The sequence below is a fragment of the Geofilum rubicundum JCM 15548 genome (genome assembly GCF_000974365.1).
GTDB classification, from domain to species: domain Bacteria; phylum Bacteroidota; class Bacteroidia; order Bacteroidales; family Marinilabiliaceae; genus Geofilum; species Geofilum rubicundum.
On sequence record NZ_BAZW01000037.1, the window covers coordinates 1 to 41,535 of the forward strand.

Here is a 41,535-nt window from a genome sequence, read left to right on the forward strand (position 1 = left end):
GGGAGATAGGGTAGGAAGGGGAGATAGGGTATGAGGGGAATGAAGAGTATGAAGGGTAGGAGGGGGAGATAGGGTTAAGAGGTCAATAGGTCGTTAGGTCAATAGGTCGATAGGTCGTTAGGTCAATAGGTCGATAGGTCAATAGGGAATATAAGCACCCGGGTTTTGCCCCGGGTGTTTTTAAAAGAAAAACCTTTTGGGTTTTTAGATGATTTGCTTCAGGTTGTTGAAGCTGGTTTCGATGGCTTGCATGGCCTGACCGTCTCGGGTGGCGTCCTGCTCGACAAAGAAATATTTCATGCCGGCCAATTCTTTGAACTTCCAAATTTCTTTGTAGTTGATGATGCCTTCGCCTACCGGTGCGAAAAACTGATCTTCACTGGCTTCCATATCCTTGATGTGCCATAGTTCGAAACGTCCGGGGAACTGCTTCATGACTTCAATGGGATCGAAGCCGGCACGTTTTACCCAATAATTATCAAGTTCGAAGGTGAGCAAGGAGGGATCGCTTTCCGGCAAAAAGATGTCGGTGAACGGTGTCAGTCCTTCTACCTTATGAAATTCAAAGTCGTGGTTGTGGTAGGCAAAGCGAATGCCGTAGCTTTTCATTACTTCGCCAATGGTATTCAATTCAGCCACAAACTGGCGATAGCTGTCGGCCGATACCCGCCGTTCTTCAACCAGCCAGGGCTGAACGCAGTACTCTACGCCCAGTTCGGCATGGGCCTCTGCCATGGCTTCTACATTGCTGGTGTCCACTCCCTTTACTTCAACGCCGCTGTGACTGCTGATGATTTTCATGCCCAGGTCGCTGACCATGCTTTTAAATTCCGAAGGAGAATGCCCGTAGAATTGGCCGTTGTCATAGCCCGCCAATTCCAGATGCTGGTACCCAATATCGGCTACTTTTTGGAGGGTCCCTGCCACATCTTTATTCATGGCATCGCGAATGGTGTAAAGTTGCAATCCGATGCCCGCTTTGGTGGCTGCACCTGTCTGCGCGCAGGCTGTCATGCCATATCGGCCAAGCAGCGCTATTCCCAGCGCACCCATGGCCGATGATTTGAGAAATTCTCTTCGGTTTTTTGGACTCATGATTTTCGTTTTTTAGGTGTGTTTTTCAATAATCCTTAAATGTTTCGGTGTAATATTGAAAAGTACTAAATGTAAAGGATTTTTCCAAACACAACGAGAGATCAAAAAAGGTTGTCCGCTAATCGAAGATCGACGTAGTCAATTACGCGCGCTCGGCTATGCTGCTTTGCTTGTAAAGAATTACACCAATTACACGAATAAAAATTAGTGTAATTGGTGTAATTCGTGGACCATCGTTTTTTTATAATTAGAGGACCGTCTTCAAAGCCTCACGACCCGCCTGCAGCATGGGCTGAATGTCCATGTTGCTGCCAACGGCCTGTTGCATCCAGTGATTGGGCGTCAGGCGCCCCAACTGGTAGATACGGTCTGTTTCATGGGCAAAGTTGCGACTGCTTAAATGGTCTTCCAGTTGAAATTCAATGATGTTACCGTAGGCATAGGCCGACAAGTACAGCGGATAACTGATCATGTGACTGTAAACGGCCAAAATGGCTGGTCGTTTGAGCCATAAACGGGTGCATAGTAATCGTTCCAGATTTCGTTGGCCAGACGAACAGTGGTTTCTTTTAATTGTGTGGCATTGGCATCCGGGTTTTCGTAAAGCCATTTCCATACCCGCATATCCAGAAGCGACACACCCATAATTTCGTAGGTGGACCAGATGAGGTCGAGGGTGCGGAGGGCTTCTTCCTGTGGATTGGTAGAGGGCATGCCCAATACATCCAGATCACGTTTCTGATAGATGAAGGCGAGGGCCTCGGTGAAGGCCGTGTTAGGTACGCCATTCAACAGGTAATGGTCCACGTCATACAGCGAAATAGTTTGTTCCACATTATGGCCCAGTTCATGCATGGCAATGTTGTAGCCCTTGTAGTCCATGCCATTGTCGGGCACCCGTGTGCGGAGGTAGGACTGCATGCCACGCATGGCCGCGCCCCAGGCGTGGCCGGAGCCACGTGCGGGTTCCACACTGATCTTTTCAGCGAGGTAGCCGGCCCTTTCTTTCTCATAACCCAACTTCACCAGGACATTGGTAATGTCTTTTCCAAAGGCTTCGGCATCGGGATACAGCGCACGGGTCTTTTCGCTCAACACTTCTTCATTGATACTGCTGCGTGCTTTAAAGCCATCGTACCAGATGTCGAAAGGCTCCAGTGGACGGCCCATACGCTGGGAAATTAGTCCACCCACCTCTTTCAGCAGATCGGAACTCAAAAATTCGACAAATAAGGCTTCAACTTCAGGTTGGGCTATTTCCATGCTGCCTTCAAAATTGCGGCGGATGTAGGTGTCGAGGGGGGAATAGGCGTCCATCTGACGCAGGGCCTGAAAATTGTCGATGATTTGCTGGTAGCGGGTGTCGGGTTCCGGCTGCCAGTCGATGCTCTCCCCATTTTGGGTGACGGTGTTGGCATCAGGTGCCCATTGGTATTCGGGATTGTTGATGACAACTTCAGGGATGGTCTGGTGAATGATGTGTTGCATCACCTTGTAAATCATTTGTTGCTTTTCGAGGCCTGCTTCACCCAGCGGATAGTTGGCTTTGAGCTCGTCGCGCAGGTTCCAGTGGGAGAGGAGCGACATATCTTCAGGAAACAGGGTGCGACCGTCACTGGTCAGTAAATGGCCGGCCTGAATGTTATAGGAACTGATGTAGAGCTCGGATTGGGCGCTGACTCGGGCGTAGGCTTGCTGCAAACGGGCCGGAACACGGGCGGTAAATACATCACCCAGTCGGGCATAGGCCCACTGGTCGCGACTCCAGTCCTGTCCCATGGCGACCTTCTCTTCCAGCGAGAAGTAAGGGAAATTGAGTGCCACATAAAAGGCGACTTTATTGTTGTAGAGATCGTCCTGCAGGTGAGCACCTGCATCAAATCCGGCAAATTGCGCATCAATGGGCAATACTTCACCATATTTAAGGTGCATGGGCGCTTGCAGGTGCAGGGATATTTTATTGAAGTGTCCCCACAGCGTTTCAAAATGGCGGCTTAATTTTTCAAAGACCAGCTGGCGCTCGGCGGCATCCGCTATATAGTTCTCCGAGCAGTAAGTGCGGAAGGCTTCCTGATCACCATCCTCAGGCCACCAGATGGAAGCTGCGTGTCGCACCCCTCTTTCAATAGTTGAGGCATCGGCTGCCGGGTGCAACTCTTTCAGGGCATCAATGGTCCCGGTGATGGTGGTCTCCGTTATCTGTGATTGCTGTTTGGGCGCATCCGGCGCGGGGTTGGTACAATTGGTCAATGTCATGACGATCAAAATTGTTGTTAGTAATTGCTTCATCTCTTTTTTGTTGATAGAATTTATAGTCCGGGCAGTTTAAAGGAAAAGATTAATTGAAGGTGCTCCATTGAGCAGCATCAAATTTAATTAATTATATTGATTTTTTTAATGAGAGACGTGCTAATCCATAAATGACAAAACACCCCCGGCATAACCGGGGGTGTTTATTTGCAACGAAACGCCGTTATTTTCTGAATATTCAATTAATTATCAGTGCTCAGTCGTTCAATAAACTCATCGTCATACCGGATGACCAGCGCCCTTGAGTTGCTTGAGCCAAAGATGCCTAAGCCACCATTGACATTGGTATAAACGGAGACTTTTTCGGCAAAGGGATCATCTTCCACCTCCCGTTTTTGGGCCAATGAGTACATGAATTTGAAAAGTACTTCGTCAAAGCTATCTGTCCATATGGTTATTTCGTTGTCGATGTTATCGAACAAGTAGTAATAATCTATGCGTAAGGCCAATGATAATTGGCTGCTGTTATAGTTCTGGCTGCTGAAATAAAGTTTCTCGGCAGAGATCTCATCATCAAAGCTCGAAGTTTGATAATCTCCCCAGCTTTTTCTGAATTTTATCAGACTGCTGTTCGAATAAATGGATATCGGTTCTGTACGGGTAGCCAGGGAATCTCCTTCAATCAGGTAGCAAGAGTCCATTCTGTAATAGTATCCGTCAAACCAGGGCGTTTCCAGTTCCTCACAAACATATTCCTGAAGTGTTCCTTGTTTCTGACTTGAAATGGACACGCTGTAAAAGACCGCTTGTGATTGCGGTACGTCGTAAGTGAGTTGATACGCCATCCTGGTGGCGGTATACCCATATTCATAAGTGGTGGTTTGCAGGCCCTCTTCCACTTCCGGATTTTTTATTTGGCCCGGGATGGTTGTCTCAGCCCATGCGGATGCATAGCCATCTGCGGTAACAACGACCTTGTAGGTGGCGTTTTCTTGCGGATAAGTGCCATGCAGTATGTAATACCCATTGCCCGTGCTGCGGAGTTGCCCCAGAAGGTTATTGTTTTCATACAGTTCTACAACAGCGTTTTCTATGAGTTTTAAAGCGCCCGGAGGATTGTAGGTTGTGCTGCTGCTAATGTGGATGTTGATAACGCTGTCCGGGCTGAGGATGGCGTTAACGACCAGTTTGGATGATTTTTTTTCATATTCAAAATCATCTACCATGGATTCACAAGAACCTAAGCCCAGAAGGACTAAAGAGGCGATAATTAGCGTCAGTGGATTATATTTTGTGTGGTTCATCATTGTTATTGTTTGGGAGTAGGAATTAGAATTTAATGCCCCATCTGACATAGGGAATCAGATTGAAAATGCTTAACTGTCTCAGTTGCGTGGTGGAAGTGTTGTTTTGTTCGTCCCACACATTGTCTTTGTAAATCATAAAGGGGTTGTTGCGGGCATAAGCGTTATAAACGCCCACACTCCAGGTGCGGTAAACGCGCTTTTTCTGCTTGTGAAAATTGAAACCCAAATCCAGGCGATGGTAATCGGGCATGCGATAGTTGTTGCGATTTTCAAAATGCTCAATGGTTCCCGAATTGTCGGAAAGGCTGTTGGGTTCTTTGAAAAAAGTAAAAGGAGATTGAAACTCTTCATCTTCCATGGTAAAAGGATAGCCCGTTCTATACACCCAGGCAGCACCAAAATCGGTTTTTTCTGTCAGTTTGATGGTGGTGACAATGGATATATCGTGGCGGGAATCGTATCGGTAAGGATATTTCTCTCCGGAGCCAATCTCATCGAATTGGCGGTTGGCCCACGACAGTGTATATCCTATCCAACCGGAAAAGCGTCCCTGGTGTTTTTGAGCCAGAAATTCAACACCATAACTTTCACCTTCTCCGCTGGTGACCAGATCTTCCCAATTGCCCTGGTCCAGCTCAAAGAAACTGGCGCCTTCGGCATAGTCAATCAGATTCTCCATGTATTTGTAGTAGCCCTCAACAGATAGTTCATAGATGGTATTGGGTGCATAAGCAAAGCCCAGAGCGGCTTGCTGCGACTTTTGAGGTTTTATTTTTTTGGTGGCAGGCACCCATAAATCGGTGGGCAAGCCCATGGATGAATTGGCCAAAAGATGCAGGTACTGTTGCATGGTGGTATAGGAGGCTTTGGCCGAAATACGGCTGGAGAGCATGAAGCGCGCCGAAAGGCGGGGTTCCAGTGAATGATAGGTGGTTCCCTGCACATGAAAGTTGGAGTAATGTAATCCGGCATTCAACCGGATGGCCTGAGAAAGGGTGATGTCATCTTCCACATATACCATCATTTCATTGGCCGGAATGTTTTTGTTGCCATAAATGGTATCGATGGGGGTGCTGCCACTATCGTAATAGTCTTTGTTGACCGTTACGCCCGGTGAAAAATAGTGCAAGGTATTGTGCATACCAAAGCGCAGGTAGTGGTTGGGCGAGGGCACAAAGTCGAAGTCTGCTTTCAGGCCATAATCACGAATTTGCGAATAGTATTCATAGAAGTAGCTGGACTTTTCTGTGGTGTTTTCAATCAGGTCAATGCGTTCTTCTTCATAGTCCTCAAAAATTCTGAATTTGTAATCGCTGACAGTGGCTGTGAGGTTCGCAAACAATTGATTGTTAATGATGTTGTTCCACCTTAGCGCACCGGTGGTGTTGCCCCATTGGAGTCTGGCCTTGTCTTTCGATTTATATTGAATGGAGACCTGATGGCCTTCTTCGCCATCCTGTCCATAATAGGAGGAGTAGGTGTTGGTGTATTCGTACTTATCATTCATGAAAAACTTGTCCTTTCCCGTATAAACACTCAGGTACAGGCGGTGCTGGTTGTTGAAGATATGATTGATTTTGGCATTGAAATCCTGAAGAAAATAGCCCACCCAGAGGTTTTCGCTCTCTCCATATTTTTTGTTGGCTGCCATTTGAAAGGGGTATGAAAGCAGATCGACGTAGGATCTGCGCCCCGAAAACATAAATGAAGTTTTATCACTTTTGATGGGGCCTTCCAGTGTCAATTTTGAAGAGATGAGTCCAATGGAGGCATTCCCCTTAAATTCCTGATTGTTACCTTCTTTCATGCGTATGTCCAGCACAGAGGACAGGCGGCCACCATAACGTGCCGGAAAGCCCCCTTTGATTAAGGTGACATTGCGGATGGCATCGGAATTGAATACCGACATGAAGCCAAAGAGGTGGTTGACATTGTATACCGGCACCCCGTCTAAAAGAATCAGGTTTTGGTCGGGACCGCCACCCCTGACATAGAAGCCACTGGTCCCTTCAGTGCCCCCTGAACACCGGGCATCAACTGAAAGGTTTTGATGATGTCTGTCTCTCCCAGCAGGCAGGCAGGATCTCGGTTTTGGCGGGCGACAGCTGTATGGTGCCCATTTGGGTGCTGCGTATGTTTTGCAGGGGACTTTGTCCCGAAACCACCACCTCGTCCAGTTCAATGACCGGTTCAAGGGCAATGTTGATGACCGTGTCGCGTGTTAAGTTAAAGGAAGCTGTGAAACTTTGATAGCCCGTAAAGGTGGCTGAAACAGCTGTTTGGCCCTGCGGCTGCCTGAGACTGTAAAAGCCGTAAGTGTTACTGGCTGTTCCTGATAGTGTCTCAGAATTGTAAATGTTGGCGGAGAGCAGCGGTTCGCCCGTTCGGGCATCCGAAATGGTTCCGCTAATGGTGGCGTTTTGAGTCTGAGCAACCAGGGTGGTGGTCGACAGAAGGACAAAACACAGAAGGTGTAATTTCATTTGCTTGGGGGTAAAGTTAAGTTAATTGTTTAAGTTTGATCTTTGTAGGGTTTTGGTGCTTGAGAAAAGCAAAAGTAGCGCCAATTAATGACAGGAATCATGTCTTCAGTGTTAATACGTGTTAAATTCCGGTGCCGGCAGTTAAGGAAAAGTATTTGGTCAAACAATTGAGGCGAAGTGGGTGTTTAGGAGTAGAGTTTGGGTTGAATGATACTATAAAAATATAAAAATGAGATTTACTTCACTTTGTCCCATGTCGGACAAGCGCGTTAATAAATGGGTGGCCCGCATAAATGCGGCCCTGACTTTTGTTTTGTTGCTGGTGTTTTTTTACACGCAGAACATGTATGTGATGCTGTTTTTGGCCTTTGACTTTATGTTACGGGGAAACGATTATGCGCAATTTAGCCCTCTGGCGATTGTTTCGAAGCAAATTTTAAAGGCCTTGCCTTTAAAACCTCAGGCCATCAATGCAGGTCCCAAGTTTTTTGCGGCCCGAATAGGCTACTTCTTTTCCTTGTTGACCCTCCTGTTTTGGGTGTTCAAATGGCCTGTTACGGCCAATGTAGTAGCCGGTGTTTTTGCACTTTTTGCTTTTTTAGAGGCTGTCATCGGGTTCTGCATGGCCTGTTATGTGTATCCCTATGTGTATAAGGCCACCTATCACCAGGAGTTTAGTGAGTAAGGTGGGCGCTTGCTGATTGCACAGCCCTTGCTTTCCCGTTATTGATAATGACTGTGGTTTTATTGGCCACATGGTATTGCTGTTGTCCGAATTTTCCAAGGGTAAACTGACAGAATAACGGTTGCCCTGTCCTTTTGTCACAATAATTCCTTTGGCACAGGCTTTGAATAAAAGGCAAACGGAAATATACAATGCAATTATTATAATATTTTAAATAACGAGTTATGCAAAAAGGCAATATTGGTGTTAGTACCGAGAACATTTTTCCCATAATCAAGAAATATCTGTATTCGGACCACGAGATTTTTCTTCGTGAGTTGATATCGAATGCGGTGGATGCCAGTCAGAAGCTTAAAACACTGGCCAGTGTAGGTGAGTTCAAGGGTGAGTTGGGCGACATGACCATCCGGGTGAGTCTGGATGAAAAAAAGAAGACCATTACCATTAGCGACCGGGGTGTTGGTATGACGGCCGAAGAGATTGAGAAATACATTAATCAACTGGCCTTTTCAGGCGCCAATGAGTTTTTGGAAAAGTATAAGAAGGATGCGCACGCCATTATTGGTCATTTTGGTTTGGGTTTTTACAGTTCTTTTATGGTGTCCAAAAAGGTGGATATTATCACCCGTTCCTTCCGTGAAGATGCGCAGGCTGTTAAATGGAGCTGCGATGGCAACACGGAATACACCATTGAAGAGATTAAGAAAGAGGACCGGGGAACCGATATCGTTCTGCATATAGATGATGAGAATCAAAGCTTTGTTGATAAGAATGAAATTTCCCGTTTGCTGAAGAAGTATTGTCGCTTCCTGCCGGTTGAAATCGCTTTTGGAAAAGAAACAGAGTGGAAGGACGGCAAAGAGGTGGAAACGGATAAGGACAATGTGGTTAACGAAGTTAATCCGCTTTGGACGCAGAAACCGGCCGACCTGAAGGACGAGGATTATAAGAACTTCTATCGGGAGTTATATCCCATGGCAGAGGATCCCTTGTTCAACATTCATTTGAATGTGGATTATCCCTTTAACTTGACCGGGGTGCTTTATTTCCCAAAAATTAAAAACAACATTGAAATTCAGAAGAACAAGATTCAGTTGTACTGCAACCAGGTTTATGTGACCGATTCGGTGGAAGGTATTGTTCCTGAATTTTTAACGCTTCTGCATGGTGTTCTGGATTCACCGGATATTCCATTGAACGTATCCCGTTCTTATTTGCAGAGTGATTCCAATGTGAAGAAAATTTCGAGTCACATTACCAAAAAGGTGGCCGACCGTCTGGAAGAGATTTTTAAGTCGGACCGCAAAACCTTTGAAGAAAAATGGGATGATCTTAAGCTGTTCATCGAGTATGGTATGCTGACGGATGAGAAGTTCTACGACCGGGCGGCTAAATTTGCTTTGCTGAAAAATACGGAGGGCAAGTGCTTTACTTTTGAGGAGTACAAAGATATTATCAAAACCAACCAGACCGATAAGGATGACAATCTGGTTTATTTGTACAGCACCAACAAGGACGATCAGTTCACCTTTATTGAGGCTGCCAAAAATAAGGGCTACGATGTATTGTTGATGGATGGCCATTTTGATTCCCACTTTATCAACCATCTGGAGCAGAAGTTTGAGAAAGGTCGCTTTGTACGTGTGGACAGTGACGTGGTGGAGAAACTGGTTCCCAAAGAGGAGCAAAATGAGTTGAAACTGACTCCGGAACAACGTGAGAATCTGACTACTGTATTTTCTTCACAAATACCACAGGTGGGCAAGACCCATTTCCTGGTTACTTTTGAGGCCCTGGGGGAAAATGACACACCGGTGATGATTACCCAGCAGGAATTTATGCGCCGAATGAAGGAAATGAGTGCCCTGCAAGGCGGTGGTGGTATGTTCTATGGCGAAATGCCCGACAGCTACAACCTGGTGGTCAATGGAAATCACCCCTTGGTGAGCCGCATTTCTGAAACGGTTGAGAATGAGTTGGGTGGAAAATTGAAAACCATTAACGGTCGGATCTCTTCGCTGGACGCTCGCAAATCGGAACTGGAAGCCGCTAAAAAGGACAAGAAGGAAGAGGAAGTGCCACAGGCTGAAAAAGAAGAGTTGGAGGATGTGGATAAGAAAATCAGTGAGCAAAAAGGTAAAAAGGAGACCTTGCTGACCGACTATGCTTCTGGTAGCAAATTGGTATCGCAACTGATTGACCTGGCCTTGCTTTCGAACAATATGTTGAAGGGTGAGGCGCTTAACAAGTTTGTGAAGCGCAGCATCGATCTCATATAGCATAACAACGCCATATATATCAAAGCCGGTCAGCCAAGCTGACCGGCTTTTCACATTCAGAAGCTTCTGTTTTTGTTAAAAATATCCGATATTTGTTAGGGCCTGAACTCTTTTTCCCGACTAAAAATCGGTCGTATTCGAAACATTAAACCGTATCGGCTGTTACCATTCTGTTAACATTTAACTATTACCAAATTAATATAAATGGCTTTTATTACGCTTAATCGGACTAAACTAAAAGAAAATTACAATTATCTGGATGATCTTTTTAAGAAAAGCGATATTGAATGGGCAGTAGTCACCAAGTTATTGTGTGGTAATAAGACTTTTTTACAGGAGGTGATTGACTTGGGGATTAAACAGGTTTGTGATTCAAGGGTGACCAATCTGAAGACCATTAAAGGCATGGCGCCGGATATTGAGACCATCTACATAAAGCCTCCTGCCAAGCGTTCCATTAAAAATATTGTGCAATACGCCGACATCAGTTTCAATACGGAACTCTCTACCATTCGCGCTTTGTCGGAAGAAGCCGGTCGACAGAAAAAAACGCACAAGGTGATTATCATGATTGAGTTGGGCGAGCTTAGAGAAGGCGTGATGCGGGATGACCTCCTGCATTTCTACAGTCAGGTGTTTGAGTTGCCCAATATTGAGGTGGTGGGACTGGGCGCTAATCTGTCCTGTTTATATGGCGTGTTGCCCAATGAGGATAAACTGATTCAGTTGAGTCTCTATAAGCAGTTGATTGAGGCGAGGTTTAACCGAAAAATTCCTCTCGTTTCAGGTGGGTCCTCCGTGACCATTCCTGTGTTGCTTCAAAATCAATTGCCGACCGGTATCAACCACTTCCGGGTGGGGGATACGCTTTTTTTAGCTTCTGATGTATACAACAGTACCACTTTTCCTTTTTTAAACAGTGATGTGATTCGGCTTTACTCGGAGATTATTGAGTTGACAGAGAAGCCGATGGCGCCGTCTGGTGAAATGGGGCAAAATGTAGAGGGACATACTTTTGATTTTAGTGGTGTGGATCCGGATGCGACTTCTTTTCGCGGATTGATAGATATTGGTATCCTGGATGTAGAAGTTGAGCACATAAAGCCGGTAGATCCTAAAATGAAAATAGTCGGCGCCAGTTCCGACATGGTGGTGATTGACGTCGAGGAAAACCCGAGACATTATAAGGTGGGACAGTTGGTGGAGTTTGAACTGGATTACATGAGTGCCTTGCGTCTGCTTAACTCCAGATATATTGAAAAGAAGGTAATCGACTAAGCGTTGAAGGCTGTTTTAAGCCCTTCGCGAATGTCTAACACAAGTTAAAAACCTTGCGGGGCACCTGAATACCCGATTATTAGTTGTATCTTGCACGCAATTATTTTACATGGACGCTTTGTGCGTTTTAATTAACAACATATCAATAAGGACTATAGTGTGTTTTGATTGCAAGCCTGTTTATTAAGAACTTTCCTTAGAGTTGGTCCTCTTTCAACAATTTTACTATCTGATTAACGACTACCGTCCATTTGTTATCACCAAAATTTATTTATGACATTTGATTCTCTCAACCTTATAGAACCTATATCTAAAGCGATAAAGGAAGAAGGTTATGTAACACCAACACCCATCCAGGCGGAGGCTATTCCAGAAGTACTTATGGGAAAAGACCTGTTGGGTTGTGCCCAGACAGGTACAGGAAAAACCGCTGCTTTTTCAATTCCAATTCTTCAAATACTTACCAATAATCCCGGAATCACCGGTCGCCGGCGTCCTATCCGGTCGCTGATTGTTACGCCAACGCGTGAATTAGCGATTCAAATAGACGAAAGTATTCGTACCTATGGTCGCCATACCAAATTGACCAGTGCGGTTATTTTTGGAGGTGTTAACCAAAATTCTCAAGTCAATATATTGAGGAACGGGGTGGATATTCTGGTGGCGACACCGGGTCGTCTGCTCGACTTGATGAACCAAAAACTGGTATCCATTCGGGATATTGAAATTTTTGTTTTGGATGAGGCCGACCGAATGTTGGATATGGGCTTTATTCATGATATAAAAAAGCTTTTGGCTGTTTTGCCTTCGAATAAGCAGTCGCTGTTCTTTTCCGCCACAATGCCTCCGGCCATTGTTAAGTTGTCGGCAGGCATTTTACGAAATCCCGTAAAAGTTGAGGTAACCCCTGTTTCTTCTACAGCCGATACCATTAACCAGTCGATTTACTTCGTGGACAAACCCAACAAAATAACCTTGTTGATGGATATTTTGAAGGACAAGAAGATTAAAACAGCGCTGGTTTTTACCCGCACCAAGCATGGTGCGGATAAGGTGGTGCGTGTGCTACAGAAGAACAAAATCAAGGCAGAGGCCATTCATGGCAATAAATCACAGAATGCCCGTCAAAATGCCCTGAGTAACTTCAAGGACCAATCGACCAGGGTATTAGTGGCTACGGATATCGCGGCGCGTGGAATTGATGTGGACAATCTGCAGCATGTCATTAATTATGATTTGCCCAATATTCCTGAATCCTATGTCCACCGTATTGGCCGGACTGGCAGGGCAGGGCTGATGGTACCGCCTTTTCTTTTTGCGACGCAGAGGAAAAAGCCTATCTGAAGGACATTGAAAAACTCATCAATAAAAGAATTGATGTGGTGGATGATCATGCCTATCCATTGATGGATCACAACCCGGTTAAAGCGGCAGCTGTTCAGCGTCCACCGCGCAACAAAACGGCGAGTAACAGAAACGGTCAATCCAGATTCAAGAAGAAGGACAACAGCTCCTACTCCAGACGTGAAAGGTAATTGATCAGAAATGATATAAGAATAAAAAAGAGGCTGTCAGGTATGTTTGACAACCTCTTTTTTATTGGATCGAAAACCAATGGGGATACTGCGTAACGACATGCCCCATTTTTGAGACACGCGATTTTGCTTAAATTATTTCCAGATGCTCTTCATGCATCCATCCAATACTTCCATCCTGAAGTTCTACCTCCAGCCAGTTATTGATGCGCTGAAGGATTTTTACTTTGGTGCCTTCGTGCAATACGAATAGTTCGGTGCCACTGGCTTCAGGGGCACTACGGACCGTCACGGAGGGTGAAAAGACGATGGCGCGATCCCGATTAACCAAGCGTTGCTTTTGATGGTAGGAAAAGGCCATGGTGGTCAAGGATATCAAAACCGAAAACAGGGACAGGAAAAAGGCCATTTTGCGAAACAGGCTGGTCTTAACGAAGAAATAAAAAAGCAATCCGGTTAAAAACAAAACAAAGGTGATGATGGAGATGATGGCCCAGGTGTCTGAATCCGTACTGTTTCTGAAATTGGCAAACCAACGGGTAATGAAGAAGACGCCCACCGGCTCAATTTTATCCGTAATCTGTCCGTAGGCCAAATTTAGGTTATACCGGATGTCCTTATCCTGAGGGGCCAATAACAAAGCCCGCTCATAGTTGAGAATGGCTGCTGGAAGTAAACCCTTCCGATAGTAGGCATTGCCCAGGTTGTAATAAACCTGTGGCGCTTCCATGCCTGATTTTAGAACGTCCTCATAGACTTCAATGGCATTATCGAAGTCGCCATCGGCATAAAGCTGGTTGGCCTGGGTCAGTCGGTTGTCCTGCTGCGCCAGGGCATCGACCGTGATAAAAATCATCAGGGTGAACAGCCAATATATCGTTTTGCTTACACGGGTATGCATAGTATTTTAATGTGTATGGTTCGACAATGATCCGTTTATTTTTTCCTTTTTAATTGTCCCTCAAGCTTGCTGATCGTTTCCAGCGTTTTCTTGTAAAGCTCTTCTCTTTCGCTGTGATCGTTTTGAGGTGAATAGCGGGCGTATTCACAGGTGTCCAGAATACCCAGGAATTCCTCGGTCAGGTCTTCATTGGCTCCGTTCTCAAGTAAAATTGACCGGGCATTGTCTTTGGTCAAGGCCGACCGGGGAATGGAAAGTTTATCACTGGTATAGCCCCAAAGTGCTTTTGTCAGTTCTTCATAAAAGCCTTCCTGATTGCCTTTTTTAAGAAAATCGGCCGATTTTTTCAGGCGTTTCCGGGCCATCTTGTTGGCTTTTCGGTTTTTTACTCTCAGCACATCTGCATTTTCTTTGATACGCTTTTGGTTAAACAGAAATATCAATATAAACAATACGATGGGGATCAAATAGCTCAAAATATAGAGTGTTGACCCAAACAGAAAGGTATTCGCGGCTTTTAAACTGACCGGCTCTGTTTTAATGTAGCGGATGTCCTGCCCAAGAAAGCGAACACTTTCACGGGTGGTTGAACGGGCCGGACCTCCTGCGGGGCCAGCGGTTTCTTCACCAGGTGTGCGTTCAACATGGATGCTTATCGGTTTTCCTTCAAGTGTTTGGTAGCGGCCGGTTGACGGATTGAAAAAACTGTAGGCCACAGCCGGAATTTCAAAGGTGCCGGAGTGTCGCGGAATAATGAGCGTTTCAACAATTCTGTCACCCCTGCCGCCCTGTGCAGTTTGGTTGATGTTATTGGTCACCTGCGGATCAAATACATCAAAATCGGTAGGTATATCAAACTCCGGATTCCTGGCCAGCCGGTGGTTACCCGTTCCGGAAATGACGGCCTTAAGGGTAATACCATCGTTGACTTGAGCTTCCGTTTTAGAGGCGGTTACATTCATAGTCACATTACCAACGATGCCTGAAAAATTGGCGGGTCGGGGAGAGGGCAGTGCCTTAACCTTTATGTTTATGGGCTTGGAACTGACGTTCTTTTTGACGGTGCGGTAGCTGTCAAAAAAATCTCCGAAGATGCTGTTGGATTGTCTGGCCTGTCGCTGCCGAATTAAAAACTCAATGGACGTGGGCTCCACCGTGTGACGACCACTTGTTTGGGCATAGATGACCCGTTGACTAAAGGTGCCCACTCTGTAGGTCCGTCCGTTTACATTCTGAATTTCCCATTGAATGTTGTTGGATTGGGCCGGCAATTCTTCTACCACAAAATTACGTAATTCCGGCTGTTTGACGTTGGAAATGCCTTCGAGATTCACGCGGGTGTATATTCTGGTGGTGATGAGAACCGGTTCGTCCTGCCAGACTTCTGTTTTGTTGGCTGTGGAGGTAATGTATAAATCTTCATCCGAGAGGGCTCCGGCATCAGCAGGCGCCTGCTGTCCCTGTTGTTGCTGAGAAGAGGAAGCGGATTGGTCATCTCCTTCCACCACCTCAATGGTTACGGGGTTGCTCTCGACTTTTTTGCCATCTACTTCAATGGACGCAGGAGGAATGGTGAAACGCCCTGTTTGGTCGCCTCTCAGAATATAGGTGAATGAATAATTGATGCTGCGGGTGAAATTGTTGTTAATTATTTGAACCGATGAACTTTGGGAGGTGGATGGTCCCATCAATATCTGAAAATCGGCTATGTCGGGCACCCTTAAATTGGATGCTTCCTGATTAACGGAATATACCAACTGAAAACGGTTGCCCTGAACCACCGTTGATGGTGCAGAGGCAGAAAATTCTACATCCTGCGCCCAGGAAGGGGCAATGGTGATGAATAAAATAGAAAAATATAATAACAGATGCTTTCTCATCATGGCTTGGTTATTTGTCCTTGTGCTAAAGTTACCAGTTTTTGTCGGTTTGAACCGGTTGTTGTTCTTCATGACGGTTCATTTTTTCCATCATTTCTTTCTCGTCCTGTTCAATGGCTTCCAGCAATCTTTCGGCGTTTTCACGGCTGATGCCTTCACTTTCCTGTTGCTGCTGTTGCTGTTGTTCTTCCTTTTGTTCTTCCTGTTGTTGCTGTTCCTGTTGTTCTTGCTGATCCTGATCTTGTTGCTGTTCCTGTTGTTGCTGTTCCTGCTCTTGTTCCTGCTCTTGCTCCTCCTCTTCCTGCTCTTGTTCTTCCTGCTCTTGCTTCATCTTCATGGCAGCAATGAGGTTGTAGCGCGTTTCATCATCTAAGGGATTTTGACGCAGGGATTTTTTATAGGCTTCAATGCTGTTGTCAATGTCCTGACCATACATATAGTTATTTCCCAGGTTATGATACAGTTGGGCCAGTTTGTCTTTGTTTTCACCTGCAAAGGGCTCTGTGGCCTGCAATTGTTGCATGGCCTCTTCGTATTTCTCCTGACGGAACAGGGCAGTGGCCAGATTGTAGCCTGCTTCAAAGGAGTTGGGCTTAATTTTTAGCGCTTCCCTGAAAGCCGTCTCTGCCGCTGAATAGTTCTCGTTTTGTAATTGTGCAACTCCTTGCCGGACATAGCGTCTTTCATCCTGTGCCTTTCCTTCCGGGGTGGCCATCAAAGCTAATAACACAAACGTCAGTATATATAAAACATTATCTCGCATAATCATTGTTTTAGAATTATTTCCCGGGTTGATCCTTCTTTTTATCCACCGTAAACAAATCAATATTCTTTAAGAATTTGTTTTTGCGTTCCAGAATTAGAAAATCGATCAGTAACAGCAACAGCGCTATGAGTGCGATGTATTGAAACTGGTCTTCAAAATCGGTGTAGACCTTGCTTTCAAATTCTGATTTTTCCAGATCAGATAGCTCGCTCATCAGGTTGTTGATGCCTGCCCGGATATTGTTGGCCGGAATGTATTCGCCGTTTCCGGCACTGGCAATTTGTTGCAACATGCCTTCATCGAGGCGGGTGATGACCACATTTCCTTCGCGGTCGCGAAGGAAATTGCCGTTACCCCCTGCGGGAATGGGACCTCCGTTGGGGGATCCCATACCAACGGTATAGACTTTAATGCCCAGTTCAGCCGCCTGTTCAGCCGCCCCCATGGCGTCATCCTCGTGGTTTTCACCATCGGTAATGACGATGATGGCGCGGTTCACATCTTCCTGTTCACTGAATGATTCAAGGGCCAGATTGATAGCTGCGCCAATGGAGGTACCCTGATTGGGTACTATTTCGGTGTTGATGTTTGACAGAAACATTTTAGCTGAGGCATAGTCGGATGTGATGGGGAGCTGCGTATAGGCCTGCCCCGCAAACACAATGAGTCCCAAACGGTCGTTCACCAGCCGGTCGGTCAACCGGGCAATGGCCTGCTTGGCTCTTTCGAGACGACTCGGTTCTATGTCCTGTGCGTTCATACTATTGGAAACGTCCAGGGCGATGATCAGTTCAATGCCCTTACGTTGAACGGTCTGCAGTCGGGTGCCAAACTGGGGGGCGGATAAGGTGAATATGAGCGCCATCAATGCCAGCAAAAGCAAATAGAATTTGACCACCGGCCGGAATTTGGAAACGTCCGGCATTAGGTGTTCCACCAGCTCGGGGGTGCCAAATCGCTTCAGCGCTTTTTTCTTTTGTATCAGAAAAAGCAACTGAATAAACGCCAGGACTGGTATTAATATTAACAGATAAAGATATTCTGGATGTCCGAATCGAAACATGGTCGTTCTGATTTATTTCTTGTAATACAAAATTCAGGTTTCTATCTACGGAAGTGTTCTTAAAACAGTATTCCGCAATACAATTTCTAAAAGAAGAAACAAAAGTGCCAGCAAAGCAAAAGGCAGAAATTCTTCTGCATGTCGCGTATATTCCTGGACCTCAATTTTGTTCTTTTCCATGGCATCAATCTCCTGGTAGATACCTTCCAGGGCTTGTCTGTCCGTTGCTCTGAAATATTTCCCGCCAGTTAATTCGGCAATTTCGGTCAACATGGGCTCATCGATTTTCACCTCCATATCCTGTACCTGCTGACCAAATACCGTGTTAATGGGGAAGGGGGCCGTCCCTACGGTTCCTACGCCAATGGTATAAACCTTACGCCAAAAGTGCGGGCAATTTCAGCTGCGGTGAGCGGGGCAATTTGTCCCCGGTTGTTTTCCCCATCCGACAATAGAATGATGACTTTACTTTGGGCATCGCTGTCCTTAATTCGGTTGACAGCTGTGGCCAATCCCATGCCAATGGCTGTCCCGTCTTCCAACATGCCAATTTTAACATCCCGAAAGAGGTTGGTCAGCACATTGTGATCCAATGTGAGGGGACACTGCGTAAAGCTTTCAGCCGCAAATATCACCAGTCCCATTCGGTCATTGGGTCTGCCCTTAATAAACTCAATGGCCACCTCCTTGGCTGCCTCCAGTCGGTTGGGCTGAAAATCCATGGCTTGCATACTCCCTGAGATATCCAACGATACAACGATATCAATGCCCTCGGTGGTCACATTGCGAAGTTGGTTGCTGCTTTGCGGACGCGCCAGCGCCGTGATAATAAAAATCAGCGTGAGCATTCTGAAAACAAAGGGCAAATGTCGCAGGTAGGTTTTGCGGGATTTTCCCACCAGGGAAAAGAACCGGATACTGCTAATTTGCAGGGTAGCATGAGCTGTATTTTGTTTCCAAATATACCAGGCTATCATTGGTATTAGCAACAACAGCAACAAGAAATATTGTGGATGTAAAAATGTATAGTTCATTTCTTCTAAAATCTTTATAATAATATAGATCGGTTCACCCTTTAATGCCCGGATTGGGAGTTGCTTTCTGCCGCTTCTTTCGCCAAACTCGCTTTAGCGGCCTCCTCTGCTGTTTCCTGCGGTTCTTCTTTGGTCTGGTTGACAAAGAAGTAGGCATTGATGAGGGCCAGGTCGTTCTCGTCTGTCAAGGGCTCGTATTTGGCAAACTTGGCCAAATCGGCTGTGTCTAAAATCTGATGTAATTGATCGTACAGCTTTTTGTTGGGCAGTTCTATGCGCTTGATACTGCTCATGATTTCCCCGGAGGTTTGCTCCATGGCTTGAAAATGGTAGCGTTCTTCCAGGTAGCGGCGCAGGGCATCGGTTAGCTGTGAATAAAAGGTTTTAATCTGGCCGGATTGCCAGAGTTTTTCCTTCTTAATCTTGTCGAGCTCCCGCAATGCCACGATATGGGCGGGCTCCTTTGGTTTTTCTTTGACAAAAATCTGGCTGAGCGGCTTTTTGGTCCTTTGAAGATAGATGATAACCAAAGCAATGATGGCCTGCAACAGAAAGAAAAGTGCCAGCCACTTATGATATTTAAGTAGTTCTGCAAAAATAAAGGGCAGATCATACGGTGATTTTAAATCGAATATGCCCTTCTCCGGATCCACTTCTTCAAAAGGATTAACCACCATCAATGCCAACGATCGGGTCGTTTCCCGTCGCATCATTTCCCCTTCCATATATTCAAAATGGATGGGGGGCAAGTAATGCAAACCACTGTCGAAAGACGTGATGGTGTAAGCCCTGGAAATGGCGATGCGATCACCATCGATGACGGCTGTGTCGCCTGGATGGGCTTCAACAATCTCAATGTTTTCGGTAATGGTATCTGTGAATTGGGGAAAGGCCACTTTTAAATCAGCCGGTTGCACCACTTCCAATTTCAGTTGCATTTGCCCCCCAATGACCATCAGCGTGGAATCCAGAGATGCAGATGCCGAAACGGATTGTGCGGACAATAAACCCGGCAACCAGAGCCCAATGAGCAAAATAAGGGCTGGTCTTAACATTTTGGTGTTTATCATGGTATTACTTACTGCCATTTTAACTGCGTTTTTTAAAGAGCGACATCAGAGATTTTACATAGTCTTCATCGGTTGCAATGGCCACATTATCCACCCCACACTTGGTGAAGGTGGAATTGATCCGTTTTTCATTATCCAACCACCATTGATTAAAGGCATCGCGCGTTTTCTTACTGGAGGTATTGACCCATTGAAAGCCCCCGGTTTCGGCATCCTTAAATTTGACAAAGCCGATATCGGGCAAAAGGGTTTCCCGCGGGTCAAAAATGCGTAAGGCGACCACATCATGCTTTTGGTTGGCAATTTTCAGGGCATCTTCAAATTGTTCGTCCAGAAAATCGGAAATGACAAAGGTGGTACATCGCTTTTTAATGGCATTGGTCAGGTAGCGCAGGACCTCCGACAGGTTGGTTTCCCGCTCTTCGGGGGTAAAACTGATGAGCTCACGTATGATGTGCAGAATGTGTTTTTTTCCTTTTTTAGGCGGAATAAACTTCTCTATGCGATCGGAAAAAAAGATGACACCCGTTTTGTCATTGTTTTGTATGGCCGAAAATGCCAAAACGGCAGCTATTTCTGTTATCATGTTTTTCTTGAACCGCCAGGTGGTACCAAACTCCCTCGATCCGGAGACGTCGATGAGCAACATGACCGTCATTTCCCGCTCTTCTTCAAAAACCTTGATGTAGGGATGGTTGAAGCGGGCAGTCACATTCCAGTCGATGGTGCGGATGTCGTCCCCATACTGGTATTCACGGACTTCACTAAAGGTCATACCCCGGCCCTTAAAAGCACTGTGGTATTCCCCTGCAAAAATATTGCTGGATAGTCCCCTGGTTTTTATTTCAATCTGCCTGACCCGTTTTAAGATATCCGTAGTTTCCACAAGAATTCAGTTTAGCGTTATTTTGCTCAATTTATGACAAGCTGTTGGTTGTCAGTCACTATGGCACTTCAATCGTATTCAGAATTTCACTGATGATTTCTTCGGAGGTGAGGTTGTTCGCTTCAGCTTCGTAAGAAAGCCCGATTCTGTGGCGCATTACATCGTGACAGACCGCCCGAACATCTTCAGGAATTACATAGCCTCTTCGCTTGATAAAGGCGTAGGCTTTGGAGGCCATGGCCAGACTGATACTGGCACGGGGAGAAGCACCGTAGGAGATCATTTCCCGGAATTTCTCCAAACCGTAATTTTCAGGAAAACGCGTGGCAAATACGATGTCAACTATGTATTTCTCTATTTTCTCATCCATATACACATCTTTCACCACTTTACGGGCCCGGATGATGTCATCGGGACTGATAACTTTGGATGCTTTAGGGAAGGATTGTGCCAGATTATGACGGATAATTTGTTGTTCTTCCGTCTTTTCAGGGTAAGAGATAACCACTTTTAGCATAAAACGATCCACCTGAGCCTCAGGAAGGGGATAGGTCCCTTCTTGTTCAATAGGGTTTTGCGTGGCCATAACCAGAAATGGTTCCGGTAGCTTATAAGTGTGGTCGCCGAGTGTTACCTGACGCTCCTGCATGGCTTCCAATAAGGCACTCTGTACCTTAGCCGGTGCCCGGTTAATCTCATCTGCCAAAACAAAATTGGTGAAAATGGGACCTTTTTTGACGACAAACTCTTCGTTTTTCTGACTGTAGATCATGGTTCCCAGAAGGTCGGCCGGTAACAAATCCGGGGTAAACTGTATCCTGCTGAATTTGGCATCCACGATGGTGGCCAAGGTGTTTATGGCCAGAGTTTTGGCCAGACCGGGAACACCTTCCAACAGGATGTGTCCATCCGAAAGGAGACCGGTTAAAAGACTTTCTACCAGGTGTTTCTGACCAACAATTACCTTGTTCATTTCAATGGTCAGCAGGTCAACAAATGAACTTTCCTGTTTGATACGCTCATTAAGCTCTTTGATGTCAACAGTTTGATTCATGATTTATCTTTTTATTCTGTTAGAGAATGATGATTAATAGAATACTCAAATATAATTAATTTGAGGCCAATTTGCGTTAAATCGCCCCAACATGGGCTTCACATATCAATAATTGTTCCAAAAATTTCATTGAAATGGTCTTTATTTTTGACTATTTTTCAACCATCCCGGGAGTTCATTGTTACCTAAATTGGTTCCAAACCATAACTAAAACTAAATACTTATGAAAAACAAATTTCAATTTTTCGCAATTTTTCTGGCTATAGCTGCCTTTGGCTTTACGGCCTGTGATGATGACGATGATAATAATGACGACCTATCTAACGGTTCTGCCATTGTGGGACAATGGGATGTGGACGTTATAACCACTACTGTTGTTACCACTGAAGGTACGGAGACGGGAACTCAGGAGCCGGATGCCTGGATGGATTTTAAGGAAGACGGCACAGGCCTTACTTCCAATGATGTTAGCTTTAACTGGTCCCTGTCAGGCAGTTCTTTATCGCTCACCTTTGATACGCCTGATGATGAAAGCAATTCTCCAATAGGAAGTATTGGTGACGGAGAGTTCTACTTCAGTTTTGAGGATTTGGCCGGTTATGAAACCATTGTTCTGGAAGTGAAGACCATTGAAGACAATGACATGGTCCTGGAGTATGCCCTGGTCTATGGATCCACATCCTTTACGGTGGAGATGGAGTTATCACGATAGTCTGAACCCACGATAGTCTGAAAAAATATGTTCGAGTCCAATGATTTTGTTTGCCGGCACATGCAGTTGACAAAAGCCGATATAGTACGTGTTATTCGCCAAAAAAAACTTTCTTCCTTTACGGAAATTCAGGATGAAACCGATGCCGGCACCATTTGTGGCACCTGTGTGGCAGATATTGAAGAGATCTTAGAAGAGGAGTTGGAACGACGTCGTTCCAACGCTTCATCTTAATAAAAGGGAACTATCGCCATAGCTTAAAAAGCGGAAGTCGTTGTTCAGGGCATAGTCATAGACCGCTTTCCAGTTTTCATCAATCAACGCGGCTATTAACAGCAAGAGCGTGCTGCGTGGTTGATGAAAGTTGGTTATTAATCCGTCAATCACCTTGAATTGATAGCCGGGTGTAATGATGATGGAGGTGGAAGCTTTAAAGGCGGGCTGCTGCTGGCTATGCAAATGACGTATCAGTAATTTGAGCGCCTCTGCTTTAGGCATATCTGAGACTTGTTCAAAGCCATCCCATTGTTGCACGTTTTGATGGGGCCGATTTTGCGAAAGCAAAATGGCAGCTCGGTAGATAGACTCCAGGGTTCTGACAGAAGTGGTACCTACCGCAATAACGGGCCCGTCATGTTCAGCTATCTGCCGCAAAGCATTGACGGTCACCTCAAAGTGTTCGGTATGCATTTCATGCTGGTCAATGGTGTCTGTCTTGACGGGCTTAAATGTGCCTGCCCCAACATGCAGGGTTAATTCAATCAGAGAAATGTTCCTTTGCGCCAAGGTCTCCAGCACTTCATCCGTGAAATGGAGCCCTGCTGTTGGCGCCGCAACGCTGCCCTGGTATTTTGAATATACAGTTTGATAGCGTTCCGTGTCAATATCTTCCGCTTCCCGTTCCAAATAGGGTGGAATAGGGGTTTGCCCCATACCTTCCATGATTTCTGAAAAAGTGATGGCCGCATCGTCCCATTTGAACTGTATGATGGCGCCGTCGCTCAGCTTTTTAATTAAGGTGGCAACGACCTGAATGTCACCCTGAGTGGTTTGAGATGTTGCAAAAAGCGAACCTTCTTTCCATTTCTTTTGATTGCCAACCATACATTGCCACTGCACTTCACCCAATGACTGGAAGGCCAAAGCGGCGTCAGATGGTTCGTAGGGCTCCAAACAAAACAACTCAATTCGGGCCCCGGTTGATTTGAAAAATTCCAGTCGCGCCCGTATGACCTTGGTATTGTTAAAAACCAAGAGACTATTGTGGGGCAATTGCTCCGGCAAATTGAAAAAGCGGGTGTGGGAGATGTGTAGATTTTTATAAACCAATAACTTAGACTGGTCGCGGTTTTCCAAAGGGTATTTGGCGATTCGACCAGTTGGTAGTTGGTAATCGTAATCTGAAATATTGATTTGTGGAATGCTCATTACTGTTTTGTGTTTTAAAGGGGGCAAAATTAATTAACTTTGGGGCATATAACAGCTATTAATCTAACAATATTATACAATGAAGGTAGAAAAAGGGGATCGCATACGGTTTTTAAATGAAGTCGGGGGAGGCCTTGTAACCCGGATTGAAGGGAGTTTGGTTTTTGTCGAAGATGAAGATGGTTTTGAAGTGCCCGTCTCTGCCTCTGAAGTGGTAGTGGTTGAAAAAGGAAGCGCTCCGGTTGGTGCAACGGGTGCCGCATCAAACCATAAAGATGCTGCCCCTCAGCAAGCTGTGAGCGTCAATGAAGATGTTTCGTCACCTGCCGCCTACAGCGAGGAGCTGGAAGATGAGGAGCAGGATGATTTTCATCCACGCTTTTATCTGGCTTACATAAAAACCGGTAACAATCAGACCGAAGAAGGTAAGGTGCAGGCCTACATTATTAACGACAGCAACTATTATTGCAGTTACCTTATTTCCTGGCTGGGCGAGGATGGTTATATGCACGCCCTGCATCAGGGCCTGATAGAGCCCAATACCAAATTGCCTTTGGACGAAAAACTGGCCCGGGAACTGGATGTTACTTATGATATTCAATTGATTTTATTTAAGAAGGGCAAACCCTATCCGGCGGTGGCCCCTGTTTCCACATCGCTGACCATTAAGGCACGGCGCTTTTATAAAGAAAACAGTTTCAGAGCGAATGATTTCTTTTATCAACCGGCCGTTTTGTTTTCCATCATTAAAAGTGAACTGGAGCAAAAGATGGAATTGTTGACAGAGAAAGAGACCAGAGCCATTATCCTGGAAAAGGAGGGAGGCGACCCGGCACCCCCTAAAGCCAAGCGCCAATCTACCCCTGAACTGTTGGAAGTGGATCTGCACATCAATGAATTAATCGATTCAGTGGCCGGACTCTCCAATGGGGAAATTTTACAAATTCAGATGGATCAATTCCATGCTGTAATGGAGGCCAATAAAAATCTGAAGGGACGCCGAATTGTATTTATTCATGGGGTCGGCAACGGAACCTTAAAAACAGAGCTCCGGAAACAACTCGACCGGAAATATAAAGGACTGAATTATCAGGATGCCTCATTTCGTGAATACGGGTATGGCGCGACCATGGTTATCTTGTGATAAGGGGAGCTGGCCCTTCGAATGTTTGGTTTCTATAGATATAACGACCGTTTAGCTGATCGGAAATGATCAGGTCATCTTCTGTGATAAACCGGCCATTGGTAATGATCCCCTTGATATCCGTTCTAAGTAAAGAGGTGTTGGCTCCGGGTTTCAGGCCGGAGCTGCTTTTAACGGGTGACCAAATGATTAGGTCCGCATCTGCTCCCGGTTCCAGAGTCCCTTTTTGCGGGTAAGCGCCCAATAGTTTGGCCGGTCGGGTGGCATACATGTTGCACAGTGTGATTAAGGATTTCTGCGTGACCGCTTTTCCGCCGACAATGTTTTGCAAAAAGGAATACATGGTTTTGTTTTCAATAAATTGATGCCCTTTAGAGGGGGACTGAAGTATAGGTGGATCCAGAAGGATATTTGGGTGAGTGCCAAAGGTCAGTAATTGCTCTTTGGTGAGGGCTTCAGGTATTTGAATGGAAGTGTCTGCCAGATTTATGGCTGCATATATGTTATCATTAAATGAGGTATAATCCCCAAAAATAAGGTCCAGTTCCTCTTTGGAAACGATATCTGTTATAAGAACCTGGGTTCCTTCGCCTCTTAATATTTCTATGGCCTGGCTCAATTGTTTGAGGTAGGAAGCAAAAAATTTAGGATGCCCAATCAGACTTGAGTCTTTTATGGTTCCTGATTCGCAGATGAGTAAAAGTTGGTTGCTAGCTATAAAATTCAGCAAATGCTTCATTTTTCCTTCAATGAGTTGATGGATGTGTTTCCATTTTAAGGTAAATGAAGTGGCGCCTTCTTTAATGAAACAGTGATTGAGCGCTTTATCACTGAGTTTATTGGCGGATGAGGCATCTAAATGGAGACTGAAGTCTGTAATTATGGGTTGGCTGGTCATGCGTGCTTCCTCAATGGATTCTTTAAAACCCGTTGTTTTGGATATCTTGAGTACGTCCATTAAAAAAGTCCCGCCATGTGAAAGTGCGATATAAATGGCTGAAAACTGAGCATTTTCCTGGATTTTAAGGAAGGGAGATCTGTAGTGAATCAGACCCGGAAGGATGTATTTGCCCTGGATATCCACGATTTTGGTTTCCGGATTGGGGTCTGATAAGTGCGCACCGATTTGCATAATGCGGCTATTGCCTATCAGCAAATCGCCTTTAAGTACCCGGTGCGGTTGGACAATTAATCCGTTTTTCAAAAGTGTGTATTGCATTCGATCTAAGGCATTAGGAATTATTGGTTGGGTCCCTTAATAACCATTTTATATAAATATAGGTGTTTTGTGGATGAAGTTCAATGCTTTTTAACACATAACCTTCATTTGGCCCAACGAGAGTTGAGTGCCTAAAACCGGTTGGTAAATGAGGATTCAAAAATTAAGATTAATTGACGATTGAAATAGCTTATTTGGTTAAATGAAGGCTACTTTTGCAAATTAAATAATGACTTGTTATGATTTGGTTATTCCTTACCATATTTTCAGCTTTCTTTCTTGGTATTTATGAAGTTTTTAAAAAGCATGCCTTGCGCGACAATGCAGTTTGGCTGGTCTTGCTGTATAGTACTTTTAGCAGTGCACTTGTTTTTTTGCCATTGATTGGTTTTTCCAAATCCGGCTTAATTGAAGCTGGTTCTCTGGTATATATTCCGGAAATTACCGTGAAAGAACATTTGTTGATTTTGCTAAAGACTTCGATTGTGTTGACTTCCTGGATTTTTTCTTATTTCTCACTGAAGTATCTACCCTGACCATTGCGGCTCCCATTCGGGCTACGGCTCCTGTTTGGACGCTGCTTGGGGCCATCATCATTTACCAGGAAACACTAAGTTTGCTTCAGTGGGTGGGCTTGCTAACAACCTTTGCTTTTTTCTATCTGTTTTCAACCACCGGAAGGCGGGAAGGCATTTCATTTAAAAATAACAAATGGATATGGTTTGCTGTATTGGGCACTTTGTTTGCTTCAACGAGTGCTTTGTTCGATAAGTTTTTAATTCGTAGTGTGGACCGCATGGCGGTTCAGGCCTGGTTTTCTATTTATCAGGTGGTGCTTTTGGCACCAGTGGTCGTTGTAATACGCCGAACCATGGTCCATCCCTTGCCCCTTATTTGGCGGTGGAGTATTCCGCTTATAGGTTTGTTTTTGGTGATGGCCGACTTTCTTTATTTCTACGCCTTAGATTTTGAGGACTCGTTGATTTCGGTGGTCTCCATTGTGCGCAGAAGTAGTGTTATTATTTCATTTTTGTTTGGTGCTCTGTTTCTGAAAGAGTTAAATATCAGTCGAAAGGCCTATTTTTTGGGCGGCATTTTGATAGGAATTATCATCTTGATGCTGGGTTAATGAGGAACTAGTAAATAAAGAAGATGGTGACCCCAATTACAGCCAGAATGGAACCTGCCACCTCTTTGAGGGTTATTTTTTCTTTAAACCAAAAAATGGCAAAGGGGATAATCAGCACAGGGGTTAAGGAGTTTAAGGTGGAGGCGATGCCTGTTGTGGTGTGCTGAATGGCCAGAAGCTTAAAGAAACGCCCAAAAACGGACCAAAAAAAGCACCCGTTCCAATTCGAAGCATGGCCTGCTGATTTCTGACTGCGGAAAATATTTTTCCCCAGTTGCGGGTGAGGGTAAAGAGCAGGGCGAATCCGACCATGCCGGTAATCACCCTTATTTGAGTGGACATGAAGGGATCCAGTTCTTTCATCCCAAATTTACTCAGAACCAGTCCCAAACCTTGACCGGCCGCTCCGCCCAAAGCCAGCAAAATTCCTTTAAGCGGGTAATGAAACTGCATTTTTTTGCCATGTTGTGGCCGGGCCAATATAACCAAAGCAATCCCCCAAATGGTCACCATCATACCAATGGAATTAGCCAGCGACAGTTTTTCTCCAATAATCAGCCATCCAAAAAAAGCCGTTAATGGCGGAGAAAGTGACATCATGAGCATGGAAATACGGGCACCAATCACCACAAAGGCCTGAAACAGGAGCAGGTCGCCGATGACAAAGCCTATCAAACCGGATATGCTGAGCCATAACCAGGCATGGGAGCTTACGCCGGTGGGTAAAAAATGCCCCTGAGTGGCCCAGGTGAAAAACCCCAGCAGAAAAAAGGCAATGACCAGTCTGATGAGATTAACTGAAAGGGAGCCGACTTTCTTGCCGGCCGATTCAAATGCCATGCTGGTGAAGGTCCAGCATAAAGCGGTAGCCAATGCTGCCAATTCGCCGATATTTCCGGCTATAAATTCACGCATCTTGAGTAAGAGATTTAATATCGATTATGATGCGCAAAGAAAGTGGTTTTTTATGTAGTTATGACACGAACAGGGGGCTTTTTTCTAACTGTAGACACAATTTGGCCTTTGAATTTATGAGGGGATGAGTAGCTATGGCTCATTTGGGGCTATGATCATCTGAAGTAAGGTGTTCAGGATTCTGTTGGCCGCCTGGTTATGTAAAAAAGAAACTGCCTCAATCGTTTACAATAACCAGGTTCTTGTAACAAATTGAAGCAGCTCCTTTATGAAGAAGGATTAAAATGGCTTATTTGCAATCGCAGCTTCCGCCACAACCGCACTCTTCTTTGCCGCCTGATTTGCAGGCACAATTACCACCGCATTTGCAGCCGGAATCTTTTGTCTGAGTAGGATCGGTGTAAATGTAAACTTCTCCTTTTTCGCTTTCATATTTATTACCCATGGCTTGTACGTTTTAGTTTCATGTGTAAATTAACACATAAGATGGAATATAAACAAGACAAACTTGTCCTAAATACATTTTTTTAACTTTTATCCTTTGTTCGGGCGACTTTCTCTATATTTGGATGTGCAAAATTTTAATTAAATGTGGATGCATCCCAACGAAAACAGGACCGACTTGTCGGTTTACGATAATTCCTGGTATTGGCCAGGCAAAGGCGCCCTTGTCAGGGGCATTTGGTTTATAGTCAATGCGCTGTTCCTGATCAATCCGCTCAATCCGGTATCCGGGATAAAGGTGTTTTGGTTAAGGCTATTCGGTGCCAAAATAGGGAAGGGCGTGGTCATTAAGCCAGGGGTTAATATCAAATACCCCTGGAATGTTGAAATCGGAGATTATACCTGGATTGGTGAAAATGTTTGGCTGGACAGTCTGGGCTTAACCAAAATTGGTCAACACTGCTGCTTGTCGCAAGGGGCCATGTTACTCAATGGCAATCATGATTATTCGAAACGAACCTTTGATTTACGTGTGGACCCTATTGTACTGGAAGATGGCGTATGGATTGGGGCGCAATCGCTGGTGGGGCCAGGTATTACCTGTCACGCACATTCGGTGCTTTCGGTGATGAGCGTGGCCACTTCTGATTTGCAAGCCTATGGCATATACCGGGGCAATCCGGCCGTTAAAGTGCGGGATCGCCAAATCAATTAACTGGTCTAGAAATTGTAATAAAAATTGCGTAAGGAGGTTCTGAATCCAAAATGAATCATGGTATTGGTTTCAGAGGCCAAATCGCTGTCGGCATTTCTAATTCTGACACCCAGACTCAGGTTCATGTTGTTTTTGGGGTTGACCAGAAATGAAACAGAGGCGGCTGCATGCTGAATGGTCGTTTTTAGTCCCTGCCCAATTTCATGTCCGTGAGAATCCCACCTGCGCATATTGGACACAAAGATGTCGCCACCCCAGCTGATTTGATCGTCATCGGGACGACTGGCGTCGTAAAAATCCTTGCCGTGAATGGCATGCATGCCTTCTAAATGCAAATACCAGCGGTTCCACCTGTAGGTCAGGAAGGAAATGCTCTCTCTAAAATTGGCACCCAGCGGGTGCGCCAATTCCTGATTGAAATGCCCATAATTGGTTATGCTGGAATAATGCGAATAGGTATAGGGACGCACCTGACTGTATTCGGTTTGAACATCCAGATTTTTTATGCCCAGAAAATTATAATTTTTGTATCCCAACTGAAAGCCCTGTTTGTTGGCCCACCATTTATTCCCACTAAAAACCTCGTCCAGTTTAAATTCACCCATGACAAACTGGCCATAAATGGCGGCATCCTTCCATGGAATAAACTTTAAATTGGCGCCCATGGTGACGTTATCAGGAGATCCCAACCCGTACTCTACAGGGCGGTAAACAACGACAGGTATCAGGTAGTTCAGGTCGAGGCCGCGGTATCCGGTCTGGTCTTCTGCTGCCCAAATCACACTTTCAAAGAGACCGAGAGAAAAGCGGTTGCCAAAGTTCCAGTTTAAGTAGTGAAATATACCATATTTATAGGGAAAACGTTCATCACCGGCACGTTCTAATTTGTCGATGTGCTGAAACTGAGCGGCCATCACCATGTATTGAACTTTCCAGAAGGTGGTGGTCATTTTGATGTGGGGGTAGCTGTATGTATTGTCAGACAGCAAAAGACTACGGTAACCGTCACCAATAAAATTCTTTCCAAAGCCGAGTTTCAGGTTGATCCACTGGCCTGCGTTGTAGGACAGATATCCGGTGGATTGGGAGAAATCCCGGCCGTTATCCCCAAATGTTTTGGCGCGTCCCTGACCCGGGACGGAACCTCTTTTTTCTACATATTCGTCAATATATTGTGGTAAAACCGCTTGGTTTTCAAATAAGGCACCATAGAAAGCCAGGTTTTCTCCCAATTGTCCGTTGAGCATGACTCCCCGGGTATTGACCCAGGTGTTGATAGCTTCTGTTTGTTCTTTGCCCACTTCAAAATTAAAATAGGGATTGATTGTGACCTGGATTGGACTGCTGCCTTTTTCTTCCCATTTAACAAAGTCGTCGTGCAAAAAGCGTTGAAATATATTGAGTGAACCCGATGGTTTACTCAAGCCCCGTTGGAATAAGGAATCCGTATCCCAGTATTTTTCTACCTGGTCTAAGCGGTAAGGTTTTATGGAGGTATGCAGGTTCACTCCGGGCTGGTATAAAGCTCGTGTAATGGCATCATAACCGGGATGGTTGTGATTGCTGTATACCTGTGAAAAGATTTCTGAGGGGTTTAATACTGCCAGTAGCAGGATTAAAAACAGAGCAATTTGTTTATTCTTCATAGTAGCCGTATCCATATCCATAACCGTATCCGTAATTATAGCCAACCAAGCCTTTTTTTACTTGAATGTCATTAATCAATATACCTACATTGGTAATTCCTTCATCCTGCATTTGCTTAATGGTATGGGCAAACACATCCTTAATTGTAAAACCCTGACGCGTCAGGAATATGATCGAATCTGCATATCTGGCCAATAAATAGCCGTCGGCCACTACGCCCATTGGCGGCGTATCAAGCAGTATGATATCAAAATTGGCTCTGAGTTCTTTAAACAATTTTTCAGCTGCGGGCGAACCAATCAATTCAGATGGGTTGGGAGGAATGGCCCCGGAAGGAAGCACATATAAATTGCCCGGACTGGCTTCCTGAATGATGTCTTTAAGCTTGGCTTTTCCAATTAAATAATTGGAGAGTCCGTCCTGGTTGTGCAGGTTAAGCACCCGGTTAAGTCCCGGTTTCCGCATGTCGAATCCTACCAATAACGTTTTCTTTCCGGAGATGGCGAATACGCTGGCAAGATTCAGGGCACAGAAAGTTTTCCCTTCGCCCGGCATGGATGATGAAATGGCAATAATGGGACATGCTTTATCTCCGGTCATGTATTCCAGTCGGGACCTTATTCTTCGAAAAGTCTCCGTAATAATGGATTTGGGAAAAAGATCGACCACATTTTCTCCCTCTTTGATGTTGTGGATGATGTGTCCGATGACCGGCAAGCGGGTAATTCTTTCGATGTCTTCTGTATTGGAGATTTTGTTGTTGAGTAATTGACGGATTAACAAGAAAATAAAGGGGATAACCAATCCTATCATTAAGCTTTCTGGCGGTTGCTGTTGACGGTGGGGGAAACCTGACCTGCCGAACGGGCCATTTCTAATATGCTGTGATCCGGCGTGTTGGATGCCTTTTGGATTTGGGCTTCACTTCTTTTCCGTAGCAAAAAGGTATAGACTTCATTGTTTAAATCAAATTGCCGCTCAATGCCAAACAGTTGACGTTCTTTTTCGGGAAATTGATAGAGTTCGGCCGTTGTTTCTCTGCGCTCCTGTTCAATTCTTCTCAATTCCTGATCCATAAGAGCCATTTGGTTTTCGAGCGCTTTCAGGAGCGTTTGGCGAGCCACTTCCATATTGCTGTTAAGGTCAATCAGATAGGGGTTAGAGATGTTCTGACTGGCATTGGCAGAAATCGCCTGGCGCTCCATATTGAGTTCCATCAATGTATTGATGTGTTCAGTAATGATGCCATTGTCAACCGGATAACTGGCCGGGGCAATGGTGCTTTGAAACAGACTGTCGGAAATAAAATATCTGGTCAGATATTCATAATATTTTTTGGTTAACATCATTTGGGAGGTCTGTTCCGCCAGATTTTCTAAACGGGAAAAGTAAATACCGGCCTGCGCTGAAACGCTTTGTATCTGGTGTTCGGTCCTGAACTCACTCAGCTCACTTCCTTTCACCAACAAGGAATCAGAAATAATGATCAATTGTTCTTCAATAAACTGAATGGTATTGGTGGCAATTTGGTTTTTTCGTTCCAGATTGTTTCGGATAAAAACCTCGGCCAGCTTATTCAGGAAGGTAATGTTTTTGGCATTGTTGTGGCCCGTCAGAAACAATCGGACAATGCTGGAGTTGTCGTTGGAACGGCCATGCGAGAATCGCGATTTATAGGTGGATGCCAAGGCATCCGGACTGTTGAACTGGAAATAGAAAGCCCGTTCTTCCGGATTTGAAAGGTCATCGTTTTCAATTCTTATTTTTAACCAGGGTGTTTCCACCCATTCGCCAAATCTGAATTCTTCGCTAAAGGCAATGGGGCCTGTTGAAGGTCCCCCACGTTGTAATCCATATATATAAGTTCCTCCCGATTCTGCTTCAATATTAAGTCGGTACCGATGCTCGTCTATGACAGATAGAAAAATATGCGCATTGATTAGCTGAGGGGCCGTTGAGTCATAATGAACCGTAAAGGGGACACCTCCGTATAGTTCTGAGCTTTTAACCCGGCCGGTTTTAAAATAGGACAGATTAAAATCCAGTTCACTGACAGCCATTCTCATTAATTCCCAGGAGGTCAGAATCGCAATTTGGTTTTCGATGCTTCGCATTGCGGTGCTCAATCCAAAACCTTCCATCATATTGCTTTGAGGTTTGTCACTGCCCCGTTCTTCCACCAACAAGGTCAGGGACGCCCGGTAAACAGGTTGAGCGTACCTGTGAATCATATATACCGTAAACAGCGATAATGATATCGTGATGACAAAAAGCCACCAAAAACGCAGTGTGTCAGCCAGCAGTTTTTTATAATCAATAACAAATCCGGTACCCGTATCACTCTTAAGAGGATTTTTTGTTGTTTGGTTTTGAGTTGGTTGAATCATTTAGTGCGTTTATTTAAACAGGGCATTGAGGGTTAAATACATCGCAATGGCCGATGTCAGGATGCCAAAGGAAAAGGATTCGCCAATTCCCCAGGTTTTAGCCTTCATGGGGCGTATGTATATAATGTCATTGGGATAAATGTAATATCGGTCTGAATTGAGCAGGTTATTGTCTGTTAAATCCACATGAAAAGTTTCTGAGCCATCCTTTGTTGGCCGAATGATTTTTACCTGTTTCTTTTTTCCAAATGGGCGAACATCTCCTGCCAATGCAATGGCTTCATATATGGTTACCTGTTCCTTTCCCATGCTAATACGGCCCCGGCTGTTGGTCTCACCCAATGCAATAAAGGATGGATTGGCTAAGCGCACGGTCACCTGTGCATCACTTACAAATGGCAGAAGGGCCAGCTTGATTCTTTCCGTTGCTTCCTTACGGGTACAATTCTCCAGATTTATCAGTCCGACAAAAGGAAAGTCTATGTTATAATGGTCGTCAATGGGATAGGTGTAAAGGGGCGACTGGCTGGTAGCTGCATTCGACTGGTTGCCCATGCCCATATTAAAAAACTCTGACAATTTGGGGTTGGAAGTGGTAACCCTTATGGATAAAGCATCATTGGGTTTAAGCAGGTAAAATTCGGTGATGGTTTCCAACTCTCCATAGGGGTTTTCATAACCCCGCCGATCATCCAGGTCTTGAAAATAGACCGTTTCTTTTTGAGGAATACATCCATTAAAGATAATTACCAGAAATATTAACAGAAGGGAGGTTCGGCTACTTTTATTTATTATTGATTGCATATTTACATTTGAAAAGGTTTGGTACGATTAAAGGCCTTGGTCTTTATTCAATGCTTACAAATTTAGACTTTCTTTTTAAAAATCTGAAAGCATTTGACTAATTCAAGGCACTATTACATTAATTTATTAATTATATGTTTTAATCAGTTTTGAATTTTGTTAATTTTGTCATGAAAATAACCTGTGAAATATTGATTATTTTTCTGTCTTTGATTGGATTACATCAAGAACAGTACAACCTTAGCTTGCGAAGACTAGATATTTAGAAAGTATGATGGTAGACTACAATGTGGTTTTTCAAATCGTTTTGGGAGGATTGGTATCCTTTATTCTTGTTTTTATGTCCATCCCAACGATTTTAAAAGTTTCTTACTCCAAGAATTTATTTGATGAACCCGGTAAGCGTCGGTACATAAAGGAAGAGTCCCTACCCTGGGCGGGTTGGCCATATTTTTTGGCATCCTCTTTACCTATTCGTTTTATCTCGATTGGTTTGATTACCGCGCTATTCCCTATCTCATACCTTCTTTACTCATTATCTTTTCCATTGGAATTAAGGACGATATAATGGTTACCGCACCCATTATGAAGCTGATGGGGCAAGTGATAGCCGCACTGATCATTGTTGGATTCGGGGATTTACGTATTACCGATTTTCATGGCTTTTTTGGTTTGCGGCCGGATTATTTTGTGAGTCTTGCTTTTTCCTTGCTTTTTTTGGTCTTTATTGTGAATGGATTCAATCTGATTGATGGTGTGGATGGATTGGCAGCCATAACTGGGATTGTCAGTATCACTGGTTTTTCCGTTTGGTTTTACATCAATGGAGAGGTGGTGTTGCCTGTGTTGGGCGCCATTGTCAATGGCGCCTTGCTGGCCTTTCTTTATTTCAATGTGCTTTCAAAATCCCAAAAGATATTTATGGGGGATACCGGCTCACTTCTTATCGGCTTTATTGTGGCTGTTTTTGGCATTCGTTTTATGGAATACAATGTGGAACCCCTTAGACCAGCCCTCAGGTTTACCATGATTTCCGCCCCGGCTGTGGCACTTGCCATTCTTATTGTTCCGGTGATTGATACCATTCGGGTGTTTTTTCTTCGCTTATCAAAGGGGCAATCGCCTTTTGCGGCCGACAAAACCCACATTCATCACCGATTGCTGACCTTAGGGTTTTCTCACATTCAGGTGGCCCTGTTGTTGGGCTCCGTTAATGTAATATTCATCCTACTTTCTTATTGGCTGAGAGATTTGGGCACCATTAAATTGTTATCCATTAACATGATTCTTGGCTTGGTTGTTTTTCACTTGCCCTCCCTGGCCATCCGGTACCGCTTGCGGAAAATGCGTTCCAGAAAATTGAACGAGCGCTCCCTTCATAAATAAGCTTATGTTTCTATCTTTAATTACGGTTACTTATAATGCTTGTTCTTCTTTGGAACAAACCATCCTTTCGGTGGAGCAACAGCAATATAAGGATCTGGAATACATTATTATTGACGGTGGGTCAAGCGACGGGACGCGGGAAATGTTGAGAAAATATCCCGATGTGGTGACGATGGTGGTCAGTGAATCCGATAAGGGTATTTACGATGCCATGAATAAGGGCTTGCGAAAGGCCACGGGGGATGTGGTGGGTTTTTTGCATGCCGACGACCGTTTTGCCCATTCAAGGGTCTTACAAAAGGTAATGAATATTTTTGAAGATAGGGGGTAGATGTGCTGTACGGGGATTTACAATATGTGACATCTTTTGTCCCGCTAAGGGTTTTACGACATTGGAAAAGTGGTCACTTTGATCCTCAACTCCTTTCAAAAGGCTGGATGCCACCGCATCCAACCGTATATTTCCGACGTTCGCTCCTTCCCAAAGTTGGCTTCTTTGATACTTCTTATAAGATATCAGCTGATTACGATTGGCTGCTACGGTTATTGAACGCAGATGACGTGTCGGTAAAATATTTGCCTGAAGTCATGGTGCTTATGGCGACAGGCGGTGCGAGCAATAAGAGCCTGAAAAACATTATTCAAAAATCCCGTGAGGATTATCGGGCCATGAGAGGCAACCAGGTCGGCGGTATTTTTACGCTCCTCCGCAAAAATTTGAGCAAGGTTGGGCAGTTTTTATCCCCTAAACCAAGTGAAATGTAATTAGATGCCGGATTATCACATTTTTTTTTTAGATTCGCTAGCCTGATGTTCCATGAATTTTCAGGCAGTCATTTTAATATCATCCTATAAACTATAACAGGCATGGCCATCCCTGTCAACCAACCCGGACAAATGCCCGGTAAAAATATATCGAATGATGGTTTTTCTGATATCAGAAAAATTATTCGGCTGATAATTCGCAATTGGTATCTATTTGTCATTTTCGTCCCCATAGGATTGGGAACCGCATGGATATATCACCGTTACACTGTGCCTGTTTACCGGGCCTCCATTACCATGATTTTTAAAGTGGATCAGGAACGGAGTTTTTCCAATTCTGTGCTGACTGAGGCTTTGGACTCTCGCCTGAAATGCGGAGCTTCGAAAACCAGAGTTTCATTATTCGCAGTCACGCCATGGTATTGAGAGCCATTAATCGCCTGGATTTTGGTGTGTCTTATTATTCCAAAGGTCGGTTAAAAGATACGGAAATATACGATCCATTGCCTTTCATCGTCCGGTTTGATTCCATCCACCCGCAATTGCTGAATACCAATTTTGAGGCGACCGTGCTTCCCGATGGTCAAATTGAATTGTCTGTCAGATCAGAAGGCGGGCACCTGCACATCTACCAGACTGCCCGAAATAGCGGTTATTCCGGACCAGTCAGTTTCGACGGGGTGGTCTCTGTAGGCGAGCAGGTGGAACATCCCTATTTTTCATTTACCCTTGAAGCACCGGTAGAAGGACGCTTACCGGAGCCGGGAAGTTATATGTTTCGGTTTAATTCACATTCTGCGATTGCTTCCGGATTCAGGTCCTCTTTATCGGTTTCTCCCTACCGCGAAGGATCTTCCATCATTTTTATTTCTACGACCGGACAACAACCTCAAAAGCTGGTTAAGTTTCTGAATACTTTTTCCGAAGAGGTCATCATTAATAACCTGGAACGAAAAAATGATATGGCCAACCGATCCATTGAGTTTATTCAACGGCAATTGGTTCAGGTAGCTGACACGCTTAAAGTGACCCAGCAAAAGTTGATGGACTTCAGGCGGGAAAACCGGTTTATGATGCCGTCTGAAATGTCGTCCCGCCTGTCTGAAGAGTTTTTTGAGCAGGAGAAGCAGAGGCGGATGCTGGAAGTGAGTTATGGATATTTTGAGGATATTAAGGGCCGATTGGTTGAAAACAACCTGGAGGAAAGTGATTATTTGTTGCCGGCTTTTTCCAGTGAACCAGCTGCCATTGTTCAGCAATTTGTGCGCGATCATCTGGCCTTGCTTCAGGAGCAGAGTTTGATAGCCAACCAGGCAGGAAACAGCAATCCCTACCAGGTAGAGTTGGAAAAGAAGATTGCCCTGTCGCAGGAAACGCTCTTAATGGCCATAGAAAAGCAAATGGAGAGTATCCGGATGCAGCAGGTAGAAATAGGACGTCAAACATCCAAACTCACGGCCCAAATAGGGGATTTACCCGAGCTGGAGCGCGACTTCCTGGCCATGGAAAGGACCCATAAACTCAATGATGCCATATACACTTTTTTGCTTCAAAAAAGTTCGGAAATGCAAATTGCCAAAGCCTCCAATGTGCCTGATAATGAGGTGCTGGATCAGGCATCTGTAGGTGGTCCTATTTCGCCCACAGAAAGAAGCAATTACAGTAAGGGACTAATGGCCGGTTTGATTATTCCGGCTTGATCATCGCTTTAAAAGAGCTGTTTAATACCCGAGTCAGAGGAAGGGAAGACATTGACGGGCTCTTTAAAGATACCCCTATTGTCGGGGAGATTATGCGCAGTCGTGATAATATCGACAATGTCGTTTTGACAGAGACCAACTCTGTTATTGCGGAGTCGTTTCGTTCCCTGAGGGCCCGGCTCCGGTTTTTGCTTTCGCAAAATCCGGGTAAAGTCATCTCTGTTACTTCTACCAATACAGGGGATGGTAAGACCTTTTGTGCGGTGAATCTGGCTTCGGTGTTTGCCATATCCGGAAAGAAAACGGCTTTGGTAGGTTTCGATTTGCGCAAGCCACGTTTGTCGGAGATTTTCGAGTTATCCAACTTGCCTGGAATCAGCAATTTTTTGATTGGACAGGTGGCTTTTGAAGACATTGTTAAACCCACTGATCAGGAAGATTTATTTGTCATTCCGGCCGGCATCATTCCCCCCAATCCTTCGGAATTGATTACATCTTCTAAAACGTCTGAGTTATTTAAGCAATTGCGGGAAAATTTTGATATTATTATTTTAGATACCCCACCAGTCGGTTTGGTTTCTGATGGACGTTTGCTGATGGATATGGCCGATTGTCATCTGTTTGTTGTTCGTGCGGGAGTGACGGAGAAGGAGCATTTTGCCATCACACTGTCCAACCTGATTGCGGAAAAGGTCAGTTGTATTGGTGTGGTTCTGAATGATGTCACTACAACCCGAAAGGGCTATGGGTATTACTCCTCCGGATATTTTAATTAGTTTGTTAACTGTCGTTTTGTAATTGCGGATCAATGATAAACAGGTTTGAGAATTACCCTTTAAAAAAACACCATACTTTCGGACTGGATGTAACTGCTAAATATTTCTTTGAATACGCTTCACTGGAGGAGTTGCTGCAAATTCTGGTCGACCCCTTATTGCAAACCCATGATTGCTTATTGTTGGGTGGAGGCAGCAATCTTTTGTTTTTGGGCGACTATAAGGCGTTGTTTTGCACTCTGCCATTATGGGCATGGAGGTTATTGAAACAAATGCCCGTTCTGTGGTGGTTAAAGTAGGAGCGGGGGTTGAATGGGATGCTCTGGTCGAATGGAGCGTGCGTAATAATTTTGGCGGTATAGAGAATTTGTCCTGGATTCCCGGGGATGTTGGAGCTGCTCCGGTACAGAATATTGGCGCTTATGGGGTGGAGTTCAAGGATGTTTTGTAAAAGCGGAAGGGGTATATCTGGCGAGTGGCGAACCTTTTTCAATAGATCATGCTGCTTGTGATTTTGCTTACCGTGACAGTATTTTTAAAAATGAGCTAAAAAACAAGGTTGTTCTTACTTTCGTGTATTTACGACTGGATAAGTCTCCCCGGTTTTTGTTGGATTACGGCAATGTGCGTGAAGCTGTGGAAATGCTGGGAGAACCCAGTCTCCGGAATGTGCGGCAGTGCATCGTGGATATTAGAAGACAGAAATTACCCGATCCCGGAGTATTTGGCAATGCCGGTAGCTTTTTTAAGAATCCGATGGTGGATGTTTCCGTTCTATCCGCTGTTCAGGCTGATTTCCCGGAGGTTCCTTTCTATACCATGCCAGAAAGTGGCAGGGTGAAGATACCTGCCGGCTGGTTGATCGAAAAAGCCGGATGGAAAGGGCAGTCGCTGGGCAATGCTGCCGTTCACAAAAATCAGGCCTTGGTCCTTATCAATAAGGGCCATGCTACGGGGCGAGAGATTTTGACTTTGGCGGAAGCCATTGAAGCAGATATCAGGTATAAATTTAATATTACATTGCAGCGGGAGGTCAATGTGGTTGAATAGGAGGTGACCCGATCTCCACTTATTTAGATTGCTCGCTCAGCATGAGTTTCTTGACTTTCCATCTGAATCGGGTCAGCAATTGAGCCCCTACCAGCATCAGTCCCACCATATAACCCAACCAGATGCCCTGTGGTCCCAGGTTTAACACAAAGCCTGCCACATAACTTACCGGCAAGGCAATGGGGAAGTAGGCAATGATCAGCATAATCATGGGAATTTTGGTGTCCTCAATGCCACGCAGGGCACCCAACGAAATGACCTGAATGCCATCAAACAACTGGAATAGCCCGCCGACAAACATTAAGCCGGCTGCAATAGCTATTACCTCCTGATCGGGCACAAAGAACCCGGGGATTTTGTAGCGAAACGACAAAAAGGTCACTAAACTCACAAACATAAATACCAACACCATGTGCAGGGAGGCGTAAAAGGCGCGATTCATTCCTGTTATTTGGCCGGCCCCTCTGAAATGACTGACTTTAACGGTCGTGGCCGCAGCCAATCCGGCTGAAATCATATAGGTCAGGGTTACCAGACTCATCACTATCTGATGCGCAGCCAGCTCTTTCTCTCCAATCCATCCCATCATAATGCTTCCCAGACTAAAGGTGAGCACTTCAACAATGTATTGTCCGCCAATGGGAGATCCCACCCTAAGCATCCGAAGCGATTGCTTGAAATTGAAGCGGATCATTTTCCAGTGCGTTCTTTCGGGCTTAAAAAAATCCAATTTAAAATAGAGGTAGGTGAATGCCATGGGCATAACTACTCTGGCAATGAGAGTGGCATAGCCTGCACCCATGATGCCATAGGCCGGAAATCCTGCTTTGCCGTAGATCAGGAGGTAGTTGAGAAAGATGTTGAGAATATTGGCACTGAGGGTTATAATCATGGCAATGCGGGTATTGCCCAGGCCTTCGGCATACTGTTTAAATATGAAAAAGAATTGGAAGGGCAGGAGGGACGCCACCAATAGCATATAATAAGGTATGGCTAATTTCACGACTTCCTCAGGCTGTCCCATGAAGGGGATGGCCAGAGCCACCAGGGCCATTAGAATCGTTTGAAGGAGTGCCATTACCGGATGGGTATACATCGACTGCTTAAACCAATTGGCGGCTTCGGGTCTGTTATTGCTCCCGAAAGCTTTCCCAGCCAAGGGGGTAAGTCCCGTTACCAAACCAATCCCAAACATCATTCCCACCACAAAAATATTGTTCGCCAGGGCAACCGCTGCCAGCTCGGTAGCTCCAAGCTGACCCACCATAATGTTATCGGCCAGCACAACAATCATTTGTCCGGCCTGAGATAGCATGACGGGCAAGGCTAACGCAAAATTTGACTTGTAGTGGGGACGGAAAATGGAAAAATAATTGGCCATGAATGATGCGACTTTTAAAACGCAAAGATGCCTGATTATTGTGAAAACCTTCTCATACAAGCATCAGAAATTTCTTCATAATAGTCTGCTTTAAACGCATGCAGTTTATAAGGTTCTCATTACAAGGGTATAAAGGTTATTGAATAAGTATGTGTAAAATGTATTGATGTAAGTGTTAATTAATTCAATATATTTTTAAAATTATCTAGTAGTAGAAAAAAAATAAAATAGAAATAAAAAATTTGTAATCTGTAATGAAATTATGAAAGCTGGTCAAAATTTTTGAAAGAATTTTAAAATATTTTGAAGTAGAATTTTTTTTAATGTTTCATATATAAAAATTTAGGGATAATTGAAAAGTTTCTAA

General features: G+C 44.7%; 44 protein-coding genes. 19 read left to right on the forward strand and 25 right to left on the reverse strand.

Going from position 1 to position 41,535, the window contains the following annotated elements; translation table 11 throughout:
- Positions 1–204: 204 nt before the first annotated feature.
- From JCM15548_RS14220 to JCM15548_RS14240, 6 genes are all read right to left on the reverse strand, one after another.
- A complete protein-coding gene (locus JCM15548_RS14220) occupies positions 205–1,095 on the reverse strand; it encodes a sugar phosphate isomerase/epimerase family protein (protein ID WP_062126739.1) in 891 nt (296 codons plus the stop codon).
- A gap of 247 nt (positions 1,096–1,342) precedes the next feature.
- Positions 1,343–1,585, reverse strand: coding sequence for a hypothetical protein (locus JCM15548_RS24240; protein WP_227625853.1), 243 nt, complete (start codon positions 1,583–1,585; stop codon positions 1,343–1,345).
- Entirely contained in the window at positions 1,564–3,384 is a 1,821-nt protein-coding gene (locus tag JCM15548_RS14225; protein WP_227625855.1) for a hypothetical protein, read from the reverse strand. The genes JCM15548_RS24240 and JCM15548_RS14225 overlap by 22 nt, the downstream gene beginning before the upstream one ends.
- A gap of 203 nt (positions 3,385–3,587) precedes the next feature.
- A complete protein-coding gene (locus JCM15548_RS14230) occupies positions 3,588–4,652 on the reverse strand; it encodes a DUF4249 domain-containing protein (protein WP_162198252.1) in 1,065 nt (354 codons plus the stop codon).
- Positions 4,653–4,674: 22 nt separating this feature from the next.
- Positions 4,675–6,729, reverse strand: a complete 2,055-nt coding sequence (locus tag JCM15548_RS14235; RefSeq protein ID WP_227625883.1) for a TonB-dependent receptor plug domain-containing protein — start codon at positions 6,727–6,729, stop codon at positions 4,675–4,677.
- Positions 6,686–7,135, reverse strand: a complete 450-nt coding sequence (locus JCM15548_RS14240) for a carboxypeptidase-like regulatory domain-containing protein (RefSeq protein WP_062126746.1) — start codon at positions 7,133–7,135, stop codon at positions 6,686–6,688. Before JCM15548_RS14240 ends, JCM15548_RS14235 begins: the two co-directional genes overlap by 44 nt.
- Before the next feature lie 229 nt (positions 7,136–7,364).
- On the opposite strand from JCM15548_RS14240, the gene JCM15548_RS14245 reads away from it, so the two are divergent.
- From JCM15548_RS14245 to JCM15548_RS24245, 5 genes are all read left to right on the forward strand, one after another.
- Positions 7,365–7,820 carry a DUF4395 domain-containing protein gene (locus JCM15548_RS14245; protein WP_083985160.1) on the forward strand — a complete coding sequence of 152 codons (456 nt, stop codon included), beginning with the start codon at positions 7,365–7,367 and terminating at the stop codon, positions 7,818–7,820.
- Between the two features lie 224 nt (positions 7,821–8,044).
- Positions 8,045–10,099, forward strand: a complete 2,055-nt coding sequence (gene htpG / locus JCM15548_RS14250) for a molecular chaperone HtpG (RefSeq protein WP_062126752.1) — start codon at positions 8,045–8,047, stop codon at positions 10,097–10,099.
- A gap of 204 nt (positions 10,100–10,303) precedes the next feature.
- Positions 10,304–11,377, forward strand: a complete 1,074-nt coding sequence (locus tag JCM15548_RS14255; RefSeq protein WP_062126755.1) for an alanine racemase — start codon at positions 10,304–10,306, stop codon at positions 11,375–11,377.
- 273 nt (positions 11,378–11,650) lie between these two features.
- Positions 11,651–12,721, forward strand: coding sequence for a DEAD/DEAH box helicase (locus JCM15548_RS14260; RefSeq protein ID WP_227625857.1), 1,071 nt, complete (start codon positions 11,651–11,653; stop codon positions 12,719–12,721).
- 35 nt (positions 12,722–12,756) lie between these two features.
- Entirely contained in the window at positions 12,757–12,912 is a 156-nt protein-coding gene (locus tag JCM15548_RS24245) for a hypothetical protein (RefSeq protein WP_227625859.1), read from the forward strand.
- A 130-nt stretch (positions 12,913–13,042) separates the two neighbouring features.
- On the opposite strand, the gene JCM15548_RS14265 is transcribed toward JCM15548_RS24245, so the two are convergent.
- The 9 genes from JCM15548_RS14265 to JCM15548_RS14300 all read right to left on the reverse strand — a co-directional run bounded on the left by JCM15548_RS14265 (position 13,043) and on the right by JCM15548_RS14300 (position 21,566).
- Positions 13,043–13,813 carry a tetratricopeptide repeat protein gene (locus tag JCM15548_RS14265; protein WP_062126758.1) on the reverse strand — a complete coding sequence of 257 codons (771 nt, stop codon included), beginning with the start codon at positions 13,811–13,813 and terminating at the stop codon, positions 13,043–13,045.
- Positions 13,814–13,848: 35 nt separating this feature from the next.
- The gene (locus JCM15548_RS14270) at positions 13,849–15,696 is read right to left on the reverse strand and encodes a BatD family protein (protein ID WP_062126761.1); all 1,848 of its coding nucleotides are present in this window, start codon (positions 15,694–15,696) and stop codon (positions 13,849–13,851) included.
- A gap of 28 nt (positions 15,697–15,724) precedes the next feature.
- Positions 15,725–16,456, reverse strand: coding sequence for a tetratricopeptide repeat protein (locus tag JCM15548_RS14275; protein ID WP_083985161.1), 732 nt, complete (start codon positions 16,454–16,456; stop codon positions 15,725–15,727).
- A 16-nt stretch (positions 16,457–16,472) separates the two neighbouring features.
- Positions 16,473–17,522 carry a VWA domain-containing protein gene (locus tag JCM15548_RS14280; protein WP_062126767.1) on the reverse strand — a complete coding sequence of 350 codons (1,050 nt, stop codon included), beginning with the start codon at positions 17,520–17,522 and terminating at the stop codon, positions 16,473–16,475.
- A 45-nt stretch (positions 17,523–17,567) separates the two neighbouring features.
- Positions 17,568–17,819 carry a hypothetical protein gene (locus tag JCM15548_RS24250; protein WP_227625861.1) on the reverse strand — a complete coding sequence of 84 codons (252 nt, stop codon included), beginning with the start codon at positions 17,817–17,819 and terminating at the stop codon, positions 17,568–17,570.
- A gap of 59 nt (positions 17,820–17,878) precedes the next feature.
- On the reverse strand, positions 17,879–18,499 hold the full coding sequence (locus JCM15548_RS14285) for a vWA domain-containing protein (protein ID WP_262487080.1): 621 nt from the start codon (positions 18,497–18,499) through the stop codon (positions 17,879–17,881).
- 98 nt (positions 18,500–18,597) lie between these two features.
- On the reverse strand, positions 18,598–19,644 hold the full coding sequence (locus JCM15548_RS14290; RefSeq protein WP_227625865.1) for a hypothetical protein: 1,047 nt from the start codon (positions 19,642–19,644) through the stop codon (positions 18,598–18,600).
- Position 19,645: 1 nt separating this feature from the next.
- On the reverse strand, positions 19,646–20,512 hold the full coding sequence (locus JCM15548_RS14295; RefSeq protein ID WP_062126770.1) for a DUF58 domain-containing protein: 867 nt from the start codon (positions 20,510–20,512) through the stop codon (positions 19,646–19,648).
- A 58-nt stretch (positions 20,513–20,570) separates the two neighbouring features.
- Positions 20,571–21,566, reverse strand: a complete 996-nt coding sequence (locus tag JCM15548_RS14300; RefSeq protein WP_062126773.1) for an AAA family ATPase — start codon at positions 21,564–21,566, stop codon at positions 20,571–20,573.
- A gap of 223 nt (positions 21,567–21,789) precedes the next feature.
- Between JCM15548_RS14300 and JCM15548_RS14305 the strand changes: the two genes are divergently transcribed.
- Entirely contained in the window at positions 21,790–22,278 is a 489-nt protein-coding gene (locus tag JCM15548_RS14305; protein ID WP_062126776.1) for a hypothetical protein, read from the forward strand.
- Between the two features lie 27 nt (positions 22,279–22,305).
- Positions 22,306–22,512: a (2Fe-2S)-binding protein gene (locus JCM15548_RS14310; protein WP_062126779.1), complete on the forward strand. Its 207-nt coding sequence runs from the start codon at positions 22,306–22,308 to the stop codon at positions 22,510–22,512.
- Here JCM15548_RS14310 and JCM15548_RS14315 read toward each other — a convergent pair.
- Positions 22,504–23,706: an S-adenosylmethionine:tRNA ribosyltransferase-isomerase gene (locus JCM15548_RS14315; RefSeq protein WP_062126781.1), complete on the reverse strand. Its 1,203-nt coding sequence runs from the start codon at positions 23,704–23,706 to the stop codon at positions 22,504–22,506. The genes JCM15548_RS14310 and JCM15548_RS14315 overlap by 9 nt on opposite strands.
- A gap of 79 nt (positions 23,707–23,785) precedes the next feature.
- On the opposite strand from JCM15548_RS14315, the gene JCM15548_RS14320 reads away from it, so the two are divergent.
- Entirely contained in the window at positions 23,786–24,850 is a 1,065-nt protein-coding gene (locus JCM15548_RS14320; RefSeq protein WP_062126783.1) for a DUF2027 domain-containing protein, read from the forward strand.
- Here JCM15548_RS14320 and JCM15548_RS14325 read toward each other — a convergent pair.
- Entirely contained in the window at positions 24,840–26,069 is a 1,230-nt protein-coding gene (locus tag JCM15548_RS14325; RefSeq protein ID WP_062126786.1) for an amidohydrolase family protein, read from the reverse strand. The genes JCM15548_RS14320 and JCM15548_RS14325 overlap by 11 nt on opposite strands.
- A gap of 239 nt (positions 26,070–26,308) precedes the next feature.
- On the opposite strand from JCM15548_RS14325, the gene JCM15548_RS24255 reads away from it, so the two are divergent.
- Complete coding sequence (locus JCM15548_RS24255) at positions 26,309–26,605, forward strand: DMT family transporter (protein WP_227625867.1); 297 nt, start codon at positions 26,309–26,311, stop codon at positions 26,603–26,605.
- A gap of 92 nt (positions 26,606–26,697) precedes the next feature.
- The gene (locus JCM15548_RS24260) at positions 26,698–27,198 is read left to right on the forward strand and encodes an EamA family transporter (RefSeq protein WP_227625870.1); all 501 of its coding nucleotides are present in this window, start codon (positions 26,698–26,700) and stop codon (positions 27,196–27,198) included.
- Positions 27,199–27,205: 7 nt separating this feature from the next.
- Here the strand turns inward: JCM15548_RS24260 and JCM15548_RS24265 are convergent, their stop codons facing one another.
- The 3 genes from JCM15548_RS24265 to JCM15548_RS21745 form a co-directional block, all read right to left on the reverse strand.
- A complete protein-coding gene (locus tag JCM15548_RS24265; RefSeq protein WP_227625884.1) occupies positions 27,206–27,373 on the reverse strand; it encodes an EamA family transporter in 168 nt (55 codons plus the stop codon).
- Positions 27,331–28,113, reverse strand: a complete 783-nt coding sequence (locus JCM15548_RS14335; RefSeq protein ID WP_227625871.1) for a DMT family transporter — start codon at positions 28,111–28,113, stop codon at positions 27,331–27,333. The genes JCM15548_RS24265 and JCM15548_RS14335 overlap by 43 nt, the downstream gene beginning before the upstream one ends.
- A gap of 279 nt (positions 28,114–28,392) precedes the next feature.
- A complete protein-coding gene (locus JCM15548_RS21745; protein WP_157482786.1) occupies positions 28,393–28,545 on the reverse strand; it encodes a hypothetical protein in 153 nt (50 codons plus the stop codon).
- Between the two features lie 163 nt (positions 28,546–28,708).
- Between JCM15548_RS21745 and JCM15548_RS14340 the strand changes: the two genes are divergently transcribed.
- Positions 28,709–29,272, forward strand: coding sequence for a WcaF family extracellular polysaccharide biosynthesis acetyltransferase (locus JCM15548_RS14340; protein WP_062126805.1), 564 nt, complete (start codon positions 28,709–28,711; stop codon positions 29,270–29,272).
- Positions 29,273–29,277: 5 nt separating this feature from the next.
- Here JCM15548_RS14340 and JCM15548_RS14345 read toward each other — a convergent pair whose 3' ends face one another.
- Genes JCM15548_RS14345 through JCM15548_RS14355 form a run of 4 tightly spaced genes read right to left on the reverse strand, consistent with a single transcriptional unit; the run spans position 29,278 to position 34,110 of the window.
- Positions 29,278–30,963, reverse strand: coding sequence for a hypothetical protein (locus JCM15548_RS14345; RefSeq protein WP_227625872.1), 1,686 nt, complete (start codon positions 30,961–30,963; stop codon positions 29,278–29,280).
- The gene (locus tag JCM15548_RS24270) at positions 30,908–31,732 is read right to left on the reverse strand and encodes a polysaccharide biosynthesis tyrosine autokinase (protein ID WP_227625873.1); all 825 of its coding nucleotides are present in this window, start codon (positions 31,730–31,732) and stop codon (positions 30,908–30,910) included. Before JCM15548_RS24270 ends, JCM15548_RS14345 begins: the two co-directional genes overlap by 56 nt.
- Positions 31,732–33,306: a GumC family protein gene (locus tag JCM15548_RS14350; RefSeq protein ID WP_227625874.1), complete on the reverse strand. Its 1,575-nt coding sequence runs from the start codon at positions 33,304–33,306 to the stop codon at positions 31,732–31,734. Before JCM15548_RS14350 ends, JCM15548_RS24270 begins: the two co-directional genes overlap by 1 nt.
- A gap of 9 nt (positions 33,307–33,315) precedes the next feature.
- Positions 33,316–34,110, reverse strand: a complete 795-nt coding sequence (locus JCM15548_RS14355) for a polysaccharide biosynthesis/export family protein (RefSeq protein ID WP_062126788.1) — start codon at positions 34,108–34,110, stop codon at positions 33,316–33,318.
- Between the two features lie 441 nt (positions 34,111–34,551).
- On the opposite strand from JCM15548_RS14355, the gene JCM15548_RS14360 reads away from it, so the two are divergent.
- The 8 genes from JCM15548_RS14360 (at position 34,552) to JCM15548_RS24305 (ending at position 39,787) form a co-directional block, all read left to right on the forward strand.
- The gene (locus JCM15548_RS14360; protein WP_227625875.1) at positions 34,552–35,496 is read left to right on the forward strand and encodes an MraY family glycosyltransferase; all 945 of its coding nucleotides are present in this window, start codon (positions 34,552–34,554) and stop codon (positions 35,494–35,496) included.
- Positions 35,497–35,500: 4 nt separating this feature from the next.
- The gene (locus tag JCM15548_RS24275; RefSeq protein ID WP_227625876.1) at positions 35,501–35,827 is read left to right on the forward strand and encodes a glycosyltransferase; all 327 of its coding nucleotides are present in this window, start codon (positions 35,501–35,503) and stop codon (positions 35,825–35,827) included.
- A 2-nt stretch (positions 35,828–35,829) separates the two neighbouring features.
- Positions 35,830–36,261 carry a glycosyltransferase family protein gene (locus JCM15548_RS24280; RefSeq protein WP_227625877.1) on the forward strand — a complete coding sequence of 144 codons (432 nt, stop codon included), beginning with the start codon at positions 35,830–35,832 and terminating at the stop codon, positions 36,259–36,261.
- A gap of 102 nt (positions 36,262–36,363) precedes the next feature.
- Complete coding sequence (locus JCM15548_RS24285; protein ID WP_227625878.1) at positions 36,364–36,687, forward strand: hypothetical protein; 324 nt, start codon at positions 36,364–36,366, stop codon at positions 36,685–36,687.
- On the forward strand, positions 36,633–37,961 hold the full coding sequence (locus tag JCM15548_RS24290) for a GumC family protein (protein WP_227625879.1): 1,329 nt from the start codon (positions 36,633–36,635) through the stop codon (positions 37,959–37,961). Before JCM15548_RS24285 ends, JCM15548_RS24290 begins: the two co-directional genes overlap by 55 nt.
- On the forward strand, positions 37,958–38,737 hold the full coding sequence (locus tag JCM15548_RS24295) for a CpsD/CapB family tyrosine-protein kinase (RefSeq protein ID WP_227625880.1): 780 nt from the start codon (positions 37,958–37,960) through the stop codon (positions 38,735–38,737). Before JCM15548_RS24290 ends, JCM15548_RS24295 begins: the two co-directional genes overlap by 4 nt.
- A gap of 232 nt (positions 38,738–38,969) precedes the next feature.
- Positions 38,970–39,188 (forward strand): FAD-binding protein, encoded by a 219-nt coding sequence (locus JCM15548_RS24300; protein ID WP_227625881.1) that lies wholly within the window; start codon positions 38,970–38,972, stop codon positions 39,186–39,188.
- Between the two features lie 122 nt (positions 39,189–39,310).
- The gene (locus JCM15548_RS24305) at positions 39,311–39,787 is read left to right on the forward strand and encodes a UDP-N-acetylmuramate dehydrogenase (protein WP_227625882.1); all 477 of its coding nucleotides are present in this window, start codon (positions 39,311–39,313) and stop codon (positions 39,785–39,787) included.
- 19 nt (positions 39,788–39,806) lie between these two features.
- Here JCM15548_RS24305 and JCM15548_RS14380 read toward each other — a convergent pair whose 3' ends face one another.
- On the reverse strand, positions 39,807–41,168 hold the full coding sequence (locus JCM15548_RS14380; protein WP_062126799.1) for an MATE family efflux transporter: 1,362 nt from the start codon (positions 41,166–41,168) through the stop codon (positions 39,807–39,809).
- Positions 41,169–41,535 lie beyond the last annotated feature (367 nt).

Coding starts and splice junctions, on each gene's coding strand:
- JCM15548_RS14265 (WP_062126758.1), bottom strand. CDS start 13,813: ATGCATACCCGTGTAAGCAAAACGATATATTGGCTGTTCACCCTGATG.
- JCM15548_RS24255 (WP_227625867.1), top strand. CDS start 26,309: ATGATTTGGTTATTCCTTACCATATTTTCAGCTTTCTTTCTTGGTATT.
- JCM15548_RS14285 (WP_262487080.1), bottom strand. CDS start 18,499: ATGATAGCCTGGTATATTTGGAAACAAAATACAGCTCATGCTACCCTG.
- JCM15548_RS24270 (WP_227625873.1), bottom strand. CDS start 31,732: ATGATAGGATTGGTTATCCCCTTTATTTTCTTGTTAATCCGTCAATTA.
- JCM15548_RS14230 (WP_162198252.1), bottom strand. CDS start 4,652: ATGATGAACCACACAAAATATAATCCACTGACGCTAATTATCGCCTCT.
- JCM15548_RS21745 (WP_157482786.1), bottom strand. CDS start 28,545: ATGAAAGCGAAAAAGGAGAAGTTTACATTTACACCGATCCTACTCAGA.
- JCM15548_RS14220 (WP_062126739.1), bottom strand. CDS start 1,095: ATGAGTCCAAAAAACCGAAGAGAATTTCTCAAATCATCGGCCATGGGT.
- JCM15548_RS14325 (WP_062126786.1), bottom strand. CDS start 26,069: ATGCAATACACACTTTTGAAAAACGGATTAATTGTCCAACCGCACCGG.
- JCM15548_RS14380 (WP_062126799.1), bottom strand. CDS start 41,168: ATGGCCAATTATTTTTCCATTTTCCGTCCCCACTACAAGTCAAATTTT.
- JCM15548_RS14240 (WP_062126746.1), bottom strand. CDS start 7,135: ATGAAATTACACCTTCTGTGTTTTGTCCTTCTGTCGACCACCACCCTG.
- JCM15548_RS24290 (WP_227625879.1), top strand. CDS start 36,633: ATGCGGAGCTTCGAAAACCAGAGTTTCATTATTCGCAGTCACGCCATG.
- JCM15548_RS14320 (WP_062126783.1), top strand. CDS start 23,786: ATGAAGGTAGAAAAAGGGGATCGCATACGGTTTTTAAATGAAGTCGGG.
- JCM15548_RS14300 (WP_062126773.1), bottom strand. CDS start 21,566: ATGAATCAAACTGTTGACATCAAAGAGCTTAATGAGCGTATCAAACAG.
- JCM15548_RS14225 (WP_227625855.1), bottom strand. CDS start 3,384: ATGAAGCAATTACTAACAACAATTTTGATCGTCATGACATTGACCAAT.
- htpG (WP_062126752.1), top strand. CDS start 8,045: ATGCAAAAAGGCAATATTGGTGTTAGTACCGAGAACATTTTTCCCATA.
- JCM15548_RS14275 (WP_083985161.1), bottom strand. CDS start 16,456: ATGCGAGATAATGTTTTATATATACTGACGTTTGTGTTATTAGCTTTG.
- JCM15548_RS14355 (WP_062126788.1), bottom strand. CDS start 34,110: ATGCAATCAATAATAAATAAAAGTAGCCGAACCTCCCTTCTGTTAATA.
- JCM15548_RS14260 (WP_227625857.1), top strand. CDS start 11,651: ATGACATTTGATTCTCTCAACCTTATAGAACCTATATCTAAAGCGATA.
- JCM15548_RS24275 (WP_227625876.1), top strand. CDS start 35,501: ATGTTTCTATCTTTAATTACGGTTACTTATAATGCTTGTTCTTCTTTG.
- JCM15548_RS14270 (WP_062126761.1), bottom strand. CDS start 15,696: ATGATGAGAAAGCATCTGTTATTATATTTTTCTATTTTATTCATCACC.
- JCM15548_RS14255 (WP_062126755.1), top strand. CDS start 10,304: ATGGCTTTTATTACGCTTAATCGGACTAAACTAAAAGAAAATTACAAT.
- JCM15548_RS14335 (WP_227625871.1), bottom strand. CDS start 28,113: ATGCGTGAATTTATAGCCGGAAATATCGGCGAATTGGCAGCATTGGCT.
- JCM15548_RS14245 (WP_083985160.1), top strand. CDS start 7,365: ATGAGATTTACTTCACTTTGTCCCATGTCGGACAAGCGCGTTAATAAA.
- JCM15548_RS14340 (WP_062126805.1), top strand. CDS start 28,709: ATGCATCCCAACGAAAACAGGACCGACTTGTCGGTTTACGATAATTCC.
- JCM15548_RS14310 (WP_062126779.1), top strand. CDS start 22,306: ATGTTCGAGTCCAATGATTTTGTTTGCCGGCACATGCAGTTGACAAAA.
- JCM15548_RS14305 (WP_062126776.1), top strand. CDS start 21,790: ATGAAAAACAAATTTCAATTTTTCGCAATTTTTCTGGCTATAGCTGCC.
- JCM15548_RS14350 (WP_227625874.1), bottom strand. CDS start 33,306: ATGATTCAACCAACTCAAAACCAAACAACAAAAAATCCTCTTAAGAGT.
- JCM15548_RS24250 (WP_227625861.1), bottom strand. CDS start 17,819: ATGGAGGTGAAAATCGATGAGCCCATGTTGACCGAAATTGCCGAATTA.
- JCM15548_RS24285 (WP_227625878.1), top strand. CDS start 36,364: ATGGCCATCCCTGTCAACCAACCCGGACAAATGCCCGGTAAAAATATA.
- JCM15548_RS14315 (WP_062126781.1), bottom strand. CDS start 23,706: ATGAGCATTCCACAAATCAATATTTCAGATTACGATTACCAACTACCA.
- JCM15548_RS14290 (WP_227625865.1), bottom strand. CDS start 19,644: ATGGCAGTAAGTAATACCATGATAAACACCAAAATGTTAAGACCAGCC.
- JCM15548_RS14280 (WP_062126767.1), bottom strand. CDS start 17,522: ATGTTTCGATTCGGACATCCAGAATATCTTTATCTGTTAATATTAATA.